Genomic DNA, 57671 nt, shown 5'->3' on the forward strand with positions numbered 1-57671 from the left:
GCGCTGGGCGGTTTCGACCCCCTGCGCGACGAGGGCGAGGCCTACGCCGCCCGTCTCGCCGACGCCGGAGTGCCGGTGACGGTGAAGATCCACCGCGGCATGGTCCACCCCTTCATCAACTCCCCCGGACTGTGGCGCACCTCGCGCCGGGCGATCGACGAACTCGCCGGCGCCGTTCGCCTGGCGCTCGAAGTCAGACAGTGACCGGCGACCGACCCGACACCGAACCGACCAGACCCCATCAGACACTGACCCAACGCCAAACCGACCAGACACCCACCAGACGCTGACCAGACACCGACCCACAACGGGAACACCGATCCAACACAGGAAGGCCGCACAGTGACCGACGCCCCCCACAACACCTCCACCCACGACGACCCCCGCCCGCTGGCGGTGGTCACCGGCGCGGCCTCGGGAATCGGCCGCGGCCTGGCGATCTCCCTCGCCGGCGACGGCTACCGGGTCGCCATGGCCGACCGCAACGCCGCCGGTCTCGACGACACCGCCGAAGCGGCGCGCCGGGCATCCGGCCCCGGACGAAACCCGATCGTCGACTCCACCGGATTGGACATCGCCGACTTCGACGCAGTGGCCGAATGGGGTGAGCGCGTCGTCGCAAAGCACGGCGCCCCGATGGAGGTGTACAACGCCGCCGGCATCTCCGTGTGGGGCGACCCCACGACCCTGCCCCACGCCAAATGGCGCGGCGTCATCGACATCAACCTGATGGGCACCGTCCACGTCGTCGAAGCGTTCATCCCCGCCATGGCCGACGCCGGACGCGGCAAACTCGTGTGCGTGTCGTCGGCGGCCGGCATCCTCGGCCTGCCCTGGCACGCCGCCTACTCCGCATCGAAGGCCGGCGTCCTCGGCCTGTGCGAAGTGCTGCGATTCGACCTCGCCCCGAAGGGCATCTCCGTCCACGCCGTCGCCCCCGGCGCCGTCGACACCCCCCTCGTGCACACCCTCGACATCAACGGCATCGACCGCAACGCCAAGCGCGTCGCCAACGCCACCAAACTGTTCCAGTCGCACGCGATCTCGCCCGCCGAAGCTGCCGCGATCATCCGCTACGAAGTCGACGCAGGCACCTACCTCATCGCCACCTCCAACGAGGTGCCCGTCGGGCGGTGGGCGCAGGTGAACATGCCGTGGGCCTACCGCGGCGTCATGAAGCTGCTCAACCGCGGCCTGCGCTGGGCCGCCGAGGGCGCCGAAACCGACCCGAACGCGTAGGCCCGCGGGGCGTAGAACGGCGTAAAACACCGCGCCCCGCCGACTCTGCGACAACGCCGACGCGGTCGCCGATCACCGCGCGGGCGGGGCTGCGGCGGGCGCCTTCGATGCTGAGGCGGTCCGTATCGGCGGGCGTCCGTGCTGCGGTGTTCGGCACCCCGGGCGCTGCGGTGGCCTCACCGCTTTTCGTCGGGAGGCGTCCCCAGAACGTGGAGTGCGGTGGCCAGCCCGTCGTAATGTGTGACCAACTGCACCAACGCCACGCATTCACGATCCGACAGATGGCGCGCCAGCTCGGACCACGCGGCATCGTCGACATCGCGACGGGCGACGAGCTGGTCCGCGACCTCGAGCATCGCCCCGCGACGACCGGTGAAACCATGATCGCGACGGTCCACGGCCACGATCTCCGCGTCGGTCAAGCCCGCACGCTTGCCGATCACCCTGTGATGATCCCGCTCATAGTCCGCCCCGCGACCGTGGGCGACGCGCAAGATGACCAACTCCGTGTCCTGCCGGGACAACTCGCCGAATGGCATCATCGTCGCCGAGTAGATCAGCCAACCGCGGAACAGGCGCTTCGCCCGGCCGATCGTGGCGAACACCCCGAGGCGCTTGCGGCCGGTGGCACGGGCGCCGATGGCCTCGATCGCGCCGTTGACAAGGCCAAGCTGACGGCGTGTGCCCGGGCCGGGGCGGCCGGTGGGAAGCGGCGGGCTGGCCGGGCGGTCCTCGGTGGGGGTGGAAGGTGCGTGGTCGGGACCTGTGTGGTCGGGACCTGCGTGGGTGGAACCTGTGTGGGCGCGGGAAGTATTGTTCATGAAACCAGGTTAGGTGGGAGTGGCCGCCGCTGCAGGAGAATTCGTCAGTTCCGTCGTCGTCCCATGTGTCACTTGAGCACCAGCCGGTGGTGGGAGTCGATGGGGTCGCCCGGAGTTATGCGACAAATGCAGCCTCACGTCGAGTGAACGGCGATAAAAGCCCAGGACGTGAAAATGGGAGGCTGCATTTGTCGTCTAATGGCGTCGTCTGGGCTGCGGTTGGCTGGGGCGCGTCGGCGATTGAGTTGCGGAGTGGCGGCTGTCGAGTCGGCGGGTGCAGGGCTGGGCGGGTGCCGAGCCGGAGCGCTAATTGCCCAACGCCACGACGCCACGGCGAATGGCCTGCACCGCCTGCGACGCGTTGTCGCGGATCCGCTCCGAGTACCCCGTCTGACGCACCTGCGACAACAGATCCACCACCTGGCGGCACCAACGCACGAAATCACCCGGCGTCAGCTCCGCCCCCGCGTCCTTCGCCGCCGCGAGGCAGTACCCCAACGGCGCACCGGCGGTCCACTGGTGAATCGCGGTGGCGAAGGCGAGATCCGGCATGCGGGTCATCGGCAGACGGTGGCGCTTCTCGTCGGACGCGAGTTCCTGCCAGATGCGGAACGTGTCGGAAATCGCCCTGGCCAACGGCTTGGTGGGCACCTCGTCGGAACCCTGCGTGGCCTTGCGGTTTTCGAACACCAACGTCGACACCGCACCGGCCAACTCCGCCGGGTCGAGGTCGTCCCAGATGCCGCGGCGCAGACACTGGGCGGCGAGCAGATCGGAGCCGTTGTGGATCCGGGCGAGCCGCTCGCCCTCCTCGGACACGAAAGGCTCGCCGCGCCCACCGTCCTCGCCCTCGCCCCCGTCGGGCCACTCGACGTAATCCAACTCGCCGAGAAGATCGAGGACCCTGTCGAACGTCCGCGCCAAAGTATCGGAGGCCGCGGCCACGCGCCGCTCGAGGGTGGCCACGGTGTTCTGGGCTCGTCGTAAAGCATCCGCGTCCCGGGCCACGGACTCGACGGCGGGATCGCCGTGCAATGGGTGATCGCGCAGCTCGCGGCGCAGGCGCTTGAGCTCGGGCGAGGTCACCGAGGTGCGGCGGCGCAGGCGCTTGGGGCCGCGGATGCCGTGACGGTCGATCTCGGAACGGACGATGTTCACCGCCCGCCTGGGGTGGCGCGCGGCGTCGGAGGGCACCTTCACGCGGCCGAGCACCTCGGGCGCGCTGGGAAACGCGTCCGGCTCGATGCGCCCGGTGAAACCGCCGACGCCGACGACGGTCGGCCGCGGCCGGTGCCGCGCCGAGTCCTCGCGCACCACCGCCGCCAACTGGGCCTTCTTGCCCACGGGGATGGCGATGACGTCGCCGCGCCGCAGCCGCCGCAGCACGGTGACGGTCTCGGTGTGGCGGTCCTCGATGTTGCGGCGTTTGGCGGCCTTCTCCTCCGCGGAAATCGTCGACCGCAGCTCCAGGTAGGCCAGCAGCCCCTCGACGTCGCCGCCGGGCCTGCCATCCGCGGCGCCCAGCTCGGCGGTGAGCTGTTTGACGCGGGCGCGGGCGCGCTCCAGCTCGGCGACGTCGCCGACGATGTCGCCGTCGGCCTGGAACTGTGCGAAGGACCTTTCCATCATCTTCCGCGCGTCGGAGTGGCCGAGGGTGCGCAGCAGGTTGATGGACATGTTGTAGCCGGGCGTGAACGTGGACACCAGCGGGTAGGTGCGCGTCGATGCCAGGCCGGCGACCCATTTCGGGTCCATCGCCGGCGCCCACTGCACGACGGCGTTGCCCTGCGTGTCGATGCCTCGGCGGCCCGCCCGGCCGGTCATCTGCGTGTACTGGCCGGGCGTCAGGTCGACGTGCGCCTCGCCGTTGTATTTGACCAGCTTTTCCAGCACGACGGTGCGGGCGGGCATGTTGATGCCCAGCGCCAGCGTTTCCGTCGCGAACACGACCTTGACCAGGCCACGGTTGAAGAGCTTTTCGACGATGTGCCGGAACGCCGGCAACATCCCGGCATGGTGCGCGGCGAATCCGCGGACCACCGTGCGACGCCATCGGCGGAACCCGAGCACTTCGAGGTCTTCGGCCGGGATGTCGGCGACGCCGGCGTCGATGATGGCGGCGATTTCCTCCTGCTCGGCGATGGAGGTCAGTTCCATGCGCGAGGCGCCGAGCTGTTGCAGGGCGCCTTCGCAGCCGGCGCGGGAGAAGATGAACACGATCGCGGGGAGCATCGACCGTGAGCCGAGCAGCTTGACGACGTCGCTGCGGCGCAGGGGCCGCCACTTCTGGGTTTCCTGACGCTGCGTCCACTGGTGGCGGGCGAATTTACCGCCGCCGAGGTAGTTTCCGCCGCCGGCGTCGGCACGGGCGTGCGAACCGGAGTGGGAGCCTCTGCCACGGCGGCCGCCTCCACCGCGGAAGCCTCGGTCACCGCCGTGTCCACCGCGGCCTCCCCCGCCGCGACCGTCGTCGTAACCGGATTCGGCGCGGGCGGCGGCGTCGAGCAGGTCGCGGTTGACTTCGGTGCCGCCGGCCTCGAACAGCGGGTAGAGACGCCGGCCGACGAGCATGTGCTGGCTCAGCGGAACCGGCCTGCGGTCGGTGACGACGACGTCGGTGCGCCCGCGCACGGTGGACAGCCAGTCGCCGAACTCCTCCGAGTTGGACACCGTCGCCGACAGGCCGACGAGCGTGACGGATTCGTCGAGGTTGAGGATGACCTCCTCCCACACGGGGCCGCGTTCGCGGTCGGCGAGGTAGTGGATTTCGTCCATGACCACGTGGCTGAGCCGGTTCAGCGTCGGCGACTGCGCGTAGAGCATGTTGCGCAGCACTTCGGTGGTCATGACGACGACGTCGGCGTCGCCGTTGCGGGAGACGTCGCCGGTGAGCAGGCCGACCCTGTCTTCGCCGTACACGGCGACGAGGTCGTTGTACTTCTGGTTGCTCAGCGCCTTGATGGGCGTCGTGTAGAAGCATTTGCCGCCGTCGTCGAGTGCTGCCCGGATGGCGAACTCGCCGACGACGGTCTTGCCGGCGCCGGTGGGGGCGCACACCAGAACTCCGCGCCCGGCCGCGATGGCGCGGCAGGCGCGGAGCTGGAAATCATCGGGGGCGAAGCCCAGTTCGGCGATGAAGTCGTCCAGAAGGGTCATGCTTCCAGAGTGTCATAGCGCGGGCTCGAGTGCCTCTGCGATGGCGAGTGCCTGCGGCAGCGCGTCGGCGCCCAGTTCCACCTCGAATGTCGAATGCCCCTCCGCGATGACAATGACCGGTGAAGCTAATGGCATCGTGCCGGGTCAGAAAGCGGTGTCGTGGGACAGGTGCGTGAGAAAAACCACCGCTGGCACAAATCATGGCCAGCGTGCCAGCCACGGCCCACAAAGTCCGTCCGGTTCAGTTACTCGGCGGCGTCTACTCCACGTGGCAATCGGACTCTTCGCGTTTCGGAGTGTGTAGCTGACCGCAGAGCTCGGCTGGGGGTGACACGACATGTAGGGGCCCTGGCCGGTACAAGATGAGAGCTACGACGCTTCGCTGGACCTAGCCGGATCAATCCACTTTAAAACGTGTAGAGCTGGTTCAACTCCCACGGCAGTCGTCCGCCATGTCAAGGTGTGACTTAGCTAGGGGTTGGTATCTGATGGCGGCTAGATCAAACGGGCTGAATGCCGACAGGAGCTGCTTAGCCTACAGCTCCCACCAAAGGTAGTACCACTTGCCGCCGTCCTTGAAGCAGGTGAGGGAAACGCCAAACCCCATGTTCGAGTACATGGTCCGATGACCCATGCACTTCCAGAATCCATCGAATGGGGCGGAGCGCTTCTTGGGGCCTTTCCGAAGCGTTTCGGCGGTCGGCAAACCTGCGACTGTGCTTGTGGCGGAAGCTCGCGGGCTGGGGGCAGACTGGGCCGATGCTAGGGCGGGAGTGCTGCCGGTAAGTAAAGCAACTGCGGCGACTGTTGAGAGCAGCCTTTTGTCAGGTTTCATTATCTGTGACCTTTGGTTTTGTAGTCCGAACAACGGTCAGGTCGAAGGCTACAGGACGCTATAGATAGCGTCAAGGGTTTAAGCTGTTAGCTGTCGTAAAAGATCGTATGGAAGTTAGGGTGACTCTAAGTCGGTGATTGAAGTAACTTATTGCAAGTTGGGAACGAGTGATGTTAGAACACTCCGCAAATCTAGCGAAAGAGCTTAATGCGAGCGGGAGAACGCAGTACGGCCGCGACGCCGGGTAGCGCAGGGCTAAAACCTGGTCGACCTTGACATGGATTCTGTCGCGGGCCAGTGATTTCTTAGGACGAGACCGTGTTTGGAGACCTTGTGGCTCGTAGTGGGGGCGCCACCTAGCGTTGAAGTTCTGCGAGAGGACCAGCTCCCATAACACATTCGTTTTTGGTGAGTGCTGAATCCGAGAGAATCGTTGGCGTGAGTTGGTGTGCTCTTGATCAACGTTCGCATCGGCATAGTGTTTGGGGTGCCGACGTCAGCTCTTCATCAAGGATCGATCGCGAAGGATCGCTCGCGCGTCTTCGAGTAACAGACTCTGTATGGGTGAAGCGTGCCCCGGTAGTCAGCTACTGCAACCTACCGGGGCGAGAACTGATGACAGCGCCCTCACAGAACGTCGTCGAAGTCCGACGACGAGCGGGTGGACAGGTCCGGCGTCACCTCGGCGGGCGGGGCGGCCGGCGGGGCCGGGCGCGAGTTGCGGGTGGTGCGGGTGCGCGGGCCCTGCGCCGGGGTGACACCGACCGTACCGCCGACGGGGGCGGTCGGCCCGACGGGTGCGGTGCCGCCGATGGCCGATGCTCCGCCGATCGGGGCGACGCCGTCCACGGGCGTGGTGCCATCGATCGAGTCCGGCGCCGACACCGAGGACGGGGCGTCGATTCCGCCGGGATCCCCGATGCCGCCCGACGAGGTGACCGGGCCCGACGCCACGTCGTCGTCGAGATCCATCCACTCCGGACGGTTGTTCTCGCGGCGCTTGTCGTTGATGCGCGCGAACTGGATGGCGAACTCCATCAAGATGCACAGCGACACTGCCATCGCGACCATGGAGTACGGCTCCTGCCCCGGGGTCATGAAGGCCGCGAAGATGAACAGCAGCAGGATGATCAGGCGCCGCTTCTCCTTCATCGTCTCGTACTTGAGTACGCCCACAACATTGAGCATCACGATGAACAGCGGCAGTTCAAAGCTCACGCCAAACACGAGGATCAGCCCAAGTATGAAGTTGAAGTACCGTTCGCCGGTCAGCGCGGGAATCTGCGCGTTGTCACCCACTTGGAGCAGGAAGTCCAAGCCAACATGCACAACGAAGTACGCCAGCACGGCACCGGCCACGAAAAGCAGGGCGGCAGCGGTGACGGCGACGAACGTGTTGCGACGTTCCTTCCGCACCAGGCCCGGGGTGATGTACGCCCAGATCTGGTAGAGCCAGAACGGCGCGGAGATGACCAGGCCCGCAATCGCGCCGACCTTCAGGCGCAACAGGAACATCTCGAACGGGCTCGTCGCCAGGAGCCGGCATTCGCTGCTGTCGGCACCGCCGAACCTCTGTTCCGCGGGAAGCTGGCAGTAGGGCTCCTTGAGGAGCTCGCCCAGCGACTTGAAATGCGCGGGGCCGAAGGTCGCGTCACCGAAGGGCAGCTTCCACGGGCCCAGGGTGAAGGAGAACTGGTACCACGTGAAGCCGACGATCGTGCCGACGAGAATGCCCGCGAGGGCCTTGAGCAACCGGGAACGCAGTTCCTGGATGTGCTCGACGATCGACATGACGCCCTCGGGATTCCGCTTGTTCCGCTTGCGGGCCCGGGGGCGTTTCGTGGGCGCGGTCACGGCGGACTAGCGCTGATCGTCGATGTTCGGCTGCTGCGGCGGGTACTGCTGGTACTGCTGCGGCTGCGCCTGCGGGGTCTGCGGCTGCTGGTACGGCTGCGTGTACGGCTGCTGCGGCTGCGCCTGCGGGGCCTGCTGAATGGCCTGCTGCTGCGGAGCCTCCGGCTGCTCGTCGTCGTTGCGCATTTCCTTGACCTCGGACTTGAAGATGCGCATCGAGCGGCCCAGCGAACGGGCGGCGTCGGGAAGCTTCTTCGCGCCGAAGAGCAGGATCAGGACGACTGCGATGATGATGAGCTCGGTGGGGCCGAGATTCGGCATCCGCTTCACCTTTCGGGGCTGTTGGATCTTTTGGGCTTCGGGGTACGTGGATCGGAAAATTCGCCGGTCCGGCGTCACCCGTTGGTCGGGTTTTCACCATACGCAAGGAGACCCCTGCGCGCGCGTTCCGCCACGGCCTCTGGCAACGATACCGGGTCGACGGCCTTCACGCCCGGCCAGCGGCGCAGCAGGAATCCGATGGTCCGTTCGGCGTTGGCGGCGGGCACCCATGCGGGGTGGGGGCCGCCTTCGACGAAGCCGTCGTCGCCTTGGTCGTACATCCACGCCACCGGGTCGTAGTCGGCGACCCACGTGGCGTCGGCGTCGACTTCGACCTGCGCCCACAGGCCGTCGTCGGCGAGGAATCCGTGCGGGTCGTCGGGCGTGAATTCGGGGATGTCGTGCCGATTGGCGGTTTGTCCGGTGTCGACAGCGGCGAGCATGCGGTCGATGCGGAAAGACTTGACGACGGGGCCCGCCGCCCCTTCGCCCGCCGGTTCCGGTGCCGTGTCCGGATGAGCGTCGGGGTCTTCGTCGTGGCGGTCGACGGCCTTGAGGTAGGGATCGTCTTCGACCATGACCAGCGACACCGGGTCGACTCTGCGAACGCGCCGTTTTCCGGAGGCGGTGCGGTAATCGATCTCCAGCACGTGGCCGTCGGCGATCGCCGCGCGCACGGTGGCGAGGATTTCCGCGTGGGCGACGTCGGCTGTGGCATGCGGTGTGGTGTCGGCCACCGCGGCACGCCCGGGCGCGCCGGCGCGCAGTTTCGCGGCGGCCGAACGGACGACCTCGGGGTCGCGCTGCATCGGCGACGACTCGAGGGTCTCCAACGACAGCAGCATCGCCGACATCTCCTCCTGCGTCAGGTGCGCGGGCTCGGCCAGCAGGTCAACGGCGGGAGTGACCTTGGCGGAGTTTCCCTTGCGCTCCACGCGGAACGCGGCCTTGCCCGGCACGCCGGGAAGTTCGAGTTGCGCCAGAAACTTCAGCGCGTCGTTGAGCTGGCCGTAGCCGATGCCCAGGTCGGCCGATGCCTCGGTGAGTTGCCGTACCTCGGTGAAATACGGCACCAGCGCCAGCGTTCGGCTCCACGACAGTTCGGCTGCATTGTCCCGCCGGCTCATCGGTGCTCCTCCCCCGCTGCATTGGTCGACGCTGCATTGGTCGACGCCGCGTCGGTCGATGTTGCGTTGGCCGATCCGCCATCGGCGGCGACGATCGCGCGCAGCCGGGCGACGATCTCGTCGCGCACCTCGGCGGGTTCCTCCACGATGAGGTCCCCGGCGTGCTCGAGACCGATGTCCATCAACTCCGCGGTCGTCAGCGGCCCGATCTCGTACCGGCCGTCTCCGAGTTCCCGGGCGCCGGCGAGAACGTCGGCGCACGAGTCGGGAGACGCGTCGTCGTCAAGCTTCACGACGGCGCGCAGCGGCGCGGCACCCCGATTGAGCGCGCGTTCGGCGATCGCCTGCACGTCGCCGTCGGGAAACGGTTGCGCCGCATCGACGTCGGTGACCGTGATGTCCCGCATGCGGGCGATGCGGAACACGCGCACGGCGTCGCGATCGACGTCGTGGCCTACCACGTACAGGCGTCCCTTGAGGTTGACCATCTGCCACGGCTCGATGGACCGCTGGACCTCCTCGCCGAAAATCTGCGGGGCGTAGAAGAACTCGATGCGTTTGCGCGGCGGCTGCGTCGCCCGGTTCAGCGCCGCGAACTGCTCCCGGTCCAGCGTGATGCGGTCGCCGAAGATGATGGTGCCGCGGCCGTCGACGAGATTCGACCGCTGCGCCACCGGCGCCAGCTTCGCCCAGGCGTCGCGGGTCACCTCGCCGAGCGACTCGTCGCTGAACGCCACCTGCGACGCCATCGCCAGAACCCCGGCCTCCTCCTCGGTGAAACCTGGATCCTCGTCGCGCCACGTCGAACGGTCCAGCCGCAGGATGTCGTTGTCGTCCCACGTGACCGTGATTCCGCCTGCGGCCAGTGCCGGAACGTCGTCGCGCAGATACCGGTCCGCCGAGTCGCCCGCGACCGTGTTGTAGCCGCGGACCGTGCGCAGGATCCAGTCCTTGCGCAAACCTTCCGGGTTGTCGGCCAAGGCGAGCAGAAGGCTGACCAGGCGCGTGCGCACCGCGGAAAACGTCTGCTCCTTCGCCGGCTCGTCGGCCTTCGCGCCGGTGCGCGGATTCGGCGTCATGCGCCCGTCCCCTCGCCGGAGGTGGCGTCGCCGTCGCCGTCCCCGGGAGCTGCGAGCGCCTCCAGGTGCGCCACCAGCTCGTCGACCGCCGGATCGGAGGTGGCGAAGGGATCGTCGACGACGACCATTTGCGGTTCCTCGCCGGAAATCTTCAGATGCGTCCAATCCACCACCGTCTGGGCTCCGGCGGCGCGGGCGGCGGCGAGGAACCGGCCCCGCATCACCGCGCGCGTCGTGGCCGGCGGGTGGACCATGGCCTCCTCGACGTCGGCGTCGGTGACCCACCGGGACACCGAACCCCGCGACTCCAGCAACCGGAAGATGCCGCGGCCGGGCCGGATGTCGTGGTAGGCCAGGTCGATCTGCGCCAACTTCGGGTCGGCGATGTCCAGGCCCCGGTCCATGAAGCGCCGCAGCAGCGACCACTTGATGGCCCAGTCGATGTCGCGGTCGATGGTCGACCAATCGCCGGACTCGACCGCGTCGAGCACGCGGCCCCACAGCTCCACCAGACGCGCCAGCTCGGCGTTGGGCGTGCCGCCGCCGGAGTCGTCGCGACGCTCCAGCCACGACGTCGCCGCCGCGAGGTACGCCCGCTGGATCTCCAGCGCCGACGCCTCCGACTTCGACGCGCCGACACGCAGCGGAATCGGCGCGGTGCCCGTCATGTCACGGCTGACCAGACGGATCGCCTTGATCTCGTTGGCCACCTCGAAGTCGGGCAGGTCCACGCCGGCTTCGATCATCTCCAGCACCAGCTGGGTCGAACCGAGCTTGAGCGCCGTGGTCGTCTCCGACATGTTCGAATCGCCGACGATGACGTGCAGGCGACGGAACCGATTCGAGTCGGCGTGCGGCTCGTCGCGGGTGTTGATGATCGGCCGCGACCGCGTCGTCGCACTGGACACGCCGTCCCACACGTGGTCGGCGCGCTGCGAAAAGCAGTACTGCTCCGGCTCGTCCTCGTAGGGGCTGCCCGGGTAGGGCCGCGCGATCTTGCCGGCGCCGCACAGCAGCTGACGGGTCACCAGGAACGGCAGCAGCAGCTTCGACAGGGCCTTGAGCCCCATCGACCGGCCGACCAGGTAGTTCTCGTGGCAGCCGTAGGAGTTTCCGGCGGAGTCGACGTTGTTTTTGAACAGGAAGACCTTGCCGCCGATGTCTTCGCCGACGAGCCCGGCCTCGGCCTGCGCCGCCAGGTCGTCGAGAAGCCGCTCCCCCGCCCGATCATGGGCGACCAGCTGCGACACCGAATCACATTCGGCGGTGGCGAACTCGGGATGGCTGCCGACGTCGAGGTACAGGCGGCCGGCGTTGCCGGTGAAGATGTTCGTCGCACCGTATTCCTCGATGACCGGCCGGAACATGAACCGGGCGATCTCGTCGGGCCCCAGGCGGCGTTCGCCGTCGAGGGTGCACGTGATGCCGTACTCCGTCTCCAGGCCCGCGATGCGCCGGGTCAACGCCGCCGCGGCACCACCGCCGTCCATGCCCACCGCGTCGGCCACGGTTTACTCGCCGCCCTTCTGCACGTAGGAGCGGACGAACTCCTCCGCGTTGTTTTCCAGCAGGCCGTCGATCTCGTCGAGCAGATCGTCGGTGGAGTCGATGTGGGCCTGCGCCTGGCCGCCGCCGGAGATCTCGTCGATCTCGTCGTCGCCGCCGGAACCGCCGCCGCCCTGGATCTGGCCGCCCTTGATGTCCGCCATGGTGCTCTCCTCGTGTTCGTTGCCGTCGTTTGTCTATTGCCGTTGCTTGTTCTCGCCGTCGCGCGGTTCGTCGCCCGCGCGTCGTGGCTCTACCGGGTCAATCCTGCCAGCCCGCGCTCCCGGAGACCGGCAACCAGGCTCGCGATGTCGGGGGACTCCTCCAGGAGCTTTCCGACGGTGTCCGCCCCCAGTCCGGAGACGTCGCTCAGCGACAGTTTGACCATTTCATCGCCCACGTCGACGATCGCGCTGTCCCAGCTGGCCGCGGCGACGTCGTCGCTGAAGCGGCGCAGCAGCCCGCCGCGCAGGTAGGCGCGGGTTGTTTCGGGCGCGTGGGTGATGGCGCGTTCGACTTCGGCGTCGTCGACGATGGTGCGCATGGCGCCGCGGCGCACGAGCGCGTGGTACAGACCCCGGGCCGGGTCGATGTCCGAGTACTGGATGTCGATGAGCGCCAGTTTCGGGTGATCCCAGCCGATGCCGGCCCGGGCGCGCAAGCCCTCCATGAGCTTGAGTTTCGCGGTCCAATCCAACAGGTGGGCCGTGGACAGCGGATCCGCTTCGAGCAGGTCGAGGACCTCGCCCCACAGCTTGACGACGTGCGCCGCCGACTTCACGCCGGTCGCGCCGGTGGCCTCGTCCGACTTCGCCGCATACGGGGCGACGCGCTCGAGGTAGCGGCGCTGGATCTCGATGGCCGTCAGGTGCGTGACGTGGTCGTCGAGCTGCAGCTTCACCGTGCACGTCAGGTCGCGGGACACGCGCTGGACGTCGGAGACCGGATCGCGAAGCGCAAGGTCGGAAAAGTCGACCCCGTCCTCGATGGCGTCGAGCACCAGCGACGTGGTGCCCAGCTTCAGCAGCGTCGCCGTCTGCGACAGGTTGGCGTCGCCGATGATCACGTGCAGCCGTCGCCAGTGGTCGGCGTCGGCGTGCGGCTCGTCGCGGGTGTTGATGATGCCGCGGTTGAGCGTCGTCTCCAGCGACACCTCGGTTTCGATGTAGTCGGCGCGCTGCGAGATCTGGAACCCGGGCTCCTGGCCCTTCTGCCCCAGCCCGACGCGCCCGGAACCGGTGAACACCTGCCGGGTGACGAAAAACGGCGTCAGGCCCGCGATGATCGCGTCGAAGTCGGTGTCCCGCCGGAACCGGTAGTTCTCGTGCGCCCCGTAGCTGGCGCCCTTGCCGTCGACGTTGTTGCGATAGATCTTCAGCTCGACCGGCTCGGCGTCGTCATCGGAACCGCCCGATCCGTCGCCCGCCTCGCCGTCCGCCGCGTCGGCCGTCGCGCCGCGCCCGGCCAGCTGCGCCGCCTCGAGCATGATCCGGTCCCCGGCGAGGTCCGCCACCAGCGCGTCGTACGCCAACGTCGTCTCCGGCGCAGAATACTCCGGATGGGCGTGGTCGACGTAGAACCGCGCCCCGTTGACCAGGATCAGGTTCGCCGCGCCCAACGCATTGGGGTCGACGACCGGTGCCATGCGGTACCGGCGCAGGTCGAAGCCGCGGGAATCGCGCAACGGCGACTCCGGTTCGTAATCCCACCGGGTGCGGCGGTCCAGCCCTCCCGAGTGCTCCTCGGCATACGCCAGCACGGCCTTCGTCGACGTCAGGATCGGGCTGAGCTCCGGCTTGCCCGGCGACGTGATGCCGTATTCGATTTCGGTGCCCACTACGCGCGCCATGTGCCGCTCCTACTCTCCCGCGCCCTCGCGCGGACCGTCGTCAAGCGAAAAACCCCGCCCCGAATCCGACGCCGATCCGAGCACCCCGAACTCGGCGTCCTCGTGGACGTGCTGATGCTGGATGACCTGCACGTCGACGACGCGACCCGTCGGCCGGCCCGAAATGCGGGCCCACTCGTCCGGATTCGACGTGTTGGGCAGATCCTCGTTCTCGGCGAACTCCTCGCCCACCGCACGCAGCAGATGCTCCTCGGTGATGCCCTCGCCGGCACCGGAAATGACCGCCTTGATGGCGTGCTTCTTCGCGCGGTCGACGATGTTGGCGATCATCGCGCCCGAATTGAAGTCGCGGAAGTACAGCATCTCGCTGGACCCGTCGGCGTAACGGATGCGCACGTACTCGTTTTCCGGGCTCGTCCGGTACATCCGCTCGACCACCGAATCCGTCAACGCGGCCACCAGCTCCTCGACGCCGCCGTGGCGTTCGATCTCCGCGGCCGAATACGGCAGGTCCGGCGTCAGGTACTTGGTGAAGATGTCCTTCGCCGCCTCCTCGTCGGGGCGCTCGATGCGGATCTTCACGTCCAGTCGGCCCGGGCGCAGGATCGCCGGGTCGATCATCTCCTCGCGGTTCGACGCGCCGATGACGATGACGTTTTCCAGCCCCTCCACGCCGTCGAGCTCCGCCAACAGCTGCGGAACCACCGTGTTCTCCATGTCCGAGCTCACGCCCGAACCGCGGGTGCGGAAAATCGAGTCCATCTCGTCGAAGAAGACGATGACCGGGCGGCCGGCCTCGGCGATGTCGCGGGCGCGGTCGAAGATCAGGCGGATCTGCCGCTCCGTCTCGCCGACGAACTTGTTCAGCAGCTCCGGGCCCTTGACGTTGAGGAAGTACGACTGCGCCCGGCGCGCCTCCTCCTCCGAGTGGCCCTGGTTCAGGGCGATCTTGCGGGCCAGAGAATTGGCCACCGCCTTGGCGATGAGCGTCTTGCCGTTGCCGGGCGGGCCGTACAGCAGCACGCCCTTCGGGGGCCGCAGCCGGTAGCGGGTGAACAGCTCCGGGTGCAGGAACGGCATCTCCACCGCGTCGTGGATCTGCGCGATCTGCCGCTTCAGGCCGCCGATGTCGGAGTATTCGACGTCGGGGATTTCCTCCAGCACGAGGTTTTCGACCTCGGCCTTCGGGATCACCTCGAAGGCGTGGCCGGACTTGCGGTCGATGAGCACCGTGTCGCCGACCTTCGCCTGCAGGTCGCCGGCGAGCTTTACGACGAACTCCTCCCCATGGTGGTCCGTCGCCAACACCCGCTTCCGGTCGGGCAGCGTTTCGCGCACCAGCGCGAGGTCGCCGTGGTCGGGGTAGCCGCAGTCCTCGACGACGAGATTGCCGTCGGTGAGGCGGACCATCGTGCCGGGCTTGAAGTCGGCGACGTCGAGGCTGCGCAGGACGTTGAGCCGCATGCGGCGGTTGCCCGTCCACACCTCCGCCGCCTGCGCGGGCCGGCTCGACCCGCCGGTCTGCTCGATCGGGCCGTTCGGGTCGTCGATCTTGCCCTTCGCGGGTTCCAGGAAGATGCCGTACGTGCTCGGCGGATTGGTCATCTGCTCGAGGTCCTGGCGCAACAGCGTCAGCTGGTCGCGCGACTCGCGGAGCAGCTCCACGAGCTTTTCGTTGCGCGCGCCCAACGTGCGGTTCTTCTGCCGGAGATCGCGGATGGTGTCGGCGGGGGTGGTCATGAATCCCAGGTTACTCACCCGAAGATCGGGATATGGCGCTACCTCTGGTTGCGGCGCTGCGGGCGCGGGGGCACTGTGCCGTCGGCCAGGCGGCGGGCCCACACCAGGAAGGCGGTGTGCGCCTGCATGCGGTGGGCGGGGCGGACGGACAGCTCCTTGACGTTCCAGTCGCGCACCAGCGATTCCCAGGCGCGCGGCTCGGTGAAGCACTTCTGGTTGCGGATGCCCTCCATGACCTTCATCAGCTGCGGCACGGTGGCGACGTAGACCATGAGCACGCCGCCGGGCTGCAGCAGCGCCGATGCGGCGTCGAGGCATTCCCACGGGGCGAGCATGTCCAGGATGATGCGGTCGACCGGGCCGCCGAGGTCTTCCTGCGTCACCTCGGACATGTCGCCCAGGCGCAGGTGCCAGTTGTCGGGCTTGTCGCCCAGGAATTCGACGACGTTGCGTTCGGCGTGTTCGATGTGGTCTTCGCGGATTTCGTAGCTGAACAGGGTGCCGTCCGGGCCGATGGCCCGCAGCAGGTTCAGGCTCAGGGCGCCGGAGCCTGCGCCGGCTTCCAGGACGCGGGCGCCGGGGAAGATGTCGCCTTCGACGATGATCTGGGCGGCGTCTTTCGGGTAGATCACGGCGGCGCCGCGGGGCATGGACAGGATGTAGTCGACCAGCAGGTGGCGCATGGCCAGGTAGACGGTGCCTTCGGCGGAGGTGACGGTGGTGCCCTCGTGCGCGCCGATGAGGTCGTCGTGGGCGATGGCGCCGCGGTGGGTGAAGAACTGCCCGCCCTTTTCCAGCGTCACCGTGAAGTGCCGGTTCTTCGAGTCCGTGAGTTGGACGCGATCGCCTTCCTGGAACGGGCCGCTGTCTGCCATGTGTCTGATCCTCGCTGCATCGTCTGCGGTCGGTGGCGGGGTGCGGCGGTTGGATCCGTGCCCCGGGTTAACCTGGCCAGTATGCCCGAAAATCCCCTGCACTCCGATTCGACTTCCGCTGGGTCCGCTTCGGCGGCGTCTGCTCCGGATGAGGCCGCCGCCCCCGCGTCGCCGTCCCCGAATGCCCGACGGGGGCTTGCGCTGTCGCCGTCGCGGGCGGGCGACTACCGGCAGTGTCCGCTGAAGTACCGGTTCCGGGCGATCGACAAGTTGCCCGAGCCGTCGACCGTCGCGCAGGTCAAGGGCACGCTCGTTCATGCGGTTCTCGAGGACATGCATGCGCGGCCCCGGGAGGAACGCTCGTACCCGGCGGCCGTCAAGCAGCTCAAACCCACGTGGCGGCGGATGCTTGACGACGACGCCGACGGCGAACTCGCCCGGCTCGTGCCCGAGGAGTCGCTGTTCGATTTCCTCGTCGAATGCCGTGGTCTGCTCAAGGGGTACTTCATCATGGAGAACCCGACGGGCTTCGATGCGGCGGAGATCGAGAAATTCGTGCAGATGACGCTCGGCGTCGATGCCGGTGCAGGCGGGGGCGTGCCGGTGCGCGGTTTCATCGACCGCGTCGACGTCGCCCCCACCGGGCAGGTGCGCATCGTCGACTACAAGACCGGAAAGAAGCCCCACCCGCGTTTCCAGGACGAGGCGCTGTTCCAGATGCGGTTCTACGCCCTGGTGTGGTGGCGGTTGACCGGCCACGTCCCCGAGCAGCTGCGGCTGATGTACCTGAAGGTCGCCGACGACCTGACGCATTCGCCCACCGCCGGGGAACTCGAGCGTTTCGAGGGGGAACTCGCGGACCTGTGGGCCGCCATCGTCCGCGACGGCGAGTTCGGCGACTTCCGTCCGAAGAAGTCGAAGTTGTGCGGCTGGTGTTCTTTCCAGGAGTTGTGCCCGGCGTTCGGCGGCACCCCGCCCGAGTACCCCGGATGGCCGGGGGCCCACGGCGAGTAGGCGCGCCGGGCGGTCGCCCCATCACCGTCGTCGACCGTGCGTGAGATTGCGCACACCGCGGGGCGCCCGCCTTGGGGTTTGCATGAGCACTGCAATATTCTGGGGTGGCTGACAGGGGGACGCGAACGTCGTAAAGCAGCGGCGTAAAGCACTGGACGAGCACCGAACGCGGCGCGTCCGCGAACCCCGCCGACACGACGACGAAAGAGGGGCCGCCCCGCATGGCGACATTCCTGTACAAGGTGGGCCGGTCGGCCTACCTCCATCGATGGCGATTCATCGCCGTCTGGCTGCTGCTGATTCTCGGCGCCGGCACCGCCGCCGCGACGCTGACCCAACCGATGAGCAACACCTTCACCATCGAAGGCCTCGAGTCGGTGGAGACCCAGGAACGAATCCAGGAGCGCTTCCCCGGCGAGGGCAACGCGCTCGACGCGCCCACCGGCACCGTGGTCATCCAGGCCCGCGACGGCGCCGCACTCACCGACCCCGACGTCTCCGCCGAAGTCGACGCATTCGTCGCCGACCTGCGCGGGCTCGACGTGCTCGCCGACACCGACGCGCTGGTCTCCCCCGTGCTCGCCGCCGGCGGCGTCGCCCAGCAGATGAACGAGCAGTACGCCGGCCAGGGCGTGCCGCAGGAGCAGATCGACGCCAACATCGCCGCCGTGTCCCCGCTGTCCGCGGACAAGGCCACCGGCACGGTCACCGTCACCTTCGACGCCGAGGGGGCGATGGGCGTCACCGGCGACGCCAAGGACGCGTTCGCCGCCGTCGTCGACGACCATGACGACGGCGCACTGGACATCTCCTACGCCGGCAACGTCTTCCAGACCAACGAGCTGTCGTTCGTCTCCGAGCTGGTCGGCATCGCCGTGGCCGCGATGGTGCTCATCATCACCTTCGGTTCCTTCGTCGCCGCCGGGCTGCCCCTGTTGACCGGCGTCATCGGCGTCGGCATCGGCATCGCGGGCGTGTACGCGGCGACGTCGGTCACCGATTCCATCGCGTCGATGACGCCCACGCTGGCCGTCATGATCGGCCTGGCGGTGGGCATCGACTACGCCCTGTTCATCCTGTCCCGTTTCCGCAATGAGCTGGTGCTCCACGTCGGCGGCAACGACCTCGAGCCGAAGGAGCTTGCCGACGAACTGCTCGGAATCCCGTTCCGCCAGCGGGCCCATTTGGCGGGGCTCGCCGTCGGCAAGGCCGGTACGGCGGTGGTGTTCGCGGGCATGACCGTCATCATCGCGCTGGTCGCCTTGTCGATCATCGGCATCGACTTCCTCACCGCGATGGCGTTTTCCGCCGCCGCGACCGTTTTCATCGCCGTGCTCGTGGCCGTCACGCTGTTGCCGGCGATCCTCGGCGCGGTGGGCACGAAGGTCTTCGCGGCCCGTGCTCCGTTCGTCAAGGCGCCGGACCCGGAGGACGAGAAGCCGACCATGGGCCTGAAGTGGGTCCGCATGATCCGCGCCCGCCCGGTGGTGTTCCTCCTCGGCGGCGTCATCATGCTGGCGCTCGCCGCGATTCCGGTCACCCATCTGCGCCTGGCCATGCCCTCCGACGGGTCCGCGGCTCCGGGCACCCCCAACCGCACCGCCTACGAGACGATCGACGAGGCCTTCGGTCCCGGCCGCAACGCGCCGATGGTCGCGCTGGTGGAGGTCGGCGACTCCTCCGCCGCCGACGTCGATCCCGCGCAGCTGCCCATGATCCACGCCCAGGCGGCGGCCCACATCCAGGGCATCGACGGGGTGGTCAACGCTCAGGTCGTCGGAATCTCCGAGGACGGCGCGGCCGCGCAGGTCCTGATCACCCCCGAGGTCGGCGCCACCGATCCGCGTGCCGCTGAGGTGCTGGAGAACATCCGCGCGGGCGAGACCTCCTTCGAGGAGGAAACCCCGGCCACGTACTCCGTCACCGGCGTCTCCCCCATCTACGAGGACATTTCCGAGCGCCTGTCCGACGTTCTGGTGCCGTACGTCGCCATCATCATGGTGCTGGCGTTCCTGCTGCTCATGGTCGTGTTCCGTTCGCTGTGGGTGCCGCTGCTGGCGGCGCTTGGCTTCGGACTGTCGGTCGCCGCGACCATCGGCCTGACCGTCGCCCTGTGGCAGGAGGGCTGGCTGGGCATCGTGTCCGACCCGCAGCCGCTGATCAGCTTCCTGCCGATCATGCTCATCGGCATCGTGTTCGGGCTGGCCATGGACTACCAGGTCTTCCTGGTCACCCGCATGCGCGAGGGCTGGGCGCACGGCAAGACCGCGGGCAACGCGACGGCCAACGGCTTCAAGCACGGCGCCCGCGTGGTCACCGCGGCGGCGCTGATCATGATCTCGGTGTTCGCGGCGTTCATGCTCATGGACGAACCTTTCATCAAGGTCATGGGCTTCGCCCTGGCCCTGGCGGTGCTGCTCGATGCGTTCATCGTCCGCATGACCATCATTCCGGCGACGATGTTCCTGCTCGACGAGCGTGCCTGGAAGATCCCGGCATGGCTGGACAAGGTGCTGCCGAAGGCGGACATCGAAGGCGAGTCGCTCGACGTCGCCGCCCCGCCCGCCACGCCGGTGGAAAAGGTCGATTCCGCCGATTCCGGGGCCTGATACGTTCAACGGGAACACGCCCGATCGCGCGGGCCCTCCGCGCGGGCGACGGCGAGGAACGGAAGGGTGCGGGGCCATGTCCGGACTGCGCGAGCAGAAGAAGCTGCAGACCAAGAACAGCCTGGCCACGGCGGCGGTGGAGCTGCTGGTGGCCGAAGGCGACGAGGGTGCCACGGTCGCGGCCATCGCGTCGCGCGCCGGGGTGTCCACCCGCACGTTCCACAATTATTTCGCCGCCCGCGAGGACGCCTTCCTGCACTTCATCGAGGAAAAGATCGACGGGTGGGAAGCGGCGATGCGCTCGGCCCCGGCGGACCAGTCGCCGTTCGAGGTGCTGCGCGGCATCATCGTCGCGATGTACGACCGGCCCGTCGAGGACATCGCGTCGGTGCCGAATCTGGTCACCGTCGCCGAGCACGTCATCGTGGGGCTCGGCCCGGACGGCGGTGACCGCGCGCACCGCATTTTCCGGGGGCTGCGCGGGGCGATCGTCGAGCGGTCGGGCGGCGGGCTGTCCCCGTTCGAGGCTCAGACGCTCATCCACATGTGCCTGTCGGCGTCGAGCGTGGTGTTCGAGGCGGTGCGAGACGGCGAACTCGCCGCCGGCCGCACCACGCAGCAGATGCTTGACGACGCCTTCTCGTTCATCTCCGCCGGCATCGACTGAGAGACGGCCGAAGACCGGTTCAGTCGACGGCGCCCCCGGCATCGGCATCGCGCCCGGCATCGTCGTCAAGCCCCAGCTCGGACAGGCGGGTCTCCCCCGCCACATAGCGCTTGCCGCGGTACTCCGGGTGCATGAGGTTGTCGGTGGACAGGACGCGATCGAGTTCGGCTTCGTCGAGAAGCCCCTTCTCCAACACCAACTCGCGCACGCCCCTGCCGCCGGCGGCGGCCTCCCGGCCGATCATGTCTCCCTCGTGGTGGCCGATGACCGGGTTCAGGTACGTCACGATGCCGATGGAATTGTCCACGTACGCCCGGCACACGTCCGCGTTGGCGGTGATGCCCTCGATGCACAGGGTCCGCAGGGTCTTCGACGCGCGGCGCAGCAGGGACATCGACTCGAACAGGCACTGCGCGATGACCGGCTCCATCACGTTGAGCTGCAGCTGCCCCGCCTCCGCGGCCATCGACAACGTCAGATCGTTGCCGAAGACTTTGAAGCACACCTGGTTGACCACCTCGGGAATGACCGGGTTGACCTTCGCCGGCATGATCGACGACCCCGCCTGCCGCTCGGGCAGGTTGATCTCGTTGAGGCCCGCGCGCGGCCCGGAGGACAGCAGACGCAGGTCGTTGCACATCTTCGACAGCTTCATCGCCGCGCGCTTGAGCGCCGAATGGGCGTTGACGTAGCCGCCGGTGTCCGACGTCGCCTCGATGAGGTCCTTCGCCGACGACACCGACAGGCCGGTGACCTCGCCGAGCGCCTGCACCACCGCCTGGCGGTACCCGGACGGGGCGTTGACGCCGGTGCCGATCGCCGTCGCCCCGAGATTGACCTCCAGCAGATTGTCGGCGGCCTCCTGGATGACCGCGTGCTCTTCGGCGAGGTTGTTGGCGAACGCGTGGAACGCCTGCCCCAGCGTCATGGGCACGGCGTCCTGCAGCTGCGTGCGGCCCATCGTGATGATGTCGTTGAACTCGTCGCCCTTGGCGTGCAGCGCGTACTCGAGCTCGTCCATCTCGGCCATCAGACCGGTCATGGCGATGTGCACCGCCAGCCGGAACCCGGTCGGGTAGGCGTCGTTGGTGGACTGGCACTGGTTGACGTCGTCGTTGGGGTTGACCACGTCATAGCGGCCGCGCGGGAAGCCGAGGTACTCCAGGGCGAGGTTGGCGATGACCTCGTTGGTGTTCATGTTCACGCTGGTGCCGGCGCCGCCCTGGAACAGGTCGATCGGGAACTGATCCATGCAGCGGTGGTTGACCAGCACCTGGTCGCACGCCCAGATGATCGCGTCGGCGACGTCGGTGGGAATGGTGTGGACGCGGCGGTTGGCGATCGCCGCGGCCTTCTTCACCATCACCATGCCCCGGATGAACTCCGGGACGTCGTTGACGGTCGTGCCGGAGATGGGAAAGTTCTCGACGGCGCGCAAGGTGTGGATGCCGTAGTAGGCGTCGGCGGGGACTTCGCGCTGACCGAGCAGATCGGTTTCGGTGCGAGTGGCGGACGTTCGGTGCGTGTTCGTATCGGGGCCCATGCCTACGACTGTACGTGTGCGGCGCAAAAAACGCTGGTCGGGCCCCGTTTTGCGCTAGATGCGGGCGATGCGGATGTCCGAGGCCAGGATCGCCTCCGCGCCGAGTCCGGCCAGCTGGTCCATCAGCGGGTTCGCGAGATCGCGGGGAACCATGGCGCGCACGGCGACCCAGTCCTCGTTGGCCAACGGCGACACGGTCGGACCGGACAGGCCCGGGGTGACGCGGGTCGCCGCCTCGAGGTTGGCGGTGCTGATGTTGTAGTCGATCATCATGTAGTTCTTCGCGTGCAGGATGCCGGTGAGGCGACCGAGGAAGACGCGCTGCGCCTCGGTGACCTCGTTGTCCCGGCGGCCCACGACGACGGCCTCGGAGTCGCACAGCGAATCGCCGAAGACCGCCAGCCCCTGCTTGCGCAGCGTCCGTCCGGTGGAGACGACGTCGGCGATGGCGTCGGCCACGCCCAGGCGGATGGAGATCTCCACCGCGCCGTCGAGGCGGATGACCTCGGCGTCGATGCCGCGGTTCTTCAGGTCCTCGCGCACCAGGTTCGGGTACGACGTGGCGATGCGCTTGCCCGCCAGGTCCTCCACCGTCCAGTTTTCGTTGGCCGGTGCGGCGTAGCGGAACGTCGACGCGCCGAAGCCGAGGGAAAGCACCTCGGTGACCGGGGCCAGCGAATCGGCGGCCAGGTCGCGGCCGGTGATGCCGAGGTCCAGGTGTCCGTTGCCCACGTAGACCGGGATGTCCTTGGGACGCAGGAAGTAGAACTCGATGTCGTTGGCCTCGTCGGCGACGGAGAGGCTCTTCGACTCGCCGCGGCCCGGGTACCCGGCCTCCTGCAGAATCTCCAGGGCGGCCTCGGACAGGGAGCCCTTGTTGGGCACTGCGACGCGCAGGGTGGTCACGATGTTGCTCCTCGTTGTTCGGTGCGGCGGGACGCTGCCGCGGTGGCCCGGGCCGCCTTCCCGCGGCCGGGCGCGCCGGCGTTTACAGGTACTTGTAGATGTCTTCCGGCGTCAGCCCGCGCTGCACCATGACGACCTGGGTCCAGTACATGAGCTGCGAGATTTCCTCGGCCAGCTCGTCGTCGGACTGGTACTCCGCGGCCATCCAGACTTCGGCGGCCTCTTCCACGATCTTCTTGCCCTGGAAATGCACGCCGGCGTCGAGCGCCTTGACGGTGCCCGACCCCTCGGGGCGGCTGGCCGCCTTGTCCTTCAGTTCCGCGAAGAGATCATCGAAGTTTTTCACGCGCACCATCATTCCACGCGCCCCCATGCGCCGCGACGGGAGGGTGGCCGGTGGGCGTCGGACGACCCCCGGGCGGGGCGGCGCCTCGGCTACCGGGACAGGCGGGCGTGGACGGCGCGGAGGTCGTCGAGGCTCCAGTCGCCGAGGTCGCCGTCGAGATGTTCAGCGGGAGGCGCGAATTCGGCGATCGCCTCGGCCGGTGGGGCGGCCTGCGGCATGGGCGCCCACAGGACGCGGCAGCCGGCGGCGATGGCGGAGCGGACGCCGGTGACGGAGTCCTCCAGCGCCAGGCAGTCGGCCGGGTCGACGCCGGCGATTTCCGCGCCGCGCAGGTACGGGTCCGGGGCGGGCTTGCCGGCGGGGACGTCATCTCCGCAGACGGTGTCGGTGAAGGCGTCGCGGCCCATCGCCTCGATGCAGTATTCGGCGACGCGGCGGCGGGTGTTGGTCACCAGCACCACCGGGATGTCGGCGTCGTGCGCTTCTTCGATGATGGAGCGCACGCCCGGGCGCCACTGGATGCCGCGTTCGGCGATGAGCTGCGCCACGCGGGACTCCATGAACTCGGATTCGCGGGCGATGACCTCGTCGGTGACCTCCACCCCGGCGTGCTCGGCGCAGATCGCGATGGTGTCCGGCAGGGTGTTGCCGATGCACTTCGCCCGCAGTTCGGGGGTCAGTCGCCGGCCCAGTCGTTCGGAAACGTCGTAGGTCGCCACCTCCCACAACGGTTCGGTGTCGATGAGGCTGCCGTCCATGTCCCAGAGAATCGCTCGCACCCCCGCCACGGTAGCCGGGGCGGACGAAAAGCGCCGGGCAGGTGGGCTTCCGGGTGTCCCGGTCGGCCGCGGTTCGCAGGTGCTTTACGACGGTCGGCGGTTGTCGCGCGCCGGTCGGCGGGGGCTTCACGACGATGCGTGGATACGTCACGACGGTTCGACCCCACGACGGTTCGACCCCAGTAACGTGTGTTCCGCATCACGTTAGCGGCGATTAACTGATAGCGTCACGGCATGGACAACAGCATCGGACACGACCACGCCGCCGAACGCTCCCCCGCCGACGGCTCCCCCGCCAACGTCGTCAAGCAAGGCAAGCCCGACACCCGCCCGCCGAAGCCCAACGCCCTCGGCGACCCCACCAAACACGACCGCATCAAGCAGATGGGGCTCGACCCCGCCACCGAAATCAACGCGTACTTCGAACACCTCGGCCAAGCCGACCCCGAGGAAATGGGCCTGCCCGAAGGCGAAACCATCGAACGCTACCGCCCCACCCTGCACACCTGGGGCCCCTGGGGCGCGTTCCAACACGGCGCTCCCCCGGCGGCGATCCTCACCCACGCCCTGCAACGCTGCCCCGGACTGCCCGACAGCATGCGCACCACCCGCGTCGCCGTCGACATCCTCGGCGCCGTGCCCTACACCGAAATGCGCACCCGCGCACGGATCACCCGGCCCGGCAAGCAGATCCTCAAAGTCGAAGCCGAACTGCTCGCCGAAGACCGCAACGGCAACTGGCGCGCCGTCGCCTCCGCCGCCGCCTGGCGCATGGCCGTCCTCGAAACCGACGAAGTGGAAAAGTCCTTCGCCCGCCCCATCCCCGGACCCGAGCAGGCCACCGTCGGCGGGCCGCTTTACGACGACTGGGACTGCGGCTACATCGACTCCATCGACATCACCAGCCTGCCCGACCCCGACGAACCCGACGGCCACCACCGCATCCACTGGGTGCGCACCGACAAGCCCATCGTCGCAGGCGACACCACCGACGGCGTCGAATACCTCATGAGCATGGTCGACGTCGCCAACGGCGTCGGCGCATCCCTCGACCCCCGCGAGTGGATGTTCATGAACACCGACCTCGTCGTCCACCTCCACCGCGAGCCGCGCGGCGAATGGATCGGCATCTCCGCCAAGGCCTCCATCGGCCCCGACGGCATCGGCATGACCGCCGCCGACCTCTACGACGTCCACGGCCCCGTCGGCCGCTCCATGCAAACCCTGCTGGTTAGGCCGCAGTCGACGTAGCGGGGCGGTAACCTCGTCGGCATGGCCCTCTCCGACGTCGCGCGCAAAACCGAACGAATGATCAACCGCGTGGGGCGGCAGCGGAAGTTGGCGAAGGGCTGGCGGCCCGCCATCACCGGGTTCTCCGGTTACGGGTCGGTCGATCGCGTCCACGTCCTCGGCCGCGTGCTCATGGAGGACCCGTATTCGGAACCGCAGACCGATATCCAGCGCGGGTGGCGGCAGTTCATCACCACGCAGGTCGGCGATCACCCCGTCACGGTCCGCGTCGGCGACCAGGTCGTCCACTCCAGGACCGACTCCAACGGATACATCGACGTCCTCGTCCTCGACCACGGCCTGGAGCCGGGGTGGAACGAGGTCACCATCGAGGCGCGCGATGCCCGTCCCGTGACGGCGCGCGTCCTCATCGTCGAGCCGTCGGCACGCATCGGCCTGGTGTCCGACATCGACGACACCGTCATGGTCACCTGGCTGCCGCGCGCGGTGTTGGCCGCCTGGAATTCGTGGGTGCGCCACACCAACACCCGCAAGCCGGTGCCGGGGATGGCCGAGTTTTACCGCGAGCTCCTGGCGGATCACCCGGGTGCGCCGGTGGTCTACCTGTCCACGGGCGCGTGGAATACCTTCGAGACGCTCGAGAATTTCCTCGCCGTCAACGGGCTGCCCGACGGCCCGATGCTGCTCACCGATTGGGGCCCCACCCCGACCGGATTGTTCCGTTCCGGCCAGGAGCACAAGCGGGTCCAGTTGCGGAACCTGTTCATCGATTTCCCGGACATCAACTGGATCCTGGTCGGCGACGACGGCCAGCATGACCCGCTGATCTACAGCGATGCGGTGTTCGAGCATCCCGACCGCGTCGCCGGCGTTGCCATCCGGCAGCTCTCCCCCGGCGAGCACGTTCTGTCGCACGGCACGGCGTCGGCGTTGGAGAAGATCGACGGCGACGACCGGCACGGTGCCCCGGTTATCCAGGGTGCCGACGGCCACGAGCTGCTGGAGAGGTTCCGCGCCCGGCCTTTCCCGCAGGTGACGGGGTCCGTGGAGCAGGACGGCCAGTAGCGCGGCTGCGTGGCGGGGCGGGTTCCGTGGAGCAGGGCGGCCGCTAGCGTCGGAAAGCCGTCAGTTCGGGGTCGGCCGGAAGCGCGGCCGTTTGGCGATGGTCAGAGCCGCCTTGTACGACAAATGCAGCCTCCCGATTTTCCGTCCTGGGGATTTACCTGCGTTCACTTGGGGTGAGGCTGCATTTGTCGTCTAACGGGGCCCGGCGTTGGGCAACGAGGCCCGGCGCCGGTTTGCGTGGGGGCGTCGGCGATTCCGTTCCGGTTCGAGTTGCTTTGCAACGCGCGGCCGGGCGGGTGCAGGCCCACGGGTGCGAGCAACCGTGCCGCCGCGGCCAACCGTGCGGTGGCGATTACCCGTGCGGCTGCGGCCAACCGTGCGGTGGCGATCAGCCGTGCCGCCGCGGCCAACCGTGCGGTGGCGGGCACGCACCGGGCCGGTGCTCCCCTACTCGTCGTCGAAATCGCTGAGTTCCCCGCGCACCATGGCCACGCGGGCGGCATTGGCGATGGCGACGATGTCGATGACCTCCTGGGCAATGGCGCCCATGATCGGCGTGAGCAGGCCGAACGCGGCCAGCAGCATGCCGATGGTGGACAGGCCCATGCCGCCGATGACCGACTGCAGGGCGATGCGGCGCATGCGGGCGCCGATGTGGATGAGGTCGTCGAGGCGTTCCAGGGAGGAATCCAGCACCACTGCGTCGGCCGCCTCCGCGGTGACGTCGGAGGTCGCGCCGAACGCGATGCCCGCCGACGCGGCCGTCATCGCCGGCGCATCGTTGATGCCGTCGCCGAGGAACAGGGTCGGTCCCAGCTTGGTGCGCTCACGGACGATCTCGAGCTTATCCTCGGGGCTGACTCCGCCGCGGACTTCGTCGATGCCGACCTTGTCCGCCAGTCGGCGCACCTCGGCTTCGCGGTCGCCGGAGATGATCATCATGTGCTCGACGCCGTGGTGCTTCGGCAGGTGGGCCACGAAATCCGATGCGGAGGTGCGGGGTTCGTCGCGGAAGGTGACGGTCGCGGCGTAGGCGTCGTCGAGCAGGATCACCGACTCCATGCCCATTTCCCGCTCGGGCAGCAGCGGCACGGACTCGGGGTCGATGTCGGCGAGTCCGGTGCGGTTGGTCAGGCGCAGCTCACGGCCGCCGACGACGCCGACGAGGCCCTGGCCCGGCTTCTCCGACACCGATTCCACGGTCGGCAGGTCCACGCCGCGCTCCTCCGCGTCGGCGACGATGGCGGTGGCCAGCGGGTGCTTGGAGTACTTTTCGACGGCCGCCGCCGCGGCCATCACCTCGTCGCGGTCCAGGCCGCGCGCGGTGGCCACGTCGGTGACGATGGGCCGGCCGTAGGTGAGGGTGCCGGTCTTGTCGAACATGACGGTTTCGACGCGGCCGACGTCTTCGAGCATCGCCGGGTTTTTGATGATGATGCCGCGCTTTGCCGACAGCGAGATCGCGCCGATGATGGCCACCGGCACGCCGATGAGCAGCGGGCACGGCGTCGCGATGACGACGACCGCCAGGAACCGCGTCGGGTCGCCCGACGCCACCCAGCCGATGACGCCGAGCGCCAGGGCCACCAGCGTGTACCAGGCGCCGAGGCGGTCGGCCATGCGGCGCATGGGCGGGCGGTTGTCCTCCGCGTCGCGCAGCACGCCGACGATCTTGGCGTAGCGGGAGTCGCCCGCGACCTTCTCCGCCCGCACGGTCAGGGCCGTTTCGCCGTTGACCGCGCCGGAGATCACTGACGAGCCCTTCGACTTCTTCACCACGTACGGCTCGCCGGTCAGGTAGGACTCGTCCATGGCGCCGTCGCCGTCGACGACCTCGCCGTCGACGGGGCACAGTTCATGCGGCAGAACCAGCAGCAGGTCGCCGACCTGCGCCTCGTCGGCGTGGATGTCGTCGACTCCGTCGGTGAGGTCCGCGCCGCGCAGGCGGTGGGCCACCGACGGGCTGCGCTTTGCCAGGGCGTCGAGGGTGGCCGACGCGCGTTTCGACGCCGCTTCCTCCAGCGCCTCGCCGCCGGAGAGCATGAGCACGATGATCGCGGCGACGAGCCATTCGCCCAGCAGCACGGCGGAGATGATGGACACCGCGGCGAGCATGTCGGCGCCGCCGCGGGCTTCGATGGCGCCCTTCACCACATCGATGGTCAGCGGGATGCCGCCGACGACCACCATGGCCACCAACGGCCAGTCGGCCGCCCAACCGTCGAGGCCGACGGCGAATTTCAGCACCAGGTGGATCGCGATGGCCGCCAACGTGGCCAGCGCCAACATTCCGTCGCGGGAGGAGGCGAATCCCCGCAACGCCTGCCCCGCCGTCGGTGATCCGGCGGGAGCGGTGTTCGCCGGTGACCGCGTTTCCGTTTTGGTGCTCACGCCACCATCTTTTGTGCCCATGACACCATTGTTGCCGGAAAAACCTGTCTTCACCAGCAAGTATGGGCTGGGCGGTTGTTGGTAACCGTGGCTTACCTGTCGTCGGCACCTCAGGCTTGCCGACGGTCCGTCGTAAAGCAAGCGGCCGCGCGGACCCGCATGCCCGGGTCCGCGCAAGCCCGCGGCGACCACCGCCGGGCCGCCGCCACCCGCCTACACGTTGAAGTACTTCGCCTCCGGGTGATACAGCACGAACGCGTCGGTGGACTGCTCCGGATGAAGCTGAAGCTCCTCCGACAGTTCCACGCCGATGCGCTCCGGCCGCAGCAACTCCACCAGCCCACGCCGCGACTCCAGATCCGGGCACGAGCCGTAGCCGAAGGAATAGCGGGCGCCCCGGTACTTCAGGTCGAAGAAATCGCGGGTGTCGTCGGAGTCGTCGCGTGCTGCGGTGGTGCCGTCGGAAAACGCCAGCTCCGAACGGATCCGCTGATGCCAGAACTCCGCCAGCGCCTCCGTCAACTGCACGCCGATGCCGTGGACCTCGAGGTAATCGCGGTACTCGTTGGCGGCGTAGATTTCGTTGGCGAAATCCGCGATCGGCTGACCCATGGTCACCAGCTGGAACGGCATGACGTCGACCTGCCCCTCCTCGATCGCCCGCGTGCGGGAACGGATGAAGTCCGGGATGGACAGGTACCGGCCGCGCTGCTGGCGCGGGAACTCGAACGTCACCACCGGCTCGGCCGACGGATCCGGCTCCTCGCCATCGGCCGGCAGGGGCAGGATGTGCACCTTCTCCCCCTCCGACACCGCCGGGAAATAGCCGTAGACGACCGCCGCATGCTGCAGGATGTGCTCCGCGCGCAGGCGCTGCAGCCACGCGCGCAGACGCGGACGGCCCTCCGACTCCACGAGCTCCTCGTACGACGGCCCGTCCCCGCCGCGGGTGCCGCGCAGCCCCCACTGGCCCATGAACAGGGCGCGCTCGTCGAGGGTGGTCAGGTACTCGTCCAGCGCCACGCCCTTGACGATGCGCGTGCCCCAGAACGGAGGCGTGGCCACGGGAACGTCTTCGGCCACGTCCGACCGCTCCGGCACCTCGACCGCCTCTGCGGCGGCCTTCGCGGCCCGCTCGGCGGCGATGCGCTTGGACCGCTCATGCCGCGCCTTGCGCTTGGCCTTCGCCTCCGCCGCGGCGATCGCCTCCGGGGAATCCGGATCCGGGCCGGTGCCCCGCTTTACCGCCATGATCTCGTCCATCAGACGCAGCCCCTCGAACGCGTCGCGGGCGTAATGCACGTCGCCGTGGTAGATCTCGTCGAGGTCGTTTTCCACGTACGTGCGGGTCAGCGCCGCGCCGCCGAGAAGCACCGGGAAACGTTCCGCCACGCCCGAGGCGTTCATCTCCTCGAGGTTGTCCTTCATCACCACCGTCGACTTCACCAGCAGACCGGACATGCCGATCACGTCGGCCTCCGACTCCTGGGCGGCCGACAGGAAGTTCGCGATCGGCTGCTTGATGCCGATGTTGACCACGTTGTAGCCGTTGTTGGACAAGATGATCTCGACCAGGTTCTTGCCGATGTCGTGGACGTCGCCCTTGACCGTGCCGATGACCATCGTGCCCTTCGACCCCGTGGAATCCTCGGCGTCCATGAAGCCCTCGAGGTAGGCCACGGCCGTCTTCATGGTCTCGGCGGACTGCAGCACGAACGGCAGCTGCATCTGACCGGACCCGAACAGGTCGCCGACGGTCTGCATGCCGCGCAGCAGATCCTCGTTGACGATCGCCAACGGGTCCTTTTCCTTCATGCCCTCGTCCAGGTCGGCCTCGATGCCGGTGCGCTCGCCGTCGATGATGCGCTGCGCCAGGCGATCGAACAGCGGCATGGCGGCCAGCTTTTCGGCGCGGGCGTCCTTCGCGTCGGCGGCGGAAACGCCCTCGAACAGCTCCATGAACGTTTGCAGCGGGTCGTACGGCCCATCCGGGTGGTCGTCGTCGCGGCGACGGTCGTAGACCATGTCCAGCGCGACCTCGCGCTGACGCTCGTCGATGCGGTTCATGGGCAGGATCTTCGAGCTGTGCGCGATCGCCGAGTCCAGGCCGGCCTCGATGCACTCGTTGAGGAACACCGAGTTGAGCACCTGGCGGGCGGCGGGGTTCAGGCCGAAGGAGATGTTCGACAGGCCCAGCGTCGTGTGCACCTCGGGGTGCCGCTTCTTCAGTTCGCGGATGGCCTCGATGGTTTCGATGCCGTCGCGGCGGGTCTCCTCCTGGCCGGTGGAGATCGGGAAGGTCAGGCAGTCGACGATGATGTCCTGCTCGCGCAGGCCCCACGTGCCGGTTATGTCGGCGATGAGCCGCTCGGCGATCTCGACCTTCTTGTCCTTGGTGCGGGCCTGGCCCTCCTCGTCGATGGCCAGGGCGACGACGGCGGCGCCGTGCTCGACGGCGAGCTCCATGATGCGGTGGTAGCGGGAACCGGGCGCGTCGCCGTCTTCGAAGTTGACGGAGTTCAGGGCGCTGCGGCCGCCGAGGTTCTCCAGGCCGACGCGCAGCACGTCGGGCTCGGTGGAGTCGAGCATGACGGGCAGCGTCACGGAGGTGGCGACCTGCGAGGCGAGGGTGGCCATGTCCTCGCGACCGTCGCGGCCGACGTAGTCGACGCACAGGTCGATCATGTGCGCGCCGTCGGTGACCTGGCCGCGGGCGATGTTCAGGCACGTCTCCCAGTCGGCGTCGAGCATCGCCTCGCGGAAGGCCTTGGAGCCGTTGGCGTTGGTGCGTTCGCCGACCATGGTGATGCCGGTGTCCTGCGTCAGCGGCATGGTCGAGTACAGGGAGGAGACGTCGTCGGTGCGGTTGGGGTCGCGCTCTGCTCGGATGGCGGCGCCGCGGTCGGCCCATTCGCCGGCGCCGACGATGGCGTCGCGGACGGCGGAGACGTGCTCGGGGGTGGTACCGCAGCAGCCGCCGACCATGGACAGGCCGTAGTCCTCGACGAAGCCGCGCAGCGCGGTGGCCAGTTCGGGGGCGGTCAGCGGGTAGGTGGCGCCGTTCTTGCCCAGCACCGGCAGGCCCGCGTTGGGCATGACGGACACGGGGATCGACGAGTTCTTGGACAGGTAGCGCAGGTGCTCGCTCATCTCGTCGGGGCCGGTGGCGCAGTTGAGGCCGATCATGTCGATGCCCAGCGGCTCCAGGGCGGTCAGCGCCGCGCCGATTTCGGAACCCATGAGCATGGTTCCGGTGGTTTCCACGGTGACGTGGACGATGATCGGGATGCGCTTGCCCAGCTGCCGCATGGCCTCCTTGACGCCGTTGACGGCGGCGCGGGTCTGCAGCAGGTCCTGGCAGGTTTCGATGAGGAAGCAGTCGGCGCCGCCGTCGAGCATGCCCAGGCCGCATTCGACGTAGGCGTCGCGCAGGGTGGCGTAGGGGGCGTGGCCGAGGCTCGGCAGCTTGGTGCCGGGGCCGATGGAGCCGGCGACGAAGCGGGGCATGCCGTCGCGGCCGGGGCCCATCTCGTCGGCGACGCGGCGGGCGATGGCGGTGCCCTTCTCCGCCAGTTCGCGAATGCGGTCCTCGATGTCGTAGTCCGCCAGGTTCGGCAGGTTGCAGCCGAAGGTGTTGGTTTCGACGAGGTCGGCGCCGGCTTCGAAGTAGCGGCGGTGAATCGTCTCGAGGATGTCGGGGCGGGTGTCGTTGAGGATCTCGTTGCACCCCTCGAGGCCGAGGAAGTCGTCGTCGACGTCGAGATCGAACGACTGCAGCTGCGTGCCCATGGCGCCGTCGCCGATGAGGACGCGCTCGCGCAGTGCGGTGAGGAAGGGGGAATCCACGTGATCGACCATGAGTAGACACCTTAGTCTGTTGCGTGCGTCAACCAGACCTCGGGTCACGGTCATGCTTGACGACGGCCCACCTCAGCGCCATAACGTTGCGGTGGCAAAAAGAAGCGTGAACTAGAACCCACGGTTCATCGGGCCATCGTTCGTTCGGCTCGGCTACAGCTTCACGCCGAGCAGGGCGTCGAGGGCGGCGGCGACGTCGGCGCCGGCGCCGGAGAACTCGGCGGATTCGGTGTCGGCCTGCTCGGCGTGTGCAGAGGAATCGGCGAGCACGCCATTGGCCCACTCGTCGACAGCGGCCAGGGCGCGCGGGGTGTCCAGGTCGTCCGACAGCGCCTCGCGGATCGCGGCGATGACCTGTGCGGTGGCCCGTTCGACCTCGGCGCCGGAATCGCCCGACGCGGCGACCGCGGCCCGACGCCAGCGCACCAGCCGGTTGTTGGCCTCGGCGAGCACCTCATCCGACCAATCCCGGTCCGAGCGGTAATGCCCGGAGAAAACGCCCAGGCGAATGGCCGACGGGTCGGTGCCGGCGGCGACGAGCTTGGACACGAAGACGAGGTTGCCCAGCGACTTCGACATCTTCACGCCGTCCAGCGCGATCATGCCGGAGTGGACGTAATGGCCGGCCATGCGGGCGCAGCCGGTCGCGGCCTCCGCGTGGGCGGCCGAAAACTCGTGGTGCGGGAACGCCAGATCGCTGCCGCCGCCCTGAATGTCGAACCCGGTGCCGAGACGGTTGACGGCGATGGCCGAGCACTCGATGTGCCAGCCCGGCCGCCCCCGGCCGAACGGGGCATCCCACGCCGGCTCCCCCTCCCGCTCGGCGCGCCACAGCAGCGCATCCAACGGGTCGCGCTTGCCCGCGCGGTCCGGATCCCCGCCGCGCTCGGCGAACAGCTCCGCCATCGTCGCCTCGTCGTAATTCGACTCGTACCCGAAGGTCGCCGTGGCGTTGCGGTCGAAGTAAATGTCGGGGTACTCGTCGTCAAGCTGATACGCGGCACTCGACTCCAGGAGCGTCCCGACCATCTCGACGACCTCATCGACGCTTTCCATCGCGCCGACGTAATCGCGCGGCGGAATGACCGACAGGTTCTCCATGTCGGAGCGGAACAGATCGATCTGCGACGTGCCCAGCTCACGCCAATCCACGCCGTCGCGCTCGGCGCGCTCGAACAGCGGGTCGTCGACGTCGGTGATGTTCTGGACGTAATGCACCTCGTGCCCGTTGTCCAGCAGCACCCGGTGGATGAGGTCGAACGTCAGATACGTGGCCGCATGCCCAAGGTGCGTGGCGTCGTACGGCGTGATGCCGCAGACGTACATGGTCGCCGTCCGGCCGGGCTCCACCGGCGACACCACCCGGTCGGCGGTGTCATGCAGGCGGAGCGGGACGGGATCGCCGGCGACGGAAGGAACGGTCGGGATGGGCCACGAATGCATGCGGCAAACCTTACATCGGCTGCATCAGGCCGACACCCAGCAGGACCATCACCAGGATGCCCACCGGGATGCGGTACGCGGCGAACCACGCGAAGGAATGGTTGGCCACGAACTTCAGCAGCCACGCGATGGCCGCGTAACCGACGACGAACGCGATGGCCGTGCCCACCAGCAGCTGGGCGCCCGAGGCGGCCTGGCCGGCGGCGGGATCGAACGCGTCGGGCAGGGAGAACAGGCCCGACGCCAGGACGGCGGGGATGGCCAGCAGGAAGCTGAAGCGGGTGGCCACCTCACGGTCGAGGTTGAGGAACAGACCCGCCGAAATCGTGCCGCCGGAGCGGGACACGCCGGGGATGAGGGCCAGGCACTGCGCGAAACCCATGATGATGGCGTCGCGCATGGTCAGCTGGTCGAAGCTGCGGTCGCGGCGGGACAGCTTCTCCGCGGCGATGAACACGAAGGAGAACAGCACCAGCACGGCGGCGGTGATCCACAGGTTGCGCAGACCATCGCGGATGACGTCCTTGCCCAGGTATCCGATGATCGCGATGGGCAGGGTGCCGACGATGACCATCCAGCCCATGCGGTAGTCGAAGTCGCGGGCCTCGGCGTTGAACAGGCCGCGGAACCAGGCGGTGAGGATCCGCCAGATGTCCTTGGCGAAGAACACCAGCACCGCGGCTTCGGTGCCCAGCTGGATGACGGCGGTGAACGATGCGCCGGCGTCGGCGCCCCAGAACAGTTCCGAGACGATGCGCAGGTGGCCGGAGGAGCTGACCGGCAGGAACTCGGTGAGCCCCTGGGCGATCGACAGGACGATGGTCTGCGCCCACGTCATGTCGGTGGCGCCGGCGGCGTCGGCGGCGGAGAGGATCGAAGGGGGATAAGTCACGGCGGACAGGCTACCCCTCCGCCACGGGTTTGCGGGTATGGCGGCGGGCTCGCGGGGCACGGCGTCGCGTCGGTGCCCGCCTGTCGCGTGACGACGCCCATGTGGCGCCCGCCTCGGCGTGCGGGGGCGGGAGCACCCGGCACGTACAGTGGTGGCGTGCGACGACGACTTTTGGGAGCGAGCGGACTGCGGGTGTCCACCCTGGGCCTGGGCACCGCGACATGGGGCATGGGGACCGACCGTGATGAGGCGGCGAAGATCCTCGTCGATTTCGTCGATGCCGGGGGCACGCTCGTCGATGCCACGCCGGTGACGGGGTCGGGGTCGCCGGAGGACATGCTGGGGTCGGTGCTGCGCCGCAAGGGGCTGCGCGGGGAGGTCGTGTTGTCGGCGGCGTCGGGCGTGGACCCGTCCCAGCCGGTGGGCCGCCGCGTGGATTGTTCGCGCCGGGCGCTCGAGGCGGACCTCGACGCGCTGCTGGCGCGGATGGGCGTCGACCACGTGGACATTTGGGCCGCCGGCTATTGGGATGCGTCGACTCCCCCGGAGGAGGTCGCCGACGCGATGGAGTTCGCCGTGCGGTCGGGCCGCGTCCGGTACGCAGGCGTGCGGGGCTACACGGGCTGGCAGTTGGCCGTGACGCATGCGGCGGCGGGGCGCATCCGGCCGGTCGTCGCCCAGCATGAGTTCAGCCTGTTGCAGCGCGGCCCGGAGCACGAGCTGCTGCCGGCCGCGGAGCATCTGGGCGTCGGGTTCATCGCCGGGGCACCGCTGGCGCAGGGCGTGCTGACGGGCAAGTATCGCGATTCGATCCCCGAGGATTCCCGCGGTGCATCGGAGCACGCCGACGCGGAGGTGCAGGACTACCTCGATGCCCATGGCGTCACCGTCGTCGGCGCGTTGTGCAAGGCCGCCGAAGGGTTGGGCGTGTCCCCCCCGGCGGCGGCCCTGGCGTGGACGCGCGACCGCCCGAGCGTGACGTCGGTGCTGATGGGCGCCCGCACCCGCGGCCAGCTGCGCGAGCTGCTCGCCGCCGACGACCTGGTGCTGCCGGGCGCCATCTGCGACGCGCTCGACGACGTGGCGCTGTAGGACCGCCGGGTTGGCGTAGCCCCGCGGGGCCCCGGTCGCCGTCACCAGTCCCCCAGCCCCGATTCCGGCATGGCGGGACAGGAAACGCCCCGGGTCGGGGGCCGGTGCGGAAACCCCGGGTGGTACCGTCGGCAAGCGTGAGCAGCAACTCCCGCATCCGACTGTCCGCCGCCATCGCAGGCCTCGCCGCCCTCGCCATCCCGCTGGCGGCGTGTGGTTCCGACACCGAGGGTGAGGTGGCCGCGGGCATGGGCAACGCGACGCCGCTGCCCGCCGCCGGAACCCCCGCCGATGACCCGGCCGGCACGGTCGTCGACCTGGACAAGAACATCACCGGCGCGCTCGTCGTCGGCGACCGGATTCTGCTTCGTTCCGGCTCCGAGGTGCTGTCCGGCACTCCGACCGACCCGGAGATGACCTCCAACGACGTCGACGAGGCCTGCGGCGATCTCGCCCCGGCCGGCAACGTCGCGGTGCTGCCCTGCCCCGACGGCATTCACGTGCTGGCGAAGGACGGTTCCGGCACGGCGGTCATCGGCCGCGGCACGTCGTACTCGGCGGCGGTCGGGCTTTCCGATGGACGCATCGTCGGGCACAGGAGCGATTCGGACCGCATCGACGTGTTCGGCGCCGATGGCGAGCACGCCGATGATTTCACGGTGTCGCGCCACGGGTCGCAGCTGTTGTCCGTGCCGTCGACGCGGCAGTCGGCGGTGCTGCTGGAGGTCAACCGACCGGAGACGTCGATTCACGAGATCATCCTCGACGAGTCCCGCTCGGGTTCGGGTCTGCGCGCCGGCATCGGCGTCGGCCCGGCCGACGTGGGCGAAGACGGCACCGTCGCCGCCGTGGACACCAAGGGCGGCCAGCTGTTGATCTACACCGCCGGCGACGTCGTGCGCCTGCACAACTCCACCCCGGTGCCCGAGGGCCCGTGGGCCGTGGCCGTCGACTCCGCCCGCGGACTGGTCTGGGTGACCTCCACCGTCGACGGCGTGCTCACCGCCTACGACGTCTCCACCGGCACGGCGCTCAAGGCCGCGCAGGTGCCGCTCATCGCCGACGCGCAGGCCCTGGTGGTCACCGCCGACGGCGGCCTGGTCGCCTACTCCGCCTCCGGCGTCGGCGCCCAGCGTCTGAGCACCGACGACGTCGAAAAGGCGCTCGAGGACGGCAAGGCCGAGCTGGACGCCGAACGTGGCCTCATGCAGCCCCGCGAACCGAAGGACCGTCTGCCCTCCGGCGCAGGCGAAGGCGAGTAATCCGCCCGGCGGATAATCTGCCCCCATGGGCGGTGATCCGCCCCGGCGTGCGACCACCGCCTGCGGTCGCACCCGCCGCCCCAGCAACGACGCCGACCGTCGCCAAGCAAAAACAGCCGAGGAGCACCCGTGTCCCACCCCATCCGCACCGCCGTGTACCAGGCTTCCCTGAAGGCGATGTTCCAGCTGCCGCCCGAACGCATCCACGTGATGATGAACGACTGGCTCGCCCGCCTGCAGCGCACCCCCAAGGCGCGACGGGCGATCGCGCGACTGCTCGTCGTCGACGATCCCGTGCTGCGCCAGACCGTCTTCGGCGTCGACTTCCCCCGCCCCCTCGGCCTGGCCGCCGGCTTCGACAAGACCGCCACCGCCGCCGACTGCTGGGCCGACATCGGCTTCGGCTACGCCGAACTGGGCACCGTCACCGCGCAGGCGCAGCCCGGCAACCCGACGCCGCGCCTGTTCCGGTTGAAGGAGGATCGGGCGATCCTCAACCGCATGGGCTTCAACAACCCCGGCGCCGACCAGGTCGCCGCGAACCTGCGCGACCGCCGCGGCGACGGCGTCATCGGCGTGAACCTGGGCAAGACGAAGGTGGTGCCCCTCGACGGCGCCGTCGACGATTACCGCCGATCCGCCCGCACCCTCGGGGATCTGGCCGACTACGTCGTCGTCAACGTCTCCTCCCCCAACACCCCGGGCCTGCGCGACCTGCAGGCGGTGGAGACGCTGCGGCCGATCCTCGCCGCAGTCCAGGAGGAGACGATGTCCCCGGTCCTGGTGAAGATCGCCCCGGACCTGTCCGACGACGACATCATCGCCGTCGCCGACCTCGCCGTGGAGTTGGGGCTGGCCGGCATCGTCGCCACGAACACGACCATTTCGCGCGAGGGCCTGAAGACCCCCGCGTCCATCGTGAAGAAGATGGGCGCCGGCGGCATCTCCGGCGCACCCGTCGCCGCCCGCGCCCTCGAGGTGCTGCGGTTGCTGCACGCGCACGTCGGCGACGAACTGACGCTGATCAGCGTCGGCGGCATCGAAACCCCGCAGCAGGCGTGGGAGCGGATCACCGCCGGCGCGACGCTGCTGCAGGGGTACACGCCGCTGATTTACGGCGGGCCGGATTGGATCCGCGATATCCACAAGGGCATCGCCATGCAGATCCGCCTTCACGGCCTCGACTCGATCGCCGACGCCGTGGGTTCGGGCCTGCCGTGGCGGGAGGTCTCCGGCGCGTAGCGGGCCTTTAGGCGCTACTCCCCCGTGTTCTCCCACCAGGGCGTGATGATCGCCCGCCCGATGGAGTGGAAGTACAGGTTGAAGCCGAGCACGGTCGGCGTGGCGTCTTCGGGCACGTCGAGCTTCTCCACGTCGACGGCGTGCACGGCGTACATGTAGCGGTGCGGGGCGTGGTTCGCCGGCGGCGCGGCACCGAAGTGGGCGCGCTGGCCGGAGTCGTTGCGCAGCTGGATGGTGCCCTCCGGCAGGTCGGAGGCGTCCTCGGTGCTGGCGCCCTGCTTGAGACCGGAGACGTCGGCGGGGATGTTGAACGCGGCCCAGTGCCAGAAACCGGCGGCCGTCGGGGCGTCGGGGTCGTAGCAGGTCACGGCGATGGACTTGGTGCCCTCGGGCAGGCCGGTCCAGTTCAGTTCGGGCGAGACGGACTGCGGTGCGCGGAACTTCTCGTCGAGGGGCTGGCCGTCGGTGATGTCCGGCGACGTCAGGTCGAACGTCGGCAGGTCCTTCAGCGGGGCGTACGGGTCAGGTCCGGGGAAATTCGTCGGAGTGCTCATGGCATCCAGTGTGCCGAAAGTCACTGGGCCTCGCCACGACTTAGTTTTCGGCTGCTTTACGACGCCCACCTCCTTTCCCTTCGGCCGCGGGGACGTGGCGCGGTGCCGGTGACGGTGGCCGGACCGACGACCGGATGGCGCCCCGACTGCAGGCTTCGGCATCGTTTCTTACACGCCTGCAATTCGCGCCCTACCTGCGGATTTGGCGGCCTCCGGGGCGTGGGGTAAATTAGCGGGGGTCAGCGCGGGAGACCGCGTGAACACCACCTAGTCCGGGTGGCGGAATGGCAGACGCGCTAGCTTGAGGTGCTAGTGCCCTATTAACGGGCGTGGGGGTTCAAGTCCCCCTCCGGACACCACGTGAAGCGGGCTCCGACCGAAAAGGTCGGGGCCCGCTTCGTCTTTCGGGGATCGGCGGTGTTACACCGGGCCGGGGCGCGGCGGCGCCGGCCCTACACCAGCGCCGACGCCAGGCGGAACACACTGTCGAGGTACCGCTGGCCCCAGGGGCGCTTCTCCCACTGCTCGGACGTCAGAACGGACGATAGCTCGCGGTAGTCGTCGGCGATGGCCACCAGCCGCGGCACGATGGAGCCGCCGGTGGCGATCATGGAGATCTCGTAGTTCAGGCCGAAGGACCGCATGTCCATGTTCGACGACCCGAACACGGCGATTTCGTCGTCGACGACCATGAACTTCGAATGCAGGATCTTCGGCGCCGGATAGCGGTAGATGATCACGCCGGCGTCGAGAAGCGCCTGGTAATACGACTGCTGCGCATGGCCGACCATGAACTGGTCCGACTGCTCGTTGACGTAGAGCTCCACCCGCACCCCGGCGTACGCCGCCGACGTGATGGCCACCAGCATCGACTCGTCGGGCACGAAGTAGGGGCTGACCACGATGAGCCGCTTCGACGCCGAATAGATCATGTCGTTGAACACCCGGAGGTTCGGCATCGTCGTATAGCCCGGCCCGGAGGGCAGCACCTGCACCACGTTGCCGCGTTCCGACGAACTGTACGGGGCGCGTTCGACGACGGGCTGCTCCTCCGGCGGGGCGAACTCCTCGCTGGTCCAGTCGATGGCGAAGATGGCGTCGAGGTGCAGCGCGACCTGGCCGGACACCTCGATCATCGTGTCCACCCACTGTCGGCCCGTCTGATGGTTCTTCTTGCGCTGGTACTCCGGCTCGATGAGGTTCATCGAACCCATGAACCCGACTTGGCCGTCGATGGTGACGATCTTGCGGTGATTGCGCAGGTCCAGTCGGCGGAACGTCAGCTTGACGACGCTGACCGGAAGCATCGGGTGCCACGGGATGCCGGAGCGGTCGAGTCGTTTCTTCAGCTTCCGGTAGCCCGGGTACTTGTACGAGCCGATGGGGTCGACGAGCACCTTGACCTCCACTCCCCGATCGTGCGCGCGTTCCAGGGAGGCGACGAAGCGCTCGGTGGTCGAGTCGAGGGCGAAGATGTACATCTGCACGTGGACGGTGCGTTCGGCCTGGTCGATGAGCTCGATCATCCGGTCGATGGTGGCGTCGTAGTCGGTGTAGATGCCGTGTTCGACGGCGGTGACCGACGGGATGCCGGTGAGATTGCGCGAAAGCCGGATCGTCGTCGCCGATTGCGCGTCGAGATCGACGTCGCGGGGCACGTCCGGCTGGCCCTTCGTGCGTTCGAGTATCAGTTCGTTGGCCATCGCCTGGATGCGGTTCCGCCGCCCGGTGATGGTCTGCGACCCGAGCAGCAGGAACAGCGGCAGGCCGATGACGGGCAGCAGCATGATCACCAGCAGCCACGCCGTCGACGACGACGGGTTGCGGTTTTCCGGGATGACGCCGATGGCGATGAACTTGATCACGTAGTCGACGATCAGGATGGACGCCTGCCACCACGACACGTCGGTGAAGAAGTTCATCATCCAATCCATGAACGAAAGTGTACGTGCAGCCCCGGATCGTACTTTTCGGCAACCCGCCCGGCGACGGCTACGATTGCCTCTTCGGCAACCATCACCGCAGGGAGGCGTGGAATGGATCAGCGTGCGGACGGCCGGGACGTCCCCGGGGCGGCGGACGCCCGGGATGCGGCGGGTGCGGCGGGTGCGGGCATTTCCCGCGAGGACCTGGCGACGTGCCTGCGCGTTCTCGAGGCCGGCGGTCGGCTGGATCCGGAGCACCCCGACGCGGTGACGCTGCAGCGCGCCGTGGGCCGTCTGTTCAAGGAGGTCAAGCGCAATCGTCGCCGCGCCGCCCGCGACAGGCGGTTGGCCGCCGATCGCGCGGTCATCGAGGCCACGGCCACCGGCAGCCCCGACCGCATCGACGACGAGACGCTGGGACTGGACCTCAAACCGGCCCGTGAGCTGCCCGGGGGATCCCTGCCGGAGTCCGTCGACGGCCGTCCGGTCGATCCCGATCGCTTCGCCGGCCGGTTGATCCGCTCCCAGAACTGTTACATCTGCAAGAAGCCGTTCACCCTCGTCGATCGTTTCCACCATCAGTTGTGCCCGGAGTGCGCGGATGAAAACCGCAAGTGGCGGGATGCCCGGTGCGATCTCACGGGCCGCCGGGCGTTGCTCACGGGTGGGCGGGCCAAGATCGGCATGCACATCGCTTTGCGTTTGCTTCGCGACGGCGCCCACCTCACCATCACCACCCGTTTCCCCAAGGACGCCGTGCGGCGCTTCGCGGCCCAGGAGGATTCGGCCGAATGGCTGCACCGGCTGCGGGTCATCGGCATCGACCTGCGCGATCCCGCCCAGGTGGTGCGTTTGGCCGACGAGGTCGCCGCGGCCGGTCCGTTGGACATCCTCATCAACAACGCGGCGCAGACGGTCCGGCGGTCGGCGGGCGCGTACTCGGGTCTCGTCGACGGCGAGTCCGCACCGCTGGATCCCACCGTGGGCGAGGCCGTCGATTGGGTGAGCCTGGGCACGACCACGGCCATCCACCCCGGTCAGCTAACGGGAGCCGCGGGCGAGGCGATTTCCGGCCGGGCCGGCGAGGTGATTTCCGGGCGTGCCGACGGGGCGGTCGAAGGCCCCTCGGTCGAGGGCACTGCGGCCGAGAGAGGTGGGGCGGTCTCCCCCGCCGACGCGGGCCACGCCATCCACACCGATTCCGCGGCCGCCGATGCTCTCGTGTCGGCCGCATTGACCGGCGGTTCGGCGTCTCTGGAGCGAGTCGTCGAGGGCACCGCCGTCGACGCGGGCGGCCTCATCCCCGACCTCGTCGCCCACAACTCCTGGGTCGCCACCGTCGGCCAGGTCGATCCCGTCGAACTGCTCGAAGTGCAGCTGTGCAACTCGGTGGCGCCGTTCATCCTGGTCAACAGGCTGCGTCCCGCCATGGAAGCCTCCACCTTCGCCCGCAAGTACGTGGTCAACGTCTCCGCGATGGAAGGCGTGTTCGGCCGCGGCTACAAGGGCCCCGGTCATCCGCACACGAACATGGCGAAGGCCGCGCTCAACATGCTCACCAGGACGTCGGCGGGCGAATTGCGCGAGCACGGCATCCTCATGACCGCCGTGGACACCGGGTGGATCACCGACGAGCGCCCGCACGTGACCAAGGAACGGCTGGCCAAGGAAGGGTTCCACGCGCCGCTCGACCTCATCGACGGGGCGGCGCGGGTCTACCACCCGATCGTCGCCGGCGAGACCGGCGGGCCGGAGTACTCGGGCGTCTTCCTCAAGGATTACGAACCGTCGAACTGGTGACTCCGGCGGGCCCGTGACGCCACCGCCGGTACCTTCGCCGATCCGGTGACGGTTCCAGCCTGTGACGCCGGGCGTCAGTCCCCCGGCTGACCGGCCAGCAGCGTCGGGACGTGGGTGCTGGTGCCGCGCCGCATCGTACCGTCGACGCCGTGGTGGCCGTAGCCCCAGGTGTAGATCTTCCCGTCGTCGGTCAGGCACACCGTGTACGCGTCGCCGCCGCCCGCGTCGGCCGCCGTAGCCCCGCCCGGCAGCTGCACCGGCAGCGGCCGGGAGGAGAATCCCTGCCCGTCGCCCGCCGACCCGGCCGCGAACTGGTCGCCCCCGCCGAACAGGAACTTCGCCCCGCGCGGCAGGTTCGACCGCAGATCTGCGGCGGCTCCCCGCGGGTCGCCCGGACGACCGAGCTGACCATGGGTGTTGCCGCCCCACACGAACAGGGTGCCGTCCATGAGGATCGCCCCGGCATGCGTGTGGGTGACGAAAATGCGCACGGCGGGAGCCGGCAGCTGCACCCGGCCGGCGCCATTGCGCGTCGGCGGGCCGCCGAGCCCCAGCTGGCCGCGGTCGTTGCGGCCCCACGACCACACCGTGCCTTCGGAATCGAGCGCCAGCGTGACGTCCTTGCCCGCGGCGATGTTGGTGAACGGCACGGCGGTGGGCAGGCGCATGGGGTACGGCGATCCCTTGCCGGACTTGCCGGTGAGCTGGCCGCGGTTGTCGCGCCCCCAGCCCCACAGTCGTCCGGATTCGTCGAGCGCCAGCGAGTGGTTTCGGCCGGCGGCGACGGAGACGATGTCGCACACGTTGTCCGACACGGGAGTCGGCAGCTGTGGCGTGATGTCCATCGGTGCGGCATTGCCCAGCCTGCCCCCGAGGGCGGCGCCCCAGGACAGGACGTGGCCGTCGGCGGTGATCGCCAGGGTGTGGGAGGTGCCGCAGCTGACGTCGATGAGCGGCTCGCCGACCTCGGGGTGCACGGTCGCGTTCTTCGGCGTCGGGGTGTCCGTGACGCCGATCTGCTCGAAGTCGTTGGTGCCCCAGGCCACGGTGCCGCCATGGGCGTCGATGAGCACGGAGAAGGAATCGCCCGATGACGCCGCCCGGACCGGCCCGCGCACCCCGGGCACCCGGTGGGGCGCCAGCGGTTTGGTCACCAGCGACATCAACGGCAGGTCGCCCCACTGCCACACGGCGTCGTCGGTGCTTTCGGCGACGATGTGGGTGCCGCCCGGCCAGATCCTGCGGAACTCCGCGGGCAGCGTCGTCGGCGGCGGCGTGTGGGGAGCCACCGGTTTGGTCCGCGCCAGGAACGGGGAAATCTGCTCCGTCAGCTTCTCCGGCAGTTTCGGCATGCGCGGCATGGACGACGTCGACGGCTGGTCCGGGGTCCGCGGCCCTTGCTTGTCGACGGCCCCCGTGGGGGTGTCGTCCATCGTGGCGATGGCGGCGATGACGTGGTCACCGGCCAGCAACGCCCCGTCGGCTGCGGCCGTGAGCGGTTCGTGGGCCACGGTAAGCCGTGCGACGGGGGCGAGTGCCGCGCGCAAAGTCGGCAGCGAGGCCCCTCCGCCGATGACGAAGCACCCCACCGAACCATCGGCGGGAAGACCGGCGTCGGCAAGCGTCGTGGCGACCAGTCCCCGGGCCCGGTGGGACCAGTCGGCGAGGATGCGATCGAGATGGCCGCGGGTGATGCGGACGTTTCCGTGTCCGAGCTGCGTGGCGACGCCGATGTCGGTTTCCGGCACCCGCGCCAGGTCCTCCTTGGCGCGACGCACCTCGCCGCGCAGGGACGCCAGGAGCGTGCGGTTGGTCTCCGCGCGCAGGGCGGCGGCCAACGGCGGGTTGTCCCGTTCCAGGAAGTGGCCCAACCAGGCCATGATCCGCTTGTCGACGTCGTCTCCGCCGAGCGACCGGTCCGACCGGTCCACGACGATGGATGGCGCGCCCGTGACCGTTCCCCGCAACACGGTGACTTCCATGGAGCTGCCGCCGGCGTCGATGACCACGCCGGTGGAGCCCGGCTGCAGGCCCCGTCCGCCCGTCGCATGCAGCACCGCGGCGACCGGCTCGGGGATCAGCGACGGTTCCGGCAGCCCCAACGACTGCGCCGCCGCAGCCATCGGTTCGCGCAGCCGGGGGGCCGTCCCCACCGGCACGATGCACGCGATCTGCTCCGGAGGATCGGCGTCGATGTCCTGCGCATGTCCGAGCACCATCGACAGCACCGGCATGAGCAACTCCGCCGGATCCCGGTCGACGTCGGCGTACCGCAACTGCCCGGACAACACGGCGGTCAGCGCGGAGCCCGCGAACGCCGACGGGTCCCCCGCCCCCGCGGCGATCGCGGCGTCGCCGGCGCAGGCACCCGAGTCGTCGAAGCACACGGCCGCGGGCACGGACGCCGAGCCGTCGAAAAGCACCGTGGACCTGCGCCCGTCCGCGCCGCCGAGACGTGCCGTGATCGTCGTGGCGCCGATGTCCAGCGCAAGCCTGTGTGCCATGTAGCTACTTTCCGGCTTCGACGTCGCGCGAAGTCGCCCCGCGGGAACCGTCGAAAGCCTCGATGATGCGTTCCGCGCCGAGTGTCGGCGTGATGTGGCCGTCGCGCAACTGCGATTCGACCAGGGTCTGCGCCTCGCGCACGGCCTCGTCGTCGGCCAGGCGCTGCAGCAGCGTCTCGTGGACCATCGACCACATCCAATTGACCTGCTGGTCCGAGCGTTTCCGCGAAAACAGCCCCGCCTCCAGCATCGCGTCGCGGTGGTCCTCGATGGCCGACCAGAACTTCTCGATGCCGTCGTTTTCCAACGCCGACATGGTCAACACCGGCGGCGTCCAGACCGCGTCCTTGGCGCGCACCATCTTCATGGCCGTCGCCAGATCGCGCGCCGCGCGCTTGGCCGGACGCAGATTCGCCCCATCGGCCTTGTTGATGGCGATGACGTCCGCCATCTCCAACACGCCCTTCTTGATGCCCTGCAGCTGATCGCCGGCACCGGCCAACGCCAGAAACGCGAAGCAGTCGACCATCTGCGCCACGGCGACCTCGGACTGGCCGACGCCGACGGTTTCGACGATGACGACGTCGAAGCCCGCGGCCTCCAGCACCACCATTGATTCCCGCGTCGCCTTGGCCACGCCACCGAGGGTGCCCGCCGACGGCGACGGGCGGATGAAGGCCTCGTCCGTGGCCGACAGCTTGGCCATCCGCGTCTTGTCGCCCAGGATGGAGCCGCCCGTCCTCGTCGACGACGGGTCGATGGCCAGCACCGCGACCTTGTGGCCCTTGTCGATGAGATGCATGCCCAACGTTTCGATGGTCGTGGACTTGCCCACGCCGGGCACACCCGTCAGACCGACGCGCATCGCGTTGCCCGAAAACGGCAGCAACTTGACCAGCAGATCCTGCGCCAGCACCCGGTGGGCCGGCGCCGTCGACTCCAGCAGAGTGATCGCGCGGGCCAGCTTCGTCCGATTGCCGGCCCGCACGCCCTCGAACAAATCGTCGACGTCGATGCGGCGCCGCGCCTTGCGCACCACCTCCGGCGCCACGGCGGTACGGCCCTCGACCACCGTGCCGGCGGTGGTGTGGAGAGTGCCGAGGTTGTCTTCGAGAAAGCCCGTCATGATCCCTTCTTAAACCGAAAACCGTGCGAAGCGCCGCGCCACCGGAGATGGGCGCGGGTCATCCACCCGCGACATCGGCCACCGAAGGTACCCCGCCGGTTGCGGGCGGGATCCCCCGGTGGCCCGGCTGCCGGGCGCCGGTTGCCGGGCGCCGACTACTCGGAGTCGTCGGCGCCGGCGTCGTCGGCCGCGTCGGAGTCGGAGTCGGACAGCGACTCCAGCTCCAGGCCGAGATCGGCGGCCAGCTTGCCGATCATGTCGATCGCCGCGTCGGCGATGACCGTGCCCGGCGGGTAGATGGCCGCCGCGCCGGCGTCGTAAAGCTCCTGGAAATCACCCGGGGGGATCACGCCGCCGACGACGACCATGATGTCCTCCCGGCCCAGCTTGGCCAGCTCCGCGCGCAGCTCCGGCACCAGGGTGAGGTGACCGGCGGCCAGCGACGACACGCCCACGACGTGAACGTCGGCGTCGACCGCGGACTTGGCGGCCTCCGCCGGCGTCTGGAACAGCGGCCCCACGTCGACGTCCATGCCCAGGTCGGCGTAGGCCGACGCAACGACCTTCTGACCGCGGTCGTGGCCGTCCTGGCCCATCTTCGCCAGGAAGATGCGCGGGCGGCGACCCTCCTCGGCCTCGAACTCCTCGGCCAGCGCAATGGCCTTCGCCACGTTGGACACGGCGCCCTCCTTGCCCACCTCGTCCCTGTACACGCCGGACAGCGTGCGGATCTCGGCCTGGTGACGGCCGAAGACCTCCTCCATCGCGTCGGAGATCTCGCCGATGGAGGCCATGGCGCGGGCACAGTCCACGGCCAACTTCAGCAGGTTCTTGTCCAGATCACCCGGCTCGCCCGGGTTGCGGCACGCCTCGGTCAGCGCCCGCAGCGCGGCCTGGGTCTTCTCCTCGTCGCGCTCGGCGCGCAGCCGCTGCAGCTTCTCGTTCTGCTCCTGGCGCACGCGGGAGTTCTCGACCTTGAGGACCTCGATCTCCTCGTCCTCGTCGACCTGGTACTTGTTCACGCCGATGAGGGCCTGGCGGCCGGAGTCGATGCGCGCCTGGGTGCGGGCAGCGGATTCCTCGATGCGCAGCTTCGGAATGCCCTCGATGGTGGCCTCGGCCATGCCGCCGGCCTCCTCGACCTCCTCGATGTGGCCCCGGGCCCGCTTGACCAACTCGTTGGTCAACCACTCGATGTAGTACGAACCGGCCCACGGATCCACCGGGCGGGTCGTGTTCGACTCCTGCTGCAACAGCAGCTGGGTGTTGCGGGCGATGCGGGCCGAGAAGTCCGTCGGCAGGGCCAGCGCCTCATCCAGCGCATTGGTGTGCAGCGACTGGGTGTGGCCCTGGGTGGCGGCCATCGCCTCGATCGCCGTGCGGGCCACGTTGTTGTAGACGTCCTGGGCGGTCAGCGACCAACCGGAGGTCTGCGAGTGGGTGCGCAGCGAACGGGACTTCGGGCTCTTCGGATCGAACTTGTTGACCAGCTCGGCCCACAGGATGCGGCCGGCGCGCAACTTGGCGATCTCCGTGAACGTGTTCATGGAGATGCCCCAGAAGAACGACAGACGCGGAGCGAACTTGTCGATGTCCAGACCGGCGTCCAAACCCGCGCGAATGTACTCGACGCCGTCGGCCAGGGTGTAGGCCAGCTCCAGGTCGGCCGTCGCACCGGCCTCCTGAATGTGGTAGCCGGAAATGGAGATCGAGTTGAACTTCGGCATCTTCAGCGAGGTGTACTCGAAGATGGACGAGATGATCCGCATCGACGGCTTCGGCGGGTAGATGTACGTGTTGCGGACCATGAACTCCTTGAGGATGTCGTTCTGCACGGTTCCGCGCAGCTCCTCGGTGGGCACGCCCTGCTCCTCGGCGGCGACGATGTACATCGCCATCACCGGCAGGATCGCGCCGTTCATGGTCATCGACACCGACACGCCGCCCAGGTCGATGCTGTCGAACAGCTGCCGCATGTCGTAGATCGAGTCGATGGCCACGCCGGCCATGCCGACGTCGCCGGTGACGCGCGGGTTGTCCGAGTCGTAGCCGCGGTGCGTGGCCAGGTCGAACGCGACCGACAGGCCCTTCTGGCCGGCGGCCAGGTTGCGACGGTAGAACGCGTTGGACTCGGCGGCGGTGGAGAAACCGGCGTACTGGCGGATCGTCCACGGCTGGTTGGTGTACATGGTCGGGTACGGCCCGCGCATGAACGGGGCCAGACCCGGGAACGAATCAACCGGGTGGCCCTCGGCGGCCGCGGCCTCGCGATCGGCGCGTTCGTAGACGCGCTTGACGTCGATGCCCTCGGGAATCGTCCACGTTTCGGTGGCGGCGCCGGTCGCGTCTGCCGCGGCGGGGGCGGCGTCGGCGTCGGTGCGCGGCACGTCCGCGAAACTGGGGATGGTGGTCATTGGTCCGTTCACGCTCCCAGGGAGTCCAGCAGCCGCGACAGTTCCGCGACGGCGTCGATGTTCATGGTCAGGTAACCGTCCGGTCGGGCATCGCCCCCGGCATCGGCGAACAGCTTCTCCGGCCCGGCGACGAGCACCTCGGAGGCGCCGGCGGCGCGGGCGGCGGCAACGGCCTCGGCGCCGGAGGCGGTGTACTCTCCGTCGGCGCCGCACAGCACGACGATCGGGGCGGACGCGGCGGCCTCGTCGAAGGCGGCCTCGCCCGGCACGACCTGGCCCGGGTTGAGGGCCTCGATGCCGCCGGAGGCCATCAGGTTGGCGGTGAAGCCGGTGCGGATGTTGTGCTTGGCCAGCGGGCCCAGCGGCAGCATCGCGATCTGCGGGCGGCGGCCCTGCTCGGCGAGGAAGTCATCCGAACGGTTGCGCAGCGCCTCGAAGTCGGCGGCCCAGCGGCGGATGCGCTCCCCCTCCGGACGGGCCTCCGGCGGCAGCGGCGCCTCGGCCAGGTTCGGGAACTCGTTGATCGCCGTGACCTTCGTGCGGCGGTGCGCGATGTCCGCGCGACGCGCCTCATGGGCGGCGTCGATGTTCTCGCGGACGTGATCGAAGGCGGTGTCGATGCCGCCGTAGGACTCGACGTCGGTGAAGATCTTCCACGCGCGGTCGGCGATCTCGTCGGTGAGTTCCTCCACGTAGTAGGAACCGCCGGCCGGGTCGGCGACGAAGCCCAGGTGCGACTCCTCCAGGAGCAGCAGGTTGGTGTTGCGGGCGATGCGGGCCGCGAACGTGCGGGACACGCCCGGCTGGCCGCCGTGGATGGCGTTGTCGAACGGCAGCACCTCGACGGTGGTCGCCCCGCCGACGCCGGCGGCGAACGCGGCGACGGTGACGCGCAGCATGTTCACCCACGGGTCACACTGCGAGAACATCACCGGGGCGGTGACGGCGTGGTTCGGTGCGGAGCCGTGCTCGGCGGCGCCGGCGACCTGGGCGACGCGGGCCCACAGGGTGCGGGCCGCGCGGAACTTCGCGATCGTGTTGAACTGGTCGTCGGTGGCCGAGTAGCGGAAGGAAATCTGGTCCAGGGCCTCCTCGACGCTCAGACCGGCCTCGGTCAGGGCGCGCAGGTACGCCACGCCCACGGCCAGGGCGTAACCGATCTCCTGGGAGTCGGTGGCGCCCATGTTCGCGAACGCCACGCCGTCGACCAGCAGGGTGCGGACGCTGCCGGGTCGCTTGGCGTTGGCGACGGCCATCTTCACGGCCTCGTCCAGCGACACCTCCGGGGCGGCGGTGTACTTGCTGGTCAGCGGGGCGGCCGACAGCTCGATGTCGACGGCCTCGGGGTCCTTCAGGTCGGCGTCGTCGACAAGCGCGAACAACGCGTCGGCGGCCTCGGCGACCCGTTCGCCGGCCTCGATCGCAATCGGCGCCAGGTCCAGGTACACGCCCTTGAGCAGCGCGGGCAGATCCGCCGCAGTCAGGCCGTTGCGCAGATCCACGCGCACCGCGGACGTGCCGTTGGTCAGCGCGTCGAGCAGCGCCTCGTTGACCTTCGCGGCCGGGCCGGAACCCGCGCGGCCGAACGTCTCGCGCACTCCCCAACCGGCGTTGTCGGCGTCGCGCAGGCGGGCGCCGCGGGTGAACGGGAACTGGCCGGGGGCCGGGACCTCCGCCAGATCATCGGCCCGGGTGTACAGCGGCCGGACCTCCACGCCGTCGTACGTGGTCTTGATGAGCTTCTTCCAGACGTCCAACGGCACGTCGGCGACGTCCTGCTTCCGCACCCGGGCGAACACCCCGGCGACGGCCTTGAACCACGAGGCCTGCTGATCCTCGAAGTCTGGCGGAAGCGCGGTCGCGGAGGAGTTGGGGGCCGTTCGGTCAGTCACGGCGGACCTTCTTCCTTGCTTGTCGTGCGCCCCACGCCCGGCCACTGGGCCGCGCCGATGGGCCGTGGAAAAGGCCGTTCGGTGCAGCCGCGGTGGTCTGGCGCGGACGCCGCTGTTGAATTGAACGAAACCGGCCGAACCGGATTCCCGGCGCTCGACGACACCGTTCACCCACTGTGAGCCGGTCACCTTTCCAATACTAATTAGGCTCCGGCATGAGCCGTGGTCGGGTATCCTGCCCCACCCCCGATGTGCGCATCGGCCCCGGACGTTCGTGCCCGAGTTCGCCCTTTTCGGGCTTTGCGACGCCCGATTCCCGCCGTGGCCGGTGTGCTGCGGGGTTCCGTGGCGCAAACGGGGGTAATCTCGATCCGATGTCAACGCGCCCCTCCCCTTACCGCCGCCGGCGGGCGATCCGCCCGCTGGTGTTGTTGGCTTTGGGGCTGGTGGCCGTCGCGGTGCTGTACGTCGTCGACGTGCCCACCGTCGACGCCATCCGCGGTTGGGCGGAGGCCACCGGCGCCTGGTTTCCCGTGGTGTTTTTCCTGGCCTACGTCGGGTTCACGCAGCTGCCGGTCCCCCGCACGGTGTTCACCCTGTCGGCGGGAATCCTGTTCGGCGCGGCACCGGGCATCGCGATGGCGCTGGCGGCCACCGGTGCATCGGCGATCGTGTCGTTGGTCGTCGTCAGGCACTTCGCTCGGGATTGGGCGCGCGATGTGCTGATGAGGCATCGCCGTGTCATGGACCTCGACCATCGGCTCGAGCATCGGGGCTGGTTGGCCGTCGCGTCGCTGCGCATGATCGCCGCGGTGCCGTTCGCGCCGCTGAATTACGCGTGCGCGCTGTCGTCGATCCGGCCGCTGCCGTTTTTCCTGGCGACCATCGTCGGCTCCGCGCCCGGCACGATCGCCACGGTGCTGTTCGGCAATGCGCTCATCGGCGGCATGGATTGGCGGATCGTGGTGGTAACCGGGTTGCTCGTGTGCGTGGGCGTGGCCGGTTTGGTTCTCGACGCGCGGATGCCGGTCGTCCAATCCGTCAAGTCACCGGGATAGACTCGAGGCATGTTCGCCGTACATGCCCGTTATCGGGGACGCTCGACCCGCCGCGCCGACCACGTGCGCGCCTCGGGCGCGGCGCTGTCGAGGCTCGACGGCGTGGGCAAGGTCGCGCCCTCCGGCGTCGAGGAGCTGTCGGCCCATCCCCGGGACGCCGTCGCGGTGACCACGTTGGTGCTGGCGTTGCTGGCCGCCGGCGATTGGTCGATCGGCATCGGCGTGTCCCCGGCCGGCGACGCCGATGCAGCGTCGGTCGCGGCCGCGGGCGTGTTGGGCAAGGGCGGGCGCGCGGGAACGGTGCGGGTGCGCATCCGCACCGGCGATCCCGGGGGCAAGGAGCTTTCCGACGACATCGCCGCGGCCTTCACCCTCCTTCACCACGTGATCTCGCGACGTTCCCCCGAGGGCCGCGAGGCGACGAACCTCGTGCGCGCCGGATGGACGCAGGTGGAGGTGGCCGCGGAGCTCGGCGTGAGCAAGCAGGCCATCAACCAGCGCCTGCAGGCGGCCGGTTGGCATGCGGAGGAAGCCGGCTGGTCGCTGGCGGTTCACCTGCTCCAGCGCGCGGCACGCGACTGACGGTCCCCCGCGTTGGCGGCGGCGGCCCTACCTCAGGGGGCGCTGCGGATCCGGCGCCGTGCCATCGCCGAACGGGCGGCCACCGAGCGTCTCCCGACCGTGCGGGGTCAGCCACACATCCTCCGCCGGGCCCTTCGGAATGATCTGCGTCGGATTGATGTCCTTGTGAACCACGTAGTAGTGGGCCTTGATCTGGTCGAAATCGACCGTCTCGCCGAAGCCCGGCGTCTGGTACAAGTCGCGCGCGTAGGCCCACAGCACCGGCATCTCCGACAGCTTCTGCCGGTTCGCCTTGAAATGCCCGTGGTAGACAGCGTCGAAACGCACCAACGTGGTGAACAGGCGGATGTCGGCCTCCGTGATCGAATCGCCCATCAGGTAGCGGCGATCGGCCAGACGCTCCTCCAGCCAATCCATCGCCGCCCACAGCCGGTCGTAGGCCGCGTCGTACGACTCCTGGGACCCCGCGAAACCGCAGCGGTACACGCCATTGTTGACCTCGGTGAAGACGCGCTTCATCACCGCCTCCATCTCGTCGACCACATCCTCCGGCCACAAGTTCGGGGCGCCGTCGCGGTGGAACTTCTGCCACTGCGACGCGAAATCACGCGTGATCTGGTCGAAGTCGTTTGTCACCACCGCGCCGTCGCGCTCGTCGACCATCGCCGGCACCGTGATGCCGCGCGGGTAGTCGGGCTCGCGCGCGAAGTACGCGTCCTGAAGCCGCTCGATGCCCAGCACCGGATCGACGCCGCCGGGATCGAGATCGAACGTCCACGACCGCGGATCATGCACGGGGCCGGCCAGTCCCATCGAGATGACTTCCTCCAAGCCCAGCAGCCGGCGCACGATGATCGCCCGGTTCGCCCACGGGCACGCCTGCGCCGCGATGAGGCGGTAACGGTTCGGTTCGACCGGGTAGCCGTCTTCGCCGTCGACCGTGATGCGCGAGGTTATGTACCGCATGTCGCGGTTGAAGTCCTTGCCCTTGTCCACGTAGACGCCCGGCGTGTCGTGCGGGTTCGTGGCCCGGTCGTCGCGCCGGGTGTTTTCGTCGTTTGGCCTGGATGTGCTCACAAACCCCACCATATGTGACATATCAACAATGGGCAAGGGGTCGATCGCCCGGCATGGAGGCCCGGGCGCCTGCGGTAGTGGTAGCTCGGTCATCTCTCCCACCCCACCCGTCGCTTCCGGCTCTTTCGTCACGTATCCGGCGTAGATCGCCCGAAACGACTCAGACCCCGCCCGGAAAACCCCAGGTCACGGAACAACGTCGTGAGTCGTTTTGGGCGATGCGCCGGGTTCCAGTGCGTGGGAGCGATGCGCCGGGTTCTAGTGCGCGGGGCCCTTTCACCGCAAACGAAACCCCTCCGGCCACCGCCGCCCGGCGGGCACGAACCGCACCGACGACACCGCCCCCGCCGCGACCGCCCGCCGCTGCCGCTCCAACGCCTCGGCCACCATCCGCACGCCCTCCCCCGACACCACCTGCGGATACGTCACGCGCAGCACCGCCAGTCCTTTCTGCAACATCTCCGTCTCGCGCCGCCACTCGTACTTCGACCTGGCCTGCCCATCGCCGTACCGCCCGCTGAATTTGCCCTCGCCGTGGACCTCCACCATCAGCAACCACTCCGAATACCCGAGGTCGACCTGCCCGATGAAAATCCTGTCGGCAGTGAACACCCGCAACTGCACTTCCGGCGCGGGCAGCCCCGCCTCGATGATCTGCGCCCGCAGCAGCGACTCCGGCGCACTGTCCGGAAACTGCGACGCGCACGCCACCGTCCGTAGCGCCGCCGCAGGGTTCGGGCCCAGCGCGGCCGGCCGCATCAGGTCGATGGCCGAATGCCCCAACCGCAACGCCGAATCCGCCGCGACGAGCCCCGCCCCGAACCCGTGCCGCCGCGTGATGTCGGCGATCGTCGCCCCCGGTGACGTCACCGCCCGGCCGTCGACCGCGACGACTTCATCCGGCCCCCAGACCAGCTTGCTTTCGTGGATGGTGCCGCGCGTTTCGAACTTCCGCCTCGTGGGGTGGGCCAGTTCGATGATGTCGTCGCCTGGCGGGACCGGCCATTGCGGTGCGGGGCGACCGTCGGCGGGCATCGGTTCGATGATGTCGAGGCCGTGGACGAGCGCGGCGCTGCGCCCGACGATGACCATGTCGCGTCGGCCGTCGGCTGCGGTGAGGTGGCGGAGGCGCCGCTTGTCGGTCTCGGTCAGCGTCGCCCAGTCGACGGCGGGTACGTAGATGTTGGGGTGCAGGCGGTGGAGTTCGCCGGCGGTGCATCGACGGGCGAGTGTTTGGCGTTCATTTTTGGTGGTCCCCCTCAGTGTTTTCACGCTCATTTGGACGCCGCCGGGGCCCGTTCGGTTCCATCCGTTTCGGCGGCGGCCTCCGTTCGGGGGTGGGCGCGGCCGGGTCGGCGTTCGAAGGGTCGGGTGCTGCCGGGGTGTGGGGTCGGGGTGTTGGGTGCCGCCGGGGGCGGGCTCGGTTGTTTCGTGCTTTACGACGTCCCGCCACTCAACTCGTGCCCGCCACTCAGCTGATGCTTTACGACGTCCGATCGCCCAAAACGACTCACTCGGCCTCTCCTTGACCTGGGGTTTTGCGGCGGTCTCGTGAGTCGTTTTGGGCGATACGTCCGTGGATAACGTGAAATGGGCCGTCAACGTCACAGTGACGTTGACGGCCCATGTTCGGATCCATGTCGGGGGTCATCCCGGCGGTGGCGGAATGACGGTGGGACAGCCCCGGGGCTCTCCACCGCTCGGTGGGTTACTGGGTGGGACGCCAGGTGTCTCCGGCGTTGCCGCCCTTCTCGCCGCCCGCACCTCCTGCGCCGCGCGCGCCGTCCGGGGTGCCGGAAGCGCCGGGGCCGGAGTGACGGCCGGCATTGCCGTTGCCGGGTCCGGAACGGAAATCCGACGGACGCTGGCCGGAGCCGAACCCGCCGGGCTGATCCGACCGACCCGGCTGGCCGGAGCCGAACCCTCCGGGCTGCCCCGGCTGACCCGGCTGGCCGGAGCCAAACCCGCCGGACTGGCCCGACTGACCGGGCTGGCCCGAACCGAACCCGGCCGACTGGGCGGGCTGACCCGACATACCCGGCTGACCGGCCTGAGCCGGCATACCCGGCTGCTGGCCGAAGCCGCCGCCGGCCGGGCGGGAATCGCCGGCGGGCAGACCACGCTCACCGCGATCGGAACCGCGCCCGTCCTCGGGACCGATGCCGTCCTCACCCGGGATGGGCGACTCCTTGGCGGCATCCTCCGCGGACTTGCGCTTCGACTGCACCACGGCGGTCGGATCCTCGACGGGGCGGTTGGCGACCTCGTTGGCCGCCGCCACGGCACGCGCGATCTCCGGGTTGGAGGACATGTCGAACCAGTCCTCGTCCTTGTCGCGCTCGGCCTCCTCGCGGGCCTCGGCGGTGACGGCCGGCGGCTCGTAGCGGAACACGCCGTCCTCGTCGGCCTTGCCGAACGCGCGGGCGAAGCTCTCCAGCGAGTCGCCGAACTGGGAGGGCACCATCCAGACGGTGTTGCCGTCCTTGTTGGCCAGCTCGGGCAGGGTCTCCAGGTACTGCCAGGCCAGCATCTCCGGCGTCAGCTGCGATGCCTTCACGGCGGCGTTGACCTTCTGCAGCGCCCGCGCCTCACCCTGGGCCTCGAGGTAGCGGGCGGCGCGGGTGCCTTCGGCGCGCAGGATGGTCGCCTGCCGCTCACCTTCCGCGGCGAGAATGGCGGCGTGCTTGTTGCCCTCGGCGGCGAGGATCTGCGCCTGCTTGCGGCCCTCGGCGGTCTTGATGTCCGCCTCGCGGGTGCCCTCCGCAGTCAGGATCATGGCGCGCTTCTCGCGGTCGGCCTTCATCTGCTTTTCCATCGACTGCTGGATGGACGGCGGCGGCTCGATCGCCTTCAGTTCGACGCGGGCGATACGCAGGCCCCACTTCGCGGTGGCCTCGTCGAGTTCGCCGCGCAGTCGGCGGTTGATGTAGTCGCGCGACGTGAGGGTTTCCTCCAGCGTCAGGCCGCCGACGACGTCGCGCAAGGTGGCGGTGGTGATCTGCTCGATGCCGAAGATGTAGTCGGCCACGCCGTAGATGGCGCGGGCGGGGTCGTTGACCTGGAAGGTCACGACGGTGTCGATGGCGACGGTCAGGTTGTCCTCGGTGATCACCGCCTGCGGGGGGAACGTGACCATCCGCTCTCGGGTGTCGACCTTCTCGCGGACGTTGTCGATGAACGGGATGATGAACGCCAGGCCACCGGACAGCGTCCGGGTGTACCTGCCGAGCCGTTCGATGACGGCGGCCTCGCCCTGCGGGACGAGAATGATCGCCTTGCTCACCACCACCAGCACGAGAAAGACGAGTACTAGGGCGAATACGACTCCTGTGGCCATGGGCTCACACCTCCTTGTCCACGACGGCCGTGTTGCCGTCGATGCTGACGACCGTGACCCGGTCCCCCGGCGAGAATGTCACGCCGGGCACCAATGCGCGCGCCGACCAGAGTTCGCCGGCTATGCCGATCAGTCCGGTTCGGTCGTCGATCGCCTCTTCCACGGAGGCGGTGCGGCCGACGAGTTGGCGGGGGTTGGATTCGACTTTCCCGGAGTCGACGCCGGTGAACATCTTGCGTCGCAGCATGGGCCGCACCAGGGCCATCAAGCCGATGCTGGTGACGGCGAAGACCGCGACGTCGACCCACAGCGGGGTGTCCGCCAGCGACACTCCGGCTGCGGCGAGCGCGCCTCCCGCGACCATCAGCATCGACAGATCGCCGATGGCGAACTCGAGGAAGACGAGCAAGATGCTCAGTCCAAACCAAATGATCGAAGCCACGGGACCATCCTACAAAAGGTCCCGGATCCCGCGGCGGAGGGGATTTTTGCTTGACGACGGCCACGTGGTCGTCGTCAAGCCGACAAACGCGGGTGCGGCCGGGCCTGAACCGGATCAGCCGAGGTGGGGTTCCGTGACGAAGTCGACGAGCCGTTCGAC

Annotated in this window: 42 protein-coding genes, 1 tRNA gene and 1 pseudogene (2 of these 44 cut by a window edge); 14 read left to right on the forward strand and 30 right to left on the reverse strand. The window is 68.8% G+C overall.

What is annotated here, in order from left to right; genetic code table 11:
* Positions 1-204: the end of an alpha/beta hydrolase gene (locus HMPREF3121_RS08460; RefSeq protein ID WP_070522198.1), read on the forward strand. The gene continues 906 nt to the left of window position 1, outside the view; only the last 204 of its 1110 coding nucleotides appear in the window; its start codon lies beyond the left edge, outside the window; the stop codon is at positions 202-204.
* Positions 205-342: 138 nt separating this feature from the next.
* On the forward strand, positions 343-1239 hold the full coding sequence (locus tag HMPREF3121_RS08465) for an SDR family oxidoreductase (RefSeq protein ID WP_246816114.1): 897 nt from the start codon (positions 343-345) through the stop codon (positions 1237-1239).
* Positions 1240-1415: 176 nt separating this feature from the next.
* On the opposite strand, the gene HMPREF3121_RS08470 is transcribed toward HMPREF3121_RS08465, so the two are convergent.
* From HMPREF3121_RS08470 to HMPREF3121_RS08520, 11 genes are all read right to left on the reverse strand, one after another.
* Positions 1416-2060: a carboxymuconolactone decarboxylase family protein gene (locus HMPREF3121_RS08470; protein WP_083291519.1), complete on the reverse strand. Its 645-nt coding sequence runs from the start codon at positions 2058-2060 to the stop codon at positions 1416-1418.
* 306 nt (positions 2061-2366) lie between these two features.
* Positions 2367-5216, reverse strand: a complete 2850-nt coding sequence (locus HMPREF3121_RS08475) for a DEAD/DEAH box helicase (protein ID WP_070522201.1) — start codon at positions 5214-5216, stop codon at positions 2367-2369.
* A 1462-nt stretch (positions 5217-6678) separates the two neighbouring features.
* Positions 6679-7842, reverse strand: a complete 1164-nt coding sequence (gene tatC / locus HMPREF3121_RS08480; RefSeq protein WP_083291547.1) for a twin-arginine translocase subunit TatC — start codon at positions 7840-7842, stop codon at positions 6679-6681.
* A 69-nt stretch (positions 7843-7911) separates the two neighbouring features.
* Positions 7912-8226: a Sec-independent protein translocase subunit TatA gene (gene tatA / locus HMPREF3121_RS08485; RefSeq protein WP_070522209.1), complete on the reverse strand. Its 315-nt coding sequence runs from the start codon at positions 8224-8226 to the stop codon at positions 7912-7914.
* Positions 8227-8300: 74 nt separating this feature from the next.
* On the reverse strand, positions 8301-9353 hold the full coding sequence (locus HMPREF3121_RS08490) for a WYL domain-containing protein (RefSeq protein ID WP_070522212.1): 1053 nt from the start codon (positions 9351-9353) through the stop codon (positions 8301-8303).
* Complete coding sequence (locus HMPREF3121_RS08495) at positions 9350-10432, reverse strand: helix-turn-helix transcriptional regulator (protein WP_070522215.1); 1083 nt, start codon at positions 10430-10432, stop codon at positions 9350-9352. The genes HMPREF3121_RS08490 and HMPREF3121_RS08495 overlap by 4 nt, the downstream gene beginning before the upstream one ends.
* On the reverse strand, positions 10429-11922 hold the full coding sequence (gene pafA / locus HMPREF3121_RS08500) for a Pup--protein ligase (RefSeq protein ID WP_070522428.1): 1494 nt from the start codon (positions 11920-11922) through the stop codon (positions 10429-10431). The genes HMPREF3121_RS08495 and pafA overlap by 4 nt, the downstream gene beginning before the upstream one ends.
* Positions 11923-11943: 21 nt before the next feature.
* Positions 11944-12141 (reverse strand): ubiquitin-like protein Pup, encoded by a 198-nt coding sequence (locus HMPREF3121_RS08505; protein ID WP_070522218.1) that lies wholly within the window; start codon positions 12139-12141, stop codon positions 11944-11946.
* A gap of 89 nt (positions 12142-12230) precedes the next feature.
* A complete protein-coding gene (dop, locus tag HMPREF3121_RS08510) occupies positions 12231-13826 on the reverse strand; it encodes a depupylase/deamidase Dop (RefSeq protein ID WP_070522221.1) in 1596 nt (531 codons plus the stop codon).
* Positions 13827-13835: 9 nt separating this feature from the next.
* A complete protein-coding gene (arc, locus tag HMPREF3121_RS08515; RefSeq protein ID WP_083291520.1) occupies positions 13836-15566 on the reverse strand; it encodes a proteasome ATPase in 1731 nt (576 codons plus the stop codon).
* Between the two features lie 38 nt (positions 15567-15604).
* Positions 15605-16441: a tRNA (adenine-N1)-methyltransferase gene (locus HMPREF3121_RS08520; protein WP_035120661.1), complete on the reverse strand. Its 837-nt coding sequence runs from the start codon at positions 16439-16441 to the stop codon at positions 15605-15607.
* An 81-nt stretch (positions 16442-16522) separates the two neighbouring features.
* Between HMPREF3121_RS08520 and HMPREF3121_RS08525 the strand changes: the two genes are divergently transcribed.
* The 3 genes from HMPREF3121_RS08525 to HMPREF3121_RS08535 all read left to right on the forward strand — a co-directional run bounded on the left by HMPREF3121_RS08525 (position 16523) and on the right by HMPREF3121_RS08535 (position 20731).
* A complete protein-coding gene (locus HMPREF3121_RS08525; RefSeq protein ID WP_083291522.1) occupies positions 16523-17455 on the forward strand; it encodes a RecB family exonuclease in 933 nt (310 codons plus the stop codon).
* 221 nt (positions 17456-17676) lie between these two features.
* Complete coding sequence (locus tag HMPREF3121_RS08530) at positions 17677-20064, forward strand: MMPL family transporter (RefSeq protein ID WP_070522226.1); 2388 nt, start codon at positions 17677-17679, stop codon at positions 20062-20064.
* A 76-nt stretch (positions 20065-20140) separates the two neighbouring features.
* Entirely contained in the window at positions 20141-20731 is a 591-nt protein-coding gene (locus tag HMPREF3121_RS08535) for a TetR/AcrR family transcriptional regulator (protein WP_070522229.1), read from the forward strand.
* Between the two features lie 19 nt (positions 20732-20750).
* Here the strand turns inward: HMPREF3121_RS08535 and aspA are convergent, their stop codons facing one another.
* The 4 genes from aspA to HMPREF3121_RS08555 form a co-directional block, all read right to left on the reverse strand.
* Positions 20751-22274: an aspartate ammonia-lyase gene (aspA, locus tag HMPREF3121_RS08540; RefSeq protein WP_070522232.1), complete on the reverse strand. Its 1524-nt coding sequence runs from the start codon at positions 22272-22274 to the stop codon at positions 20751-20753.
* 54 nt (positions 22275-22328) lie between these two features.
* Positions 22329-23171, reverse strand: a complete 843-nt coding sequence (gene hisG, locus HMPREF3121_RS08545) for an ATP phosphoribosyltransferase (RefSeq protein WP_070522432.1) — start codon at positions 23169-23171, stop codon at positions 22329-22331.
* A 91-nt stretch (positions 23172-23262) separates the two neighbouring features.
* Positions 23263-23526 carry a phosphoribosyl-ATP diphosphatase gene (locus HMPREF3121_RS08550; protein ID WP_035120671.1) on the reverse strand — a complete coding sequence of 88 codons (264 nt, stop codon included), beginning with the start codon at positions 23524-23526 and terminating at the stop codon, positions 23263-23265.
* Positions 23527-23615: 89 nt separating this feature from the next.
* Entirely contained in the window at positions 23616-24305 is a 690-nt protein-coding gene (locus HMPREF3121_RS08555; protein ID WP_083291523.1) for an HAD family hydrolase, read from the reverse strand.
* A 234-nt stretch (positions 24306-24539) separates the two neighbouring features.
* Here HMPREF3121_RS08555 and HMPREF3121_RS08560 point away from each other — a divergent pair, with 234 nt between their 5' ends.
* Entirely contained in the window at positions 24540-25556 is a 1017-nt protein-coding gene (locus HMPREF3121_RS08560; RefSeq protein ID WP_246816116.1) for a thioesterase family protein, read from the forward strand.
* Positions 25557-25577: 21 nt separating this feature from the next.
* On the forward strand, positions 25578-26621 hold the full coding sequence (locus HMPREF3121_RS08565) for an App1 family protein (protein ID WP_070522239.1): 1044 nt from the start codon (positions 25578-25580) through the stop codon (positions 26619-26621).
* A gap of 447 nt (positions 26622-27068) precedes the next feature.
* On the opposite strand, the gene HMPREF3121_RS08570 is transcribed toward HMPREF3121_RS08565, so the two are convergent.
* The 4 genes from HMPREF3121_RS08570 to HMPREF3121_RS08585 all read right to left on the reverse strand — a co-directional run bounded on the left by HMPREF3121_RS08570 (position 27069) and on the right by HMPREF3121_RS08585 (position 35151).
* Positions 27069-29072 carry a heavy metal translocating P-type ATPase gene (locus HMPREF3121_RS08570; RefSeq protein WP_371327337.1) on the reverse strand — a complete coding sequence of 668 codons (2004 nt, stop codon included), beginning with the start codon at positions 29070-29072 and terminating at the stop codon, positions 27069-27071.
* Between the two features lie 153 nt (positions 29073-29225).
* On the reverse strand, positions 29226-32870 hold the full coding sequence (metH, locus tag HMPREF3121_RS08575; protein ID WP_070522244.1) for a methionine synthase: 3645 nt from the start codon (positions 32868-32870) through the stop codon (positions 29226-29228).
* A gap of 153 nt (positions 32871-33023) precedes the next feature.
* A complete protein-coding gene (mshC, locus tag HMPREF3121_RS08580) occupies positions 33024-34313 on the reverse strand; it encodes a cysteine--1-D-myo-inosityl 2-amino-2-deoxy-alpha-D-glucopyranoside ligase (protein WP_070522247.1) in 1290 nt (429 codons plus the stop codon).
* Positions 34314-34323: 10 nt separating this feature from the next.
* Positions 34324-35151, reverse strand: coding sequence for an undecaprenyl-diphosphate phosphatase (locus tag HMPREF3121_RS08585; protein ID WP_083291551.1), 828 nt, complete (start codon positions 35149-35151; stop codon positions 34324-34326).
* Positions 35152-35361: 210 nt separating this feature from the next.
* Between HMPREF3121_RS08585 and HMPREF3121_RS08590 the strand changes: the two genes are divergently transcribed.
* From HMPREF3121_RS08590 to HMPREF3121_RS08600, 3 genes are all read left to right on the forward strand, one after another.
* On the forward strand, positions 35362-36297 hold the full coding sequence (locus HMPREF3121_RS08590) for an aldo/keto reductase (protein WP_070522250.1): 936 nt from the start codon (positions 35362-35364) through the stop codon (positions 36295-36297).
* 137 nt (positions 36298-36434) lie between these two features.
* On the forward strand, positions 36435-37559 hold the full coding sequence (locus tag HMPREF3121_RS08595) for a PQQ-binding-like beta-propeller repeat protein (protein WP_210387261.1): 1125 nt from the start codon (positions 36435-36437) through the stop codon (positions 37557-37559).
* Positions 37560-37688: 129 nt separating this feature from the next.
* Positions 37689-38801 carry a quinone-dependent dihydroorotate dehydrogenase gene (locus HMPREF3121_RS08600; RefSeq protein WP_256388239.1) on the forward strand — a complete coding sequence of 371 codons (1113 nt, stop codon included), beginning with the start codon at positions 37689-37691 and terminating at the stop codon, positions 38799-38801.
* 14 nt (positions 38802-38815) lie between these two features.
* On the opposite strand, the gene HMPREF3121_RS08605 is transcribed toward HMPREF3121_RS08600, so the two are convergent.
* Positions 38816-39355 carry a YbhB/YbcL family Raf kinase inhibitor-like protein gene (locus HMPREF3121_RS08605; RefSeq protein ID WP_070522253.1) on the reverse strand — a complete coding sequence of 180 codons (540 nt, stop codon included), beginning with the start codon at positions 39353-39355 and terminating at the stop codon, positions 38816-38818.
* Positions 39356-39625: 270 nt separating this feature from the next.
* Here HMPREF3121_RS08605 and HMPREF3121_RS08610 point away from each other — a divergent pair.
* Positions 39626-39714, forward strand: a tRNA-Leu gene (locus HMPREF3121_RS08610).
* A 93-nt stretch (positions 39715-39807) separates the two neighbouring features.
* On the opposite strand, the gene cls is transcribed toward HMPREF3121_RS08610, so the two are convergent.
* Positions 39808-41289, reverse strand: a complete 1482-nt coding sequence (gene cls, locus HMPREF3121_RS08615; protein WP_141743042.1) for a cardiolipin synthase — start codon at positions 41287-41289, stop codon at positions 39808-39810.
* 102 nt (positions 41290-41391) lie between these two features.
* On the opposite strand from cls, the gene HMPREF3121_RS12230 reads away from it, so the two are divergent.
* Positions 41392-43080: an SDR family NAD(P)-dependent oxidoreductase gene (locus tag HMPREF3121_RS12230; RefSeq protein WP_083291527.1), complete on the forward strand. Its 1689-nt coding sequence runs from the start codon at positions 41392-41394 to the stop codon at positions 43078-43080.
* Between the two features lie 74 nt (positions 43081-43154).
* Here HMPREF3121_RS12230 and HMPREF3121_RS08625 read toward each other — a convergent pair whose 3' ends face one another.
* The 4 genes from HMPREF3121_RS08625 to HMPREF3121_RS08640 all read right to left on the reverse strand — a co-directional run bounded on the left by HMPREF3121_RS08625 (position 43155) and on the right by HMPREF3121_RS08640 (position 51016).
* Positions 43155-45584, reverse strand: coding sequence for an RCC1 domain-containing protein (locus HMPREF3121_RS08625; protein ID WP_070522256.1), 2430 nt, complete (start codon positions 45582-45584; stop codon positions 43155-43157).
* A gap of 4 nt (positions 45585-45588) precedes the next feature.
* Positions 45589-46710, reverse strand: a complete 1122-nt coding sequence (meaB, locus tag HMPREF3121_RS08630) for a methylmalonyl Co-A mutase-associated GTPase MeaB (RefSeq protein WP_070522259.1) — start codon at positions 46708-46710, stop codon at positions 45589-45591.
* A gap of 155 nt (positions 46711-46865) precedes the next feature.
* Positions 46866-49124, reverse strand: a complete 2259-nt coding sequence (gene scpA, locus HMPREF3121_RS08635) for a methylmalonyl-CoA mutase (RefSeq protein WP_070522262.1) — start codon at positions 49122-49124, stop codon at positions 46866-46868.
* Positions 49125-49132: 8 nt separating this feature from the next.
* The gene (locus HMPREF3121_RS08640) at positions 49133-51016 is read right to left on the reverse strand and encodes a methylmalonyl-CoA mutase family protein (protein ID WP_070522265.1); all 1884 of its coding nucleotides are present in this window, start codon (positions 51014-51016) and stop codon (positions 49133-49135) included.
* Between the two features lie 374 nt (positions 51017-51390).
* Between HMPREF3121_RS08640 and HMPREF3121_RS08645 the strand changes: the two genes are divergently transcribed.
* Together HMPREF3121_RS08645 and HMPREF3121_RS08650 are read left to right on the forward strand one after the other, a co-directional pair.
* Complete coding sequence (locus HMPREF3121_RS08645; protein WP_070522268.1) at positions 51391-52074, forward strand: TVP38/TMEM64 family protein; 684 nt, start codon at positions 51391-51393, stop codon at positions 52072-52074.
* Positions 52075-52083: 9 nt separating this feature from the next.
* Positions 52084-52656 carry a DNA-binding protein gene (locus HMPREF3121_RS08650; RefSeq protein ID WP_070522271.1) on the forward strand — a complete coding sequence of 191 codons (573 nt, stop codon included), beginning with the start codon at positions 52084-52086 and terminating at the stop codon, positions 52654-52656.
* A gap of 27 nt (positions 52657-52683) precedes the next feature.
* On the opposite strand, the gene HMPREF3121_RS08655 is transcribed toward HMPREF3121_RS08650, so the two are convergent.
* The 5 genes and pseudogenes from HMPREF3121_RS08655 to HMPREF3121_RS08675 form a co-directional block, all read right to left on the reverse strand.
* Entirely contained in the window at positions 52684-53622 is a 939-nt protein-coding gene (locus HMPREF3121_RS08655; protein ID WP_070522448.1) for a glutathione S-transferase family protein, read from the reverse strand.
* A 387-nt stretch (positions 53623-54009) separates the two neighbouring features.
* A complete protein-coding gene (locus HMPREF3121_RS08660; RefSeq protein ID WP_141743043.1) occupies positions 54010-55005 on the reverse strand; it encodes a hypothetical protein in 996 nt (331 codons plus the stop codon).
* A 907-nt stretch (positions 55006-55912) separates the two neighbouring features.
* Positions 55913-57070, reverse strand: a pseudogene (locus HMPREF3121_RS08665) (SPFH domain-containing protein); the annotation flags it as partial.
* Between the two features lie 4 nt (positions 57071-57074).
* Positions 57075-57512 carry an NfeD family protein gene (locus tag HMPREF3121_RS08670; protein ID WP_035120731.1) on the reverse strand — a complete coding sequence of 146 codons (438 nt, stop codon included), beginning with the start codon at positions 57510-57512 and terminating at the stop codon, positions 57075-57077.
* Between the two features lie 114 nt (positions 57513-57626).
* Positions 57627-57671, reverse strand: the final stretch of a protein-coding gene (locus tag HMPREF3121_RS08675; protein ID WP_070522276.1) for a DUF3097 domain-containing protein. The gene runs 804 nt beyond the window's last position; 45 of the gene's 849 nt are visible here — the last part of the coding sequence; the start codon falls outside the window, past its right edge; the stop codon is at positions 57627-57629.

This window comes from Corynebacterium sp. HMSC11E11, assembly GCF_001807025.1.
Taxonomy (GTDB): Bacteria; Actinomycetota; Actinomycetes; order Mycobacteriales; family Mycobacteriaceae; genus Corynebacterium; species Corynebacterium freneyi.

Bases quoted from the DNA above. Each gene is read 5' to 3' on its own strand.
- HMPREF3121_RS08470 (WP_083291519.1), bottom strand. From the start codon at position 2,060: ATGAACAATACTTCCCGCGCCCACACAGGTTCCACCCACGCAGGTCCC.
- HMPREF3121_RS08475 (WP_070522201.1), bottom strand. From the start codon at position 5,216: ATGACCCTTCTGGACGACTTCATCGCCGAACTGGGCTTCGCCCCCGAT.
- tatC (WP_083291547.1), bottom strand. From the start codon at position 7,842: ATGTCGATCGTCGAGCACATCCAGGAACTGCGTTCCCGGTTGCTCAAG.
- tatA (WP_070522209.1), bottom strand. From the start codon at position 8,226: ATGCCGAATCTCGGCCCCACCGAGCTCATCATCATCGCAGTCGTCCTG.
- HMPREF3121_RS08490 (WP_070522212.1), bottom strand. From the start codon at position 9,353: ATGAGCCGGCGGGACAATGCAGCCGAACTGTCGTGGAGCCGAACGCTG.
- HMPREF3121_RS08495 (WP_070522215.1), bottom strand. From the start codon at position 10,432: ATGACGCCGAATCCGCGCACCGGCGCGAAGGCCGACGAGCCGGCGAAG.
- pafA (WP_070522428.1), bottom strand. From the start codon at position 11,922: ATGGACGGCGGTGGTGCCGCGGCGGCGTTGACCCGGCGCATCGCGGGC.
- HMPREF3121_RS08505 (WP_070522218.1), bottom strand. From the start codon at position 12,141: ATGGCGGACATCAAGGGCGGCCAGATCCAGGGCGGCGGCGGTTCCGGC.
- dop (WP_070522221.1), bottom strand. From the start codon at position 13,826: ATGGCGCGCGTAGTGGGCACCGAAATCGAATACGGCATCACGTCGCCG.
- arc (WP_083291520.1), bottom strand. From the start codon at position 15,566: ATGACCACCCCCGCCGACACCATCCGCGATCTCCGGCAGAAGAACCGC.
- HMPREF3121_RS08520 (WP_035120661.1), bottom strand. From the start codon at position 16,441: ATGGCAGACAGCGGCCCGTTCCAGGAAGGCGATCGCGTCCAACTCACG.
- HMPREF3121_RS08525 (WP_083291522.1), top strand. From the start codon at position 16,523: ATGCCCGAAAATCCCCTGCACTCCGATTCGACTTCCGCTGGGTCCGCT.
- HMPREF3121_RS08530 (WP_070522226.1), top strand. From the start codon at position 17,677: ATGGCGACATTCCTGTACAAGGTGGGCCGGTCGGCCTACCTCCATCGA.
- HMPREF3121_RS08535 (WP_070522229.1), top strand. From the start codon at position 20,141: ATGTCCGGACTGCGCGAGCAGAAGAAGCTGCAGACCAAGAACAGCCTG.
- aspA (WP_070522232.1), bottom strand. From the start codon at position 22,274: ATGGGCCCCGATACGAACACGCACCGAACGTCCGCCACTCGCACCGAA.
- HMPREF3121_RS08560 (WP_246816116.1), top strand. From the start codon at position 24,540: ATGGACAACAGCATCGGACACGACCACGCCGCCGAACGCTCCCCCGCC.
- HMPREF3121_RS08565 (WP_070522239.1), top strand. From the start codon at position 25,578: ATGGCCCTCTCCGACGTCGCGCGCAAAACCGAACGAATGATCAACCGC.
- metH (WP_070522244.1), bottom strand. From the start codon at position 32,870: ATGGTCGATCACGTGGATTCCCCCTTCCTCACCGCACTGCGCGAGCGC.
- mshC (WP_070522247.1), bottom strand. From the start codon at position 34,313: ATGCATTCGTGGCCCATCCCGACCGTTCCTTCCGTCGCCGGCGATCCC.
- HMPREF3121_RS08585 (WP_083291551.1), bottom strand. From the start codon at position 35,151: ATGACGTGGGCGCAGACCATCGTCCTGTCGATCGCCCAGGGGCTCACC.
- HMPREF3121_RS08605 (WP_070522253.1), bottom strand. From the start codon at position 39,355: ATGAGCACTCCGACGAATTTCCCCGGACCTGACCCGTACGCCCCGCTG.
- cls (WP_141743042.1), bottom strand. From the start codon at position 41,289: ATGGATTGGATGATGAACTTCTTCACCGACGTGTCGTGGTGGCAGGCG.
- HMPREF3121_RS12230 (WP_083291527.1), top strand. From the start codon at position 41,392: ATGGATCAGCGTGCGGACGGCCGGGACGTCCCCGGGGCGGCGGACGCC.
- HMPREF3121_RS08625 (WP_070522256.1), bottom strand. From the start codon at position 45,584: ATGGCACACAGGCTTGCGCTGGACATCGGCGCCACGACGATCACGGCA.
- meaB (WP_070522259.1), bottom strand. From the start codon at position 46,710: ATGACGGGCTTTCTCGAAGACAACCTCGGCACTCTCCACACCACCGCC.
- scpA (WP_070522262.1), bottom strand. From the start codon at position 49,124: ATGACCACCATCCCCAGTTTCGCGGACGTGCCGCGCACCGACGCCGAC.
- HMPREF3121_RS08645 (WP_070522268.1), top strand. From the start codon at position 51,391: ATGTCAACGCGCCCCTCCCCTTACCGCCGCCGGCGGGCGATCCGCCCG.
- HMPREF3121_RS08650 (WP_070522271.1), top strand. From the start codon at position 52,084: ATGTTCGCCGTACATGCCCGTTATCGGGGACGCTCGACCCGCCGCGCC.
- HMPREF3121_RS08655 (WP_070522448.1), bottom strand. From the start codon at position 53,622: ATGCGGTACATAACCTCGCGCATCACGGTCGACGGCGAAGACGGCTAC.